The organism is Lysinibacillus sp. NPDC097214 (assembly GCF_050277945.1).
In the GTDB taxonomy this organism is placed as follows: domain Bacteria; phylum Bacillota; class Bacilli; order Bacillales_A; family Planococcaceae; genus Lysinibacillus; species Lysinibacillus xylanilyticus_B.
Map to the genome: position 1 here is coordinate 1 of NZ_JBNNSS010000001.1, position 57,671 is coordinate 57,671.

Annotated in this window: 52 protein-coding genes, 3 pseudogenes and 1 riboswitch; of the genes and pseudogenes, 10 read left to right on the forward strand and 45 right to left on the reverse strand. The window is 37.6% G+C overall.

All coding sequences use genetic code 11. From position 1 onward, the window contains the following. Window positions 1–123 precede the first annotated feature (123 nt). The 9 genes from ACQKMI_RS00005 to ACQKMI_RS00045 form a co-directional block, all read right to left on the reverse strand. On the reverse strand, window positions 124–786 hold the full coding sequence (locus ACQKMI_RS00005) for a zf-HC2 domain-containing protein (RefSeq protein WP_427486599.1): 663 nt from the start codon (window positions 784–786) through the stop codon (window positions 124–126). Window positions 787–790: 4 nt separating this feature from the next. After that, a complete protein-coding gene (locus ACQKMI_RS00010; protein ID WP_427486601.1) occupies window positions 791–1,273 on the reverse strand; it encodes an RNA polymerase sigma factor in 483 nt (160 codons plus the stop codon). A 277-nt stretch (window positions 1,274–1,550) separates the two neighbouring features. After that, window positions 1,551–2,384, reverse strand: coding sequence for a DUF4037 domain-containing protein (locus tag ACQKMI_RS00015; protein ID WP_427486602.1), 834 nt, complete (start codon window positions 2,382–2,384; stop codon window positions 1,551–1,553). A gap of 225 nt (window positions 2,385–2,609) precedes the next feature. After that, window positions 2,610–3,242: a LysE family transporter gene (locus ACQKMI_RS00020; RefSeq protein ID WP_323646978.1), complete on the reverse strand. Its 633-nt coding sequence runs from the start codon at window positions 3,240–3,242 to the stop codon at window positions 2,610–2,612. A 527-nt stretch (window positions 3,243–3,769) separates the two neighbouring features. Continuing rightward, window positions 3,770–4,783, reverse strand: coding sequence for a copper amine oxidase N-terminal domain-containing protein (locus tag ACQKMI_RS00025; protein WP_427486604.1), 1,014 nt, complete (start codon window positions 4,781–4,783; stop codon window positions 3,770–3,772). An 85-nt stretch (window positions 4,784–4,868) separates the two neighbouring features. After that, window positions 4,869–5,480 (reverse strand): hypothetical protein, encoded by a 612-nt coding sequence (locus ACQKMI_RS00030; RefSeq protein ID WP_427486605.1) that lies wholly within the window; start codon window positions 5,478–5,480, stop codon window positions 4,869–4,871. A gap of 259 nt (window positions 5,481–5,739) precedes the next feature. Further along, window positions 5,740–6,627: a GNAT family N-acetyltransferase gene (locus ACQKMI_RS00035; RefSeq protein WP_427486606.1), complete on the reverse strand. Its 888-nt coding sequence runs from the start codon at window positions 6,625–6,627 to the stop codon at window positions 5,740–5,742. A 12-nt stretch (window positions 6,628–6,639) separates the two neighbouring features. Beyond that, window positions 6,640–7,989, reverse strand: a complete 1,350-nt coding sequence (locus tag ACQKMI_RS00040) for a S41 family peptidase (protein WP_427486607.1) — start codon at window positions 7,987–7,989, stop codon at window positions 6,640–6,642. 341 nt (window positions 7,990–8,330) lie between these two features. Next, entirely contained in the window at window positions 8,331–9,800 is a 1,470-nt protein-coding gene (locus ACQKMI_RS00045) for an amidase (RefSeq protein ID WP_427486608.1), read from the reverse strand. Between the two features lie 131 nt (window positions 9,801–9,931). Between ACQKMI_RS00045 and ACQKMI_RS00050 the strand changes: the two genes are divergently transcribed. Continuing rightward, complete coding sequence (locus ACQKMI_RS00050) at window positions 9,932–10,663, forward strand: response regulator transcription factor (protein WP_427486609.1); 732 nt, start codon at window positions 9,932–9,934, stop codon at window positions 10,661–10,663. Between the two features lie 188 nt (window positions 10,664–10,851). On the opposite strand, the gene ACQKMI_RS00055 is transcribed toward ACQKMI_RS00050, so the two are convergent. Next, window positions 10,852–11,592, reverse strand: a complete 741-nt coding sequence (locus tag ACQKMI_RS00055) for a tetratricopeptide repeat protein (RefSeq protein WP_427486610.1) — start codon at window positions 11,590–11,592, stop codon at window positions 10,852–10,854. Window positions 11,593–12,260: 668 nt separating this feature from the next. On the opposite strand from ACQKMI_RS00055, the gene ACQKMI_RS00060 reads away from it, so the two are divergent. The 3 genes from ACQKMI_RS00060 (at window position 12,261) to nspC (ending at window position 15,083) form a co-directional block, all read left to right on the forward strand. After that, on the forward strand, window positions 12,261–12,467 hold the full coding sequence (locus ACQKMI_RS00060) for a hypothetical protein (protein ID WP_427486611.1): 207 nt from the start codon (window positions 12,261–12,263) through the stop codon (window positions 12,465–12,467). 250 nt (window positions 12,468–12,717) lie between these two features. After that, entirely contained in the window at window positions 12,718–13,947 is a 1,230-nt protein-coding gene (locus ACQKMI_RS00065) for a saccharopine dehydrogenase family protein (protein WP_427486612.1), read from the forward strand. Beyond that, a complete protein-coding gene (gene nspC / locus ACQKMI_RS00070) occupies window positions 13,944–15,083 on the forward strand; it encodes a carboxynorspermidine decarboxylase (RefSeq protein ID WP_427486613.1) in 1,140 nt (379 codons plus the stop codon). The genes ACQKMI_RS00065 and nspC overlap by 4 nt, the downstream gene beginning before the upstream one ends. Before the next feature lie 43 nt (window positions 15,084–15,126). Here the strand turns inward: nspC and ACQKMI_RS00075 are convergent, their stop codons facing one another. Both ACQKMI_RS00075 and ACQKMI_RS00080 read right to left on the reverse strand, forming a co-directional pair. After that, the gene (locus ACQKMI_RS00075) at window positions 15,127–16,014 is read right to left on the reverse strand and encodes an amidase (protein WP_427486614.1); all 888 of its coding nucleotides are present in this window, start codon (window positions 16,012–16,014) and stop codon (window positions 15,127–15,129) included. Window positions 16,015–16,058: 44 nt separating this feature from the next. Continuing rightward, a riboswitch (cyclic di-GMP riboswitch) is annotated at window positions 16,059–16,150 on the reverse strand. A gap of 156 nt (window positions 16,151–16,306) precedes the next feature. Then, window positions 16,307–16,513, reverse strand: coding sequence for a DUF6366 family protein (locus ACQKMI_RS00080; protein ID WP_427486615.1), 207 nt, complete (start codon window positions 16,511–16,513; stop codon window positions 16,307–16,309). A gap of 147 nt (window positions 16,514–16,660) precedes the next feature. On the opposite strand from ACQKMI_RS00080, the gene ACQKMI_RS00085 reads away from it, so the two are divergent. Together ACQKMI_RS00085 and glnA are read left to right on the forward strand one after the other, a co-directional pair. After that, window positions 16,661–16,798, forward strand: coding sequence for a hypothetical protein (locus ACQKMI_RS00085; RefSeq protein WP_427486617.1), 138 nt, complete (start codon window positions 16,661–16,663; stop codon window positions 16,796–16,798). A 257-nt stretch (window positions 16,799–17,055) separates the two neighbouring features. Beyond that, window positions 17,056–18,405 carry a type I glutamate--ammonia ligase gene (gene glnA, locus ACQKMI_RS00090; protein ID WP_427486618.1) on the forward strand — a complete coding sequence of 450 codons (1,350 nt, stop codon included), beginning with the start codon at window positions 17,056–17,058 and terminating at the stop codon, window positions 18,403–18,405. A 434-nt stretch (window positions 18,406–18,839) separates the two neighbouring features. Here glnA and ACQKMI_RS00095 read toward each other — a convergent pair whose 3' ends face one another. The 11 genes and pseudogenes from ACQKMI_RS00095 to ACQKMI_RS00145 all read right to left on the reverse strand — a co-directional run bounded on the left by ACQKMI_RS00095 (window position 18,840) and on the right by ACQKMI_RS00145 (window position 32,266). Beyond that, on the reverse strand, window positions 18,840–19,322 hold the full coding sequence (locus ACQKMI_RS00095) for an Lrp/AsnC family transcriptional regulator (RefSeq protein ID WP_427486619.1): 483 nt from the start codon (window positions 19,320–19,322) through the stop codon (window positions 18,840–18,842). A gap of 197 nt (window positions 19,323–19,519) precedes the next feature. Beyond that, a complete protein-coding gene (locus ACQKMI_RS00100; protein ID WP_427486620.1) occupies window positions 19,520–21,010 on the reverse strand; it encodes a sodium:solute symporter family protein in 1,491 nt (496 codons plus the stop codon). 3 nt (window positions 21,011–21,013) lie between these two features. Then, window positions 21,014–21,208 (reverse strand): DUF3311 domain-containing protein, encoded by a 195-nt coding sequence (locus ACQKMI_RS00105; protein ID WP_427486622.1) that lies wholly within the window; start codon window positions 21,206–21,208, stop codon window positions 21,014–21,016. A 15-nt stretch (window positions 21,209–21,223) separates the two neighbouring features. Beyond that, window positions 21,224–22,432, reverse strand: a complete 1,209-nt coding sequence (locus ACQKMI_RS00110; protein ID WP_427486623.1) for a M20 family metallopeptidase — start codon at window positions 22,430–22,432, stop codon at window positions 21,224–21,226. A gap of 93 nt (window positions 22,433–22,525) precedes the next feature. Beyond that, window positions 22,526–24,034 (reverse strand): annotated as a pseudogene (locus tag ACQKMI_RS00115) (alanine/glycine:cation symporter family protein). Window positions 24,035–24,080: 46 nt separating this feature from the next. Then, window positions 24,081–25,523, reverse strand: coding sequence for an aldehyde dehydrogenase family protein (locus ACQKMI_RS00120; protein WP_427486624.1), 1,443 nt, complete (start codon window positions 25,521–25,523; stop codon window positions 24,081–24,083). Continuing rightward, a complete protein-coding gene (locus tag ACQKMI_RS00125; RefSeq protein WP_427486625.1) occupies window positions 25,520–26,596 on the reverse strand; it encodes a homoserine dehydrogenase in 1,077 nt (358 codons plus the stop codon). The genes ACQKMI_RS00120 and ACQKMI_RS00125 overlap by 4 nt, the downstream gene beginning before the upstream one ends. 206 nt (window positions 26,597–26,802) lie before the next feature. After that, a complete protein-coding gene (locus ACQKMI_RS00130) occupies window positions 26,803–28,023 on the reverse strand; it encodes an MFS transporter (protein WP_427486626.1) in 1,221 nt (406 codons plus the stop codon). 367 nt (window positions 28,024–28,390) lie between these two features. After that, window positions 28,391–29,794 carry a trans-sulfuration enzyme family protein gene (locus ACQKMI_RS00135; RefSeq protein WP_427486627.1) on the reverse strand — a complete coding sequence of 468 codons (1,404 nt, stop codon included), beginning with the start codon at window positions 29,792–29,794 and terminating at the stop codon, window positions 28,391–28,393. Between the two features lie 842 nt (window positions 29,795–30,636). Continuing rightward, window positions 30,637–31,125: a chemotaxis protein CheW gene (locus ACQKMI_RS00140; protein WP_427486628.1), complete on the reverse strand. Its 489-nt coding sequence runs from the start codon at window positions 31,123–31,125 to the stop codon at window positions 30,637–30,639. A gap of 25 nt (window positions 31,126–31,150) precedes the next feature. Beyond that, window positions 31,151–32,266, reverse strand: coding sequence for a M20/M25/M40 family metallo-hydrolase (locus ACQKMI_RS00145; RefSeq protein ID WP_427486629.1), 1,116 nt, complete (start codon window positions 32,264–32,266; stop codon window positions 31,151–31,153). 443 nt (window positions 32,267–32,709) lie between these two features. On the opposite strand from ACQKMI_RS00145, the pseudogene ACQKMI_RS00150 reads away from it, so the two are divergent. Together ACQKMI_RS00150 and ACQKMI_RS00155 are read left to right on the forward strand one after the other, a co-directional pair. Further along, window positions 32,710–32,916, forward strand: a pseudogene (locus ACQKMI_RS00150) (peptide ABC transporter ATP-binding protein); the annotation flags it as partial. A 218-nt stretch (window positions 32,917–33,134) separates the two neighbouring features. Next, window positions 33,135–33,581, forward strand: a complete 447-nt coding sequence (locus ACQKMI_RS00155; RefSeq protein ID WP_427486631.1) for a hypothetical protein — start codon at window positions 33,135–33,137, stop codon at window positions 33,579–33,581. A 189-nt stretch (window positions 33,582–33,770) separates the two neighbouring features. Here ACQKMI_RS00155 and ACQKMI_RS00160 read toward each other — a convergent pair whose 3' ends face one another. From ACQKMI_RS00160 to mce, 3 genes are all read right to left on the reverse strand, one after another. Further along, entirely contained in the window at window positions 33,771–34,736 is a 966-nt protein-coding gene (locus ACQKMI_RS00160) for a hypothetical protein (RefSeq protein WP_427486633.1), read from the reverse strand. Window positions 34,737–35,251: 515 nt separating this feature from the next. Next, on the reverse strand, window positions 35,252–36,799 hold the full coding sequence (locus ACQKMI_RS00165) for an acyl-CoA carboxylase subunit beta (RefSeq protein WP_323647024.1): 1,548 nt from the start codon (window positions 36,797–36,799) through the stop codon (window positions 35,252–35,254). Window positions 36,800–36,804: 5 nt separating this feature from the next. Next, window positions 36,805–37,218: a methylmalonyl-CoA epimerase gene (gene mce, locus ACQKMI_RS00170; RefSeq protein ID WP_427486634.1), complete on the reverse strand. Its 414-nt coding sequence runs from the start codon at window positions 37,216–37,218 to the stop codon at window positions 36,805–36,807. Window positions 37,219–37,343: 125 nt separating this feature from the next. Between mce and prli42 the strand changes: the two genes are divergently transcribed. Next, on the forward strand, window positions 37,344–37,439 hold the full coding sequence (prli42, locus tag ACQKMI_RS00175) for a stressosome-associated protein Prli42 (RefSeq protein ID WP_323647026.1): 96 nt from the start codon (window positions 37,344–37,346) through the stop codon (window positions 37,437–37,439). A 20-nt stretch (window positions 37,440–37,459) separates the two neighbouring features. Here prli42 and ACQKMI_RS00180 read toward each other — a convergent pair whose 3' ends face one another. The 10 genes from ACQKMI_RS00180 to ACQKMI_RS00225 all read right to left on the reverse strand — a co-directional run bounded on the left by ACQKMI_RS00180 (window position 37,460) and on the right by ACQKMI_RS00225 (window position 51,025). Then, on the reverse strand, window positions 37,460–38,437 hold the full coding sequence (locus ACQKMI_RS00180; protein ID WP_427486635.1) for an aromatic acid exporter family protein: 978 nt from the start codon (window positions 38,435–38,437) through the stop codon (window positions 37,460–37,462). Window positions 38,438–39,006: 569 nt separating this feature from the next. After that, window positions 39,007–39,447 (reverse strand): BrxA/BrxB family bacilliredoxin, encoded by a 441-nt coding sequence (locus tag ACQKMI_RS00185; protein WP_323647030.1) that lies wholly within the window; start codon window positions 39,445–39,447, stop codon window positions 39,007–39,009. Window positions 39,448–39,640: 193 nt separating this feature from the next. Continuing rightward, entirely contained in the window at window positions 39,641–40,738 is a 1,098-nt protein-coding gene (gene meaB, locus ACQKMI_RS00190) for a methylmalonyl Co-A mutase-associated GTPase MeaB (protein WP_323647031.1), read from the reverse strand. Next, window positions 40,738–42,891, reverse strand: a complete 2,154-nt coding sequence (scpA, locus tag ACQKMI_RS00195; protein WP_427486636.1) for a methylmalonyl-CoA mutase — start codon at window positions 42,889–42,891, stop codon at window positions 40,738–40,740. Before scpA ends, meaB begins: the two co-directional genes overlap by 1 nt. After that, window positions 42,888–44,579 (reverse strand): methylmalonyl-CoA mutase family protein, encoded by a 1,692-nt coding sequence (locus ACQKMI_RS00200; RefSeq protein WP_427486637.1) that lies wholly within the window; start codon window positions 44,577–44,579, stop codon window positions 42,888–42,890. The genes scpA and ACQKMI_RS00200 overlap by 4 nt, the downstream gene beginning before the upstream one ends. Before the next feature lie 132 nt (window positions 44,580–44,711). Further along, entirely contained in the window at window positions 44,712–46,052 is a 1,341-nt protein-coding gene (locus ACQKMI_RS00205; protein WP_427486638.1) for a dihydrolipoamide acetyltransferase family protein, read from the reverse strand. Window positions 46,053–46,156: 104 nt separating this feature from the next. Then, entirely contained in the window at window positions 46,157–47,140 is a 984-nt protein-coding gene (locus ACQKMI_RS00210; RefSeq protein WP_427486639.1) for an alpha-ketoacid dehydrogenase subunit beta, read from the reverse strand. After that, entirely contained in the window at window positions 47,140–48,156 is a 1,017-nt protein-coding gene (locus tag ACQKMI_RS00215) for a thiamine pyrophosphate-dependent dehydrogenase E1 component subunit alpha (protein ID WP_427486640.1), read from the reverse strand. The genes ACQKMI_RS00210 and ACQKMI_RS00215 overlap by 1 nt, the downstream gene beginning before the upstream one ends. Window positions 48,157–48,394: 238 nt before the next feature. Then, on the reverse strand, window positions 48,395–49,822 hold the full coding sequence (gene lpdA, locus ACQKMI_RS00220; protein WP_427486641.1) for a dihydrolipoyl dehydrogenase: 1,428 nt from the start codon (window positions 49,820–49,822) through the stop codon (window positions 48,395–48,397). A 108-nt stretch (window positions 49,823–49,930) separates the two neighbouring features. Next, on the reverse strand, window positions 49,931–51,025 hold the full coding sequence (locus ACQKMI_RS00225; RefSeq protein ID WP_427486642.1) for a Leu/Phe/Val dehydrogenase: 1,095 nt from the start codon (window positions 51,023–51,025) through the stop codon (window positions 49,931–49,933). A gap of 633 nt (window positions 51,026–51,658) precedes the next feature. Between ACQKMI_RS00225 and ACQKMI_RS00230 the strand changes: the two genes are divergently transcribed. Continuing rightward, complete coding sequence (locus ACQKMI_RS00230) at window positions 51,659–51,895, forward strand: DUF2627 domain-containing protein (RefSeq protein WP_079561768.1); 237 nt, start codon at window positions 51,659–51,661, stop codon at window positions 51,893–51,895. Window positions 51,896–52,027: 132 nt separating this feature from the next. Here the strand turns inward: ACQKMI_RS00230 and ACQKMI_RS00235 are convergent, their stop codons facing one another. The 9 genes and pseudogenes from ACQKMI_RS00235 to ACQKMI_RS00275 form a co-directional block, all read right to left on the reverse strand. After that, the gene (locus tag ACQKMI_RS00235; protein ID WP_427486643.1) at window positions 52,028–52,753 is read right to left on the reverse strand and encodes a glycerophosphodiester phosphodiesterase; all 726 of its coding nucleotides are present in this window, start codon (window positions 52,751–52,753) and stop codon (window positions 52,028–52,030) included. Beyond that, window positions 52,746–54,317: a DUF342 domain-containing protein gene (locus ACQKMI_RS00240; RefSeq protein WP_427486644.1), complete on the reverse strand. Its 1,572-nt coding sequence runs from the start codon at window positions 54,315–54,317 to the stop codon at window positions 52,746–52,748. The genes ACQKMI_RS00235 and ACQKMI_RS00240 overlap by 8 nt, the downstream gene beginning before the upstream one ends. A 365-nt stretch (window positions 54,318–54,682) precedes the next feature. Then, a complete protein-coding gene (locus ACQKMI_RS00245) occupies window positions 54,683–54,874 on the reverse strand; it encodes a hypothetical protein (protein WP_427486646.1) in 192 nt (63 codons plus the stop codon). Window positions 54,875–55,157: 283 nt separating this feature from the next. Beyond that, on the reverse strand, window positions 55,158–55,538 hold the full coding sequence (locus ACQKMI_RS00250; RefSeq protein WP_323647051.1) for a PH domain-containing protein: 381 nt from the start codon (window positions 55,536–55,538) through the stop codon (window positions 55,158–55,160). Window positions 55,539–55,927: 389 nt separating this feature from the next. Next, entirely contained in the window at window positions 55,928–56,269 is a 342-nt protein-coding gene (locus ACQKMI_RS00255) for a hypothetical protein (RefSeq protein ID WP_323647055.1), read from the reverse strand. Window positions 56,270–56,481: 212 nt separating this feature from the next. Beyond that, entirely contained in the window at window positions 56,482–56,703 is a 222-nt protein-coding gene (locus ACQKMI_RS00260; protein ID WP_427486647.1) for a hypothetical protein, read from the reverse strand. 64 nt (window positions 56,704–56,767) lie between these two features. Next, entirely contained in the window at window positions 56,768–56,920 is a 153-nt protein-coding gene (locus ACQKMI_RS00265) for a hypothetical protein (protein ID WP_427486648.1), read from the reverse strand. A gap of 158 nt (window positions 56,921–57,078) precedes the next feature. Beyond that, a pseudogene (locus ACQKMI_RS00270) lies at window positions 57,079–57,237 on the reverse strand (sporulation initiation factor Spo0A C-terminal domain-containing protein); the annotation flags it as partial. Window positions 57,238–57,356: 119 nt separating this feature from the next. Further along, complete coding sequence (locus tag ACQKMI_RS00275) at window positions 57,357–57,623, reverse strand: hypothetical protein (protein ID WP_427486649.1); 267 nt, start codon at window positions 57,621–57,623, stop codon at window positions 57,357–57,359. Window positions 57,624–57,671 lie beyond the last annotated feature (48 nt).

Below are 57,671 nucleotides of genomic sequence, written 5' to 3' on the forward strand. Positions count from 1 at the left end.
AGTATTTGGACGGTTATTTGGTATACACAAATTTAGTATAACATGATATTTTTATTATTTTTAATGAAAATTATTGACAACTATTAGCTGGTTTTGCGGTATAACTTCTATCTCATTTTTAAATCATTCAGCATCGTTCCCTTTATCATATAAATCTTTTATAGGTATTACATCGGTTTTATCTTTATATTGTATAGTTACCTTATCTTCATCCGTTAGTTTCTTCTTCTTCCCATTGTACAGTAATAGTGTGTTTTCATCTGCAAATGTGAAATAAATGCCACCCCCATCTTTTAGGAGTTTTGCTGGGGTAGAGAAATCGTTCCTTTTTTCATACACAAATATAGTATGTGCATACCCCTCATCTGTTAGTGCATTTGTTAAAATTATATAATGATTGTCCTTTTTTGCTTTGAATAAGAGCTTAGCCATCGTGCCCTGACTCTGAACGTTTGTTTCAACATTACTGGAACTTGCTTGCCACATATTTTCAAACACAAAGTAATAAGCAGTTATCAAAACAAGAAACATTGCTAGTAGTGATGATACGATAACTAAGATCTTTTTTCTATTTTTGGAGCGTACCTTTTTGAAATAATCAATGTTCCTTTTATCTTTTCTTCTCTCATTTTCATCATCTGAAAATAAATCTCCCTTCATTTTGTTTAAATAATTTCGGCATTCTTCACATTGATCCATATGTTTTTCTATCTGTTCGTTTGTTTCTTCACTTGTTAAATTATCAATATAAGCAGGAGCCAAATCCTTAAATACATTATGTTTCATAACCCTACTCACCCTTTCTGATTTCAAGTTTTGCTCTATAAAAAGTCACTCTTGCCCAGTTTTCTGTCCTTTCAAAAATTGAACCAATTTCTTTGAACGATAAGTCACCCAACAATCTTAAATAAAGTATTTCTCGTTTATCCTCACTGAGTTGATGAGCCTTTTTAAAAAACATAACTTTATCCTCGTTTTTTATATACTCATCTTCCAAGTCGTAAAATGTTGTGCTTTCACTTTTTAGTGAGTCCTTCAATTGTTGTTTTTTATTTGTATGGTTTAATTCTTGCAGCCATACGTTTTTAGCAATTGCACAGAGCCACGTGGAAAACTTGGCTTTACCATTATCGTGAAAGTTATTAATGGATTTAATCGCTTGATAAAATGTTTCTTGAGTTAGCTCCTCTGCTAAATCAAGGTTGTTTGTCAAAGTTAACAAGTATTTAAAAATAAAATCCCCATAATCTTGGTATATATTGTCCTTATCCACTGCCACCCTCCCTTTTCCGTCCGGCCATTCACCTATGTATCACAAAATTATTGATTTCGTTACAACATTTTTTAAAAAAAATGCATCTTTATAACAGATGCAGATATTCACTTATTCAATTAAATGGCCCGATTGTTGAACACAAGTTAAATACATTGTTGAACTAACCTTCCTCTATAAACATTGATGTATCAACTGCGCCGTTAGTTTAAGTAGAAAAAGGCTCTACTTCTTTTTGAAGTAAAGCACTCTGTTAGTTGAACAAAGACCTTTCTATTCAGTTATTTTTTGGCCTTAAGAATAGTGATTTATCAATAACATTAGATAAATCTATAGTTGGGTACTCACTTTGTATTAATTGATAAATTTCCTGTGTAATTACTTCTAATTCTCTTACACTATTTTTAGGTTGTCCCAATAAAATAGACGTAAGACGGTTCGATAAATTTTTGGGCGCAATTTTCATATTCTCTAGAGAATGTTTTTGCCATTTGAAAGCTGGATGATGAACATATAATCGATTTATTCCAAAAAGAATTCCCATTATATTTGTCTGTACTGAAACAATTACCTTATAGAGCATTAGCCAATCTTCGCGTGCAAGCAGAGCCTCACGATTATTCCACCGGTTACCCAAATTGAAATGATTTCTTATCATTGCCTCACTCAATTCTCGTGGATAAACCACTACTTTTTCCTTTAGTTGACTAATAACTTTCTCGCCACCAAGCGATATACCATCGTAAATTGAAGCTACAAGACATTGTTTATCTAAATTAGTATCAAAAGCCAAAGTTACGTCATTAATAATTTTTTGGATAGCAGATGTTAAAAAGTTACTTATTTCTAATTTAACCCCTTGAGTTATATATGTTTCAGACCATTCCTCTTCCTCATAAGGATGAAAATCAATAATACTTCCATTAACTGTATTAATAGAAGCTTGTCTATCCTCTTCCGTTGGACTATCTTTCCAAAATATAAATAACTCTATATCAGAATATTCATCGTGCCAATTACGAGAAATAGACCCCCCAAGCAGTACAGCCTCAACCTTAGAATTTTGCATATAAATTTTTGAAATTTCTGATGCCAATGACTTTAAATCCAAATTTATACCCCCTATATATCTTTGTATTTATAACAAATTCTAACAATTCTTTTCTTCAACTATCCTGCTCCGTTAGTTGAGTAAGACAAGATAAAACAACAATCGTTACGAACAGAATCATAAAAAATAGACCAAACATATTATATATATAAAATATGTTTGATCTATTTATTTACATACGTTCGAAGGTTGTCACCCTAAGATAACAATGCGATCGCACTTTTTTCATATATAGCTCTTAATAGCTTGTATAAATTCATAGATAAAATATCCGGCAAATCCAATTAGTAATACGCCCGCTACCATTGTAAGCGACTTAATGACCTTACGACTCATCGCTTTACGGGTAACCGAAATAATGGCCATCAAGCTTATATCATGTAACAATATGCCACTCAGAACCCCTGCAGCAATCACTAAAAAATTCGCTGACTCCCCTTGCCCATATGATTTAGCTAGCACAACACCGAAAACATTTACCCAAAATACTAGATTTCCAGGCGAAATTGCAACTAGTAAACCATTACGATAAGAAGTAAAAAATGATTTTGTCACTTTCTCTCCTGCAAGCGTAATATCATGATCAGCATTTTTAATAGAATCTAGTCCTAAAAGGAATAAAAAGCCAGCCCCTATAATCCACATAGGGATTTGAATGATAGGCATTGCTAAAATGGACGCTAGTCCCATATACAATGCAAAAACCAATACAATATCAATTGTCATACCACCAAGTCCGACAGCCCATCCATGCATAAACCCATTTTTTAGCCCTTGCTTTGTCATTTCTACTGTAATGGCCCCAACAGGCATGGCAATCGCAAGCCCTACCAGTACATACGCTACATATAAACTCAAATAAACACTTCTTTCATGCAATCAGATAAGTTTCATACGTCCGTTTATAGTTGTATTATAGCATAAAAATACAGAAATGTAACATTATACTAATATTTATTCATCCTCTTGCTATCATTTTATTAAATTATTTGTATGATATTTTTGGGAAACCTATTCCGATTGCTATTCATTTTTTTCTTATTAGAGCTTTTTTGTCTACTTAAAAGATTCCAAGTGAATATTTTTCTTTTTCACTAACAGCCTTAATATAAAGATGTTTCTTCGGTAATTTTTGGAAGCAAAAGTGCTGTTGATATCATCAAAAGAATATGGGAATGGGCGAAGTACGGTTCAAATATGGAAGAAGTTATAATCGATGAAGGACCAATAAATGATTACAAGTTGACTGGAAATATATAAAATTTGAAAATAAAATAGCTAGACAGATAGACCTTTGCCAGTTTGCGTAATAAAGGGAGAGTCGACCACAGATGATAAGGGTCGACTCCTTTTTGTTTTAGAGGAAGCTCAATTAACTGTCAAACTCAATAAATTTTTTCCCAAGAATACGATCTATATGGAGATGGCGTGACATAAAGAGAATTGTCCCTTTTAACAAATGTGATATATGCTTCACCCTTTTCTGAGGACGATACCCATTTGTATTCCTCTCGAAGAGTACCTTTACCTGATAATACTCCAGGACCACCCAATATTTTGACTACTTCATCATAGGTCATACCTTCTTTAATTGTAGCAGTACTCTCGGCTGTAACATCTGGGTAGCTTAAAATGGGTAAATCCTTTCCTTTATATATCATCATATTTAGATAATTTGTTTTAATGGGACCTGATATTATAATTTGATTGACGCCATCACGGAAAGCTTCTGGAGCCCCAAATAAGTCAACGCTCGGCTTTTTAGCAAAAAGATAATCAAGATCGATTGAATTAAAATGATCAGCATCAAGAGCTAGAAATTTTTCATAATTGACTGTAGGCTTACCAAAATCTCTCACCTTACGCAATTCTTTATCATAAACAGCCTTTTCAAAATCAGATGGGATTAAGTTCACACCTAAACTAGAAATATATATATCTGTGTTTTGATAATCCCAACGGACATCTATACCAAGCAATTCTCCTATAAATCTTAAAGGGACTACAGTTCTTCCATTAATAATCTGACTAGGTACATCTGATTGAATATGTTCTACATCTTCTGGACCGTGGTTATTCAAATAAGAACTGGAAGTTTTAGTAGCCGTTTTTTGGCCAATTGGTAAGGTAACCGTGTAGTTAGTGTTTTCGATAGAGTAAACAATAGTGACTACTTTCTTTTTCGAATCCCATTTCGTAACATTACCTAAATTTTCAGATACAAATCGAAGTGGCACAAGAGTTCGACCATTTTTTATTATAGGTTTTTGATCCAATACTACTTCTTTAGTGTTTACAAATACTTTAATAGTGTCGTTAGCACTAGCAGTATTATGAGATGTAAACAAAAGAGTTGTTGTAATGAAAGCTATTAAAACAAAATTTAATCTTTTTAACATCTTTCTCTCCTTATAAATCATAATTTATTATAAACACCTCTAAAAAGAGCTATTCAAAAATAATATCGGACTTTACCCAAAGGAGTCAACCAAATTCAACTATTTCTAATGTAACAAAGTTAGGGAGAAGTTTTAACACTTGCTCAAAGCTCGAAAATCTTCCCTCATTTGAATACAAATCTGTCCCTAAAAAATCATGACCTAACCAGAAGACAGTAGTCGGTTGATCAAATTGTAGGCAGACTGTATCTCTAATTTCGTCATATTCCCACGTTTTTTCTTCAAATTTGAAAGCTTGTTTATTGTTTGACCAAAATGTACTCATGATATGATTATGTTGCCAAATCATATTTGGGATAAAGTATGTCAATTCTTCACGATTGTTTATTGTTACAATAAAGAAATCGCTTGTTTGGGATGGGTGTATTTTTTCAAATATAATTTGTTTTTCTAAAAGTTCCTGCTGTAGCTCATCATAGATATCTACATCGTGATACATTTCTATCAAATAATAGATAGGATAATTTGATAGACTTTCTGTAAATTGTACAAGTTGTTCATTGGGTAATTCAGGAAAGTACATTGGCCCAATATTTAATGCATATTTGATATTTTTAGAAACATGAAATGGATTGCCGCCGTAAGATGGCGGTTTATTATAATATTTTTCAGGTAAATAGCCTACTTCTAATTTCATTAAATCCTACCTTTTGTATAATATTTTGTTTAATTGTAACTGTTCTTCATAAGAAATGTAATGTTAATAAAACCTCACTTTGGCATATCACGAAGAACCGTTTCGTAAGTACTATAGGTTCTTTCAGAAGAAAAAGTAAAATGCCAGTCCTGATGAGGGCTGGCACGGTTTTAGTTTAAAAGAACATTTCTTGCTTGAAGGCGTGTATTAATATACTAAAATCTTTTTAAATGTAAGACCGGCTAATATTAATTTCGACTTAGACTTTAAAATTTACTTTATTTAAACAATAACTACATAAGGTCGCCTTCTTTTTAAATCCAGCTTTATAATAAACGTGATTTGCCTGATCATTTTTATTATTTACATTTAGTGTGATTTGAGTGATTTCATCAAATCGAAACATTTCTGATAAAACCTCTTTCAGTAATATGGTGCCTATTCCCTTCCCTCTGTATTCAGGATTGATAGCTATATATTCTAAATGGGCTTCTTTTGCTGTTAAGTCCATCTCAAAATAAGCATATCCTTGAACGACCCCATCCATTTCCATAATTCTTAAAACATTGTCTTTATTTAATTGAACTCTATTTAAAATTGTATCTGCATCGTAATACGTTTTTGGAAATGCATTTGAATGAATCTTTTTAAATTGCTCATAATCGGATGCTTTATAATAACGACTAGTTATAGCCACTACAGTTTCAAAAGAATCTTTCGTAACTTCAAGTAATAAATGCTCACCTGTTTTATTGGCGTTTATTTGCTCCAGAAATGCTAATTGTCGAGTATTCAGCTCGTTAATGAAGAAATAAAAGGTCGAAATGAGTGGATACGTCTGCTGCAATGTGCAAAGTAATTTCTCTTGGATCGTTACATTTCCATTTATGGAGAATGGTCCCCACACTTCAGTTGAATCGTCGTCTATATCTAATCCAATAAGTGCTTGTATATTTTCATTATCGAAAGCAGCAACAATTGATGTAAATTCACCATCGATAAAATCTTCCTGTAATGTACGCAATAGTTCTTGTTCATTTTGACCACAATATCCAATGTTATGTTGTTCTTCGGTATTTAGCTGTGCAATAAAATGTGCAACTTCCTTTAATTCAGTTGGGTAAATTCTTTTGATTGTGTAACACATATTGTAATCTCCTTAAAGTGATTTTTCTTGATTTTGATGACATAAACGTAAAACATAATTTAGATCTATATCTTCTTGTAAATGTTGCGGTGTCCAAGGTATATAGATGTGTGGCTTTACGCCTGAATCATTGTAATGATATTTTTCATGCATTTTAGAAATGCTATAAACAAATTCGTAATCATCATAATCTACGGTTACGACATTAAAGAAGTCCATAATTCCCATCGTAGGGCGTCCAACTACGGTAACTTTTGCTGACTTCTTAACATTCTGGACAAATGTATCACCCGAACTTCCACAGGTTACATCCGTAAGAACATAAACATTTTTAGGGTTTATCTGACCTTGAATTGTATAATCCAATTCTTCTGGAACGACCATCAGCCCTTTCGCATAATTTGTTTCAAACGTTGTTATTTCTTCTTGAATCCATTTTTGCATTTCATCATCTAGTTCTTGTGTTAAATATTCTTTCAACTCTTTTATCCATAGAAGACAATTTCGGTCCGTGTAGTTTGTATACATCAATTCATCTTCATGAAATAGACTTCTAAATATTATTTCTCTATCAAATACGTAATTTAGGATTGGAAAATAAAAAAGGTCGTTCCCACCATAGTTCACTCGTACATCAATAATTAAATTATGTGAATGATCTAAATCGTTTTTATGATTGTTCAACAAGTTCAGAATAGGTTCAGCCTGGGAAAAATCCGTTATTTTTAGATACATCGTTTTGTTATCCAACTTTTTAAAGACATAACTCGGTTCATACGGAGACCGTTCATATGTGGCTAATGGTAAAATAAATTTATCATCATTTCGATTTACTAATACTCTTTTTGTTTGTCGTAATCCTACATTCCAATATTGTCTTTCTGGTACAGGATCCTCTAAAATTTTCGAATAGAGACTTTCAAATTTTTCAATCGTTAAGCCGTCCATCTCGAGTATTTCATCACCTATTTGTAATCGAGTTTCATATGTCACCTCTGTAACATATAAAGCATTTTGATAGCGTCGTACTTTAAATCCTCTATTCCGGATTACTGTCTTTTTCGCTTTAAATGATAAATGTCCATCTTTAAAATCGAGTAAATACGACTTTATTGTTTCAACAAAATCTTTATCCGTCATATCATTTGTAATGAGATAATTTTCAGGACAGTTAATATGCTTTTTATCTAAAAAGCCCGCATAATCTTTTTTCATTATTTGAGTTATATCTTCGAAGATTTGTCTTTTACTATGCATCGTATCATCCCATTCCTTTGAATTTGAATGTAAACGCAAAAACAAATAAAAAATCCCTCTGAAAATAGCTTCAGAAGGATTAGTAAATAAATTTATTGTGTACAAAAATAAGCCTCCAAAGAGGTAAGCTTTATAAAAGTATAATAAATGGACAGACTAATCCTATTTTTTATTTGAAAATGCATATACATTTTACGTGTAAAAATAGAATTATTTGTTCATCGTCCATTCATCATCCCTTCAAATATAGTACATTAATTATAACACACCCATGTTTAGAAAATTCAAAATCGTTTACCATTGTTGTAATCACTTTATATAAACATAGCACGAAGAACCGTATCGTAAGTAATAGACGTTTTTATAACAACATCTTATTAGAATGTCGTATATATTCGTAAACTAGCAAAAAGTAGGTACAAGAAAAAATCTTGCACCTACTTTTTTTATATTGTAGAAATTTCTGCAACCACTTCTGCACCTACATGTACGGCTGGTTTACGATCTTTCCATGGTGCAGATTCTTCTAATTGTTTTCCAAGCTGTAGAAGGGTTAACTCATCTGCGAAGCGTCCTGTAAATTGTAGCCCGATTGGTAAGCCAGACTTACTCATCGCAAGCGGCAATGATAACGATGGTTGACCTGTCGCATTAAACAAATTCGTAAACGGCGCGTATGTGAAAATTTGCTCTGTCCATTCAATCGCCGAGATATTTGGATTATCCGCATTAAGCTCGCCAATTTTCGCTGGTAATGTGCCGAGTGTTGGGCTTAAAAGCACATCATAATCTTCAAAGAATGTCGCTACTTGACGTGATACAAGTGCATTCGTATTAATGGCTTCTAATAGTGCGCTAGCTTTTAAGTTTTTGCCATATTCATAGCATTGCCAAATGGCTGCTTCAATATTATCACGTGAAGGTGTTTTACCTGTTAATTCTGCTGCCCCCACAATCATTTTATAAATATTTGCTGTCCATATATTTAGCGTTGCACGTGAAAATGGTGCTTCGTCGTAAACTGGTCGAGCTTCGACTACTTCATGCCCCAACTCTTCTAATAATTTTACGGCCTTATGTACGGCCTCGATACATTCCGGATCAACGAATGCACCAGAATTTGTTTCTGTAGTCCAGGCGATCTTTAATGGACGTACTTTTCGCTGAATTGCTTGACTGTAAGGCATTTCTGGGCTTTGAATAATCGAATAGCATCCTAAGTCCGGCCCAGCTACTTGGTCCAGTAATGTAGCGGTATCACGAATGGTTTTTGTCTGTGCAAATTCAATGGCTAGTCCATTTAATGCCTCACTATTATAAGGCCCCATTGGCACGCGACCACGTGAAGGCTTTAAGCCAACGATACCGCTGCATGAAGCAGGAATACGAATGGAGCCACCTCCATCATTACCATGGGCGATTGGGACGATGCCACTTGCGACGGAAGCAGCTGCACCTCCACTTGAACCACCAGGGCTATGGTCTAGATTCCATGGGTTACGTGTTGGACCATAAATGACAGCTTCCGTTGCGGCATTATAGCCGAACTCAGGTGTTGTGGTTGTACCGCTTAACACAAAACCAGCGTTTTTAAAACGTTTCATTAATTCGCTATCGACAGACATTACTGCATTTTCTGCAACACGACTGCCCATACTATGTGGCACTCCTTCGGCATGGAGTACAACTTCTTTAATTAAAAATGGGACACCTGCAAATGGTTGATTATCATTTAAAGTTGAAATCGCTTTTTCAGCCTGTTCCTCTAACACGCTGGCAACGGCATTAATCGAAGGGTTCACTTTTTCTATACCTTGTAGCGCTAATTTTGTAAGTTCTTGTGGTGTCACTTGCTTTGTTTTTACTAACTCCGCTAATCCAAGACCATCATATGATGCGTATTCCTGCAAATTCATCAGATCACCTCGTGAAAGTTTTGACTTACAAATTCATCTTAAATTGAAAAGAAAAAAATTGATATTACCCAAAAGGATAATTTGTTTTGAACGAGAATATATGAATCTAATAGAGAAAAGGAGGAATCGTTTTGTATGAACAAAAAGAGGTGGAGTATTTATTAGAAGCGACGTTTAAGATTTCAAATATGAATATGCAACAAACAAGCGAAGACTTTAAATTGAATATGTTGCAAGTATTGAGTGAATGTTTTCAATATGAGCATACGGTATTTTGGGAAGTGGCAGATGGGGAGTTAAATGAACAGCCTGTCTATTTCAACTTAGAGACTTATACGATACAAAATTATCTACATGAATTTAAATATTACGATCCTTTACACCCAGTAAATATGCGAAACCAACCCGAAATTCAACTAATGCAACGAAATGAAGTTATATCGATGAAGAAAAAGCAGTATTATGTTGAGCGCTTTTTACAAAAAAATGATTTTATAGATGAAATGGTTATGTATCTGTACAATCAGCAAAAGCCAACAGCGGCTATTGGCTTTTTGCGAAAAGAAGGAGAAATACCATTTACAGAGCAGGATAGTCAAAAGCTATTGTATATAAAAAGGATGATTGAAAATGTTTATTTTTTGCATCAATATGTTCAGCCAGGCGAATCATTGCGAATTACTCAACGCGAAAAAGAGCTGTTAATATATTTATGTAAAGGATTTAAAAATGCAGAAATAGCCAGTAATTTATATGTTAGTGAAAATACAGTAAAAAAGCATCTGCAAAATTTGTATCGAAAATTCCAAGTAACTTCCCGAACGCAGCTTGCATTAAAATATTCAGAAAGCTTTCGTGCATAAAAATAAGATATTGGATCGATAAAAACCGAGTGCTATTAAGATCTCTGTTGAGCAAAGAACTAAACTTTCATCCGAAGACATTTAGACTTAATTCGACACAATAATAATAAACAAGGCAAAGGTTTCATTATCAATCCCTACCTTGTTTATTATCTAATTACAACTTTTTGGGCAGCTTCTCATTCCTCTTATAGCATTTGCTTTTTCCATTTCGACAGCACGTCATTTGATTTCGCAATGTCCACTTTTAATGAAACCTGTTTATTAGAGCAACGTTTCTTAGCCTTTTCCCAAGCTTCTTCTAGAGCAGGTAAATAGCTTAAATTTTTTGTAGCTGCGACAAGCTGTAAAAAAATATTCCCTTGAATATAGTACCAACGAGGGTTCATACTATCTAGCTGAATTGCTTCTTCAATAAGACGTAGTGCCAAGTACGGACTGCCTTCATTGCGGCTCAAAAACTGCGCGAAGGCTCCCCAGTAAAGAGCTTTATTTGGTTGTAGTTTTATCGCTTCCGCATATTGCACAAGTGCTTTGTCATGCTCCTTCGCAAGTGCAAAATATTCAGCCATCGTATAATATGCATTCGCTTGTGCCTCGACCGATCCAGCTAATAATTCATCTACTACATGACCAAATTGCTTTTCATCCTCACTTCCTATATATGCAGCGAGGACATCTCGCTCTGGATAGGACCCATCTGTTCGTTCAACACTTTGCTTCATTTTTTCAGCAGTAGGAATAGGCATATTTGCATAACCGTTCGCTTCCAACATTGCGACGTGCTGTTGAATGGTTGGACATGATTCATGCTCTGTAAACGCAGTATTAGCTAAAAGTACTTTGGCTAATTGATAGCTTTCTTTCACATGACCATTTAAAAATAATTCATTTATCTGTTGGACTTGCTCATCAAACTGTTTGATCACTATATAAATCCTCACCTTCACCAAAAGAAAAGTCTTATAGGTATTTTACCATCTTTAAATCTAAAACAAACTAAATAGCAATAATTTTTCTATAATTCTCTTAATTTTTCAGCACTACCTCTATAGCAAAGAACTATACTAAATTACTTTTATTAAATTTCGATAATCACAATGATTTATCACCAAAAGGATGACATTTTTTAAACGTATGCTATGTAAATAAGTTGATTGGAGTGGAGACTGGGCGACTCCTCGGGGATCAGCGATGTAGAGGAACGAAGGCTAAAAGCATCACGTCCTGTGATAACGCCTTCGTGACCAACATCCTGTTGGCCCGAGACCCTGGAGCGAGCTCCGCGAGTGAAGCGACTCATCGGACGCCCCCAGGAAGCTCTGCTCTGCGCGAAAGCGAAGCGTCAGCGGCAAATGTTTTATCTGTGCGAAAGCGGAGCGGCAGCAACAAATGTTTTTCTGTAGCGAAAGCAAAGCGTCAGCTACAAATGTTTTACCTGTGCGAAAGCGCAGCGTCAGCAACAAAGCGCCCAGCCGGAACGGAAATCAACCCTACGTTATAGTGATAAGCCTCAAAATGAAAAAAGGTTGGATAAAGTTCTGAATTATGAGATAATTGAAGTGTATTTTCATTTTTGATATATAGGAGGGCTACTATGAATAAACGATTTCATTTTGTATCGCTTATTATTGGAAATTTATTAACACTAGGAGCTATTTTCATTTATGCTATGCAAAGTCAAGTGGATGTGGCCCTCAGCACATATGCCCTTGTGGTGGGGTTCTTAAGCACATCACTACTAATCTTTTTTTATTTATGGGGGGATGAAAAACAACAAATCTCTAATCGTTTTTCTAAATAACTCGGGTGACTTAAAATTACCACACTCATTGCACAAAAAAAGTTAATTTCCCCTTCTCTACATCAGTAGGTAAGGGATTTTTTTTCATGAAAAGCCTCTTTTTTCGTGGCATTCCCCTCTGAATACGACTAATTGTTGTTGAAAAATAAAAAATTTTGTAGAAAATTTAAAAAGAATGATTGAGTAGTAATTCAATTTTCTGTATAATCAGCTTGTTTGACAAAACTTATTTGAATTTGGGGGTAGACAATTGGGTAAAGCATTGATCATCGGAGCTGGCGGAGTAGCCAGTGTTGTGGTACACAAGTGTGTTCAAAATTCGGACGTATTTGAGGAGATTTGTATCGCAAGTAGAACTGTTTCAAAATGTGACGCTCTAAAAGAAAAACTAGACGGCGGAAAAACAAAGATTCATACTGCACAGGTAGACGCAGACAATACTGAAGAGGTTATTGAGCTTATTAAAGCCTTTGGACCAGAAGTTGTTATTAATGTGGCACTACCTTATCAAGACTTAACGATTATGGATGCTTGCTTAGCGACGGGTGTACACTATGTGGATACTGCAAACTACGAGCCACCTGAAACGGCAAAATTTGAATATAAATGGCAATGGGCTTATAAAGAGAAGTTCGAAAAAGCTGGCTTAACTGCTTTACTTGGTAGCGGTTTTGACCCAGGTGTAACGGGCGTTTTCACAGCTCATGCACAAAAACATGAATTTGATGAAATCCACTACATTGATATTGTGGATGCAAATGCTGGTGATCACGGCTACCATTTCGCAACAAACTTCAACCCAGAAATCAACATTCGTGAAATTACAGCGAATGGTCGCTACTGGAAAGAAGGCAAGTGGGTTGAAACTGCACCACTTGAGAAAAAAGAGGTTTATAACTTACCAGAAATCGGACCAAAAGATATTTACCTTTTATACCATGAAGAACTAGAATCACTTGCTAAAAACATTAAAGGTTTAAAGCAAATCCGTTTCTGGATGACATTCTCTGAAAAATACTTAACACACTTAAAAGTATTAGAGAATGTTGGTATGACTTCTATCGAGCCTATCGAATTTGAAGGACAAATGATTCAACCAATTCACTTCCTTAAAGCTGTACTGCCTGATCCAGCATCACTTGGACCACGTACAAAAGGAAAAACTAACATCGGTTGTATTATTCGCGGTCTAAAAGATGGTAAGGAAAAAACTTATTATGTGTACAATGTATGTGACCACGAAGAATGTTATAACGAGGTTGGCTCACAGGCAATTTCCTACACAACTGGTGTACCAGCAATGATTGGTGCAATGCTTGTGATGAACGGTCAATGGCGTAAACCAGGCGTTTGGAATGTCGAAGATTTTAATCCAGATCCATTCATGGATGCACTAAATAAATGGGGTCTACCATGGCAAGAAAGCCATAACCCAGAATTACTTGACCTAGAATTAGATGCAAAGGAATTCAGTCGATGAAGCCAATTGATTTCTCAAAAGTTCCGTCCCCTTCTTACGTAGTGGATGAACGATTATTAACAAAAAATCTAGAACTTTTAAAATCGATTCAAGATCGCACAGGCTGCCGTATTTTACTTGCCTTAAAAGGGTTTTCTATGCATTCAACGTTCCCATTAGTGGGTGAATTTTTAGCAGGGATTACATCTAGCTCATTATTTGAAGCTCAACTCGGCTATGAAAAAATGGGAAAAGAAGTTCATGTCTATGCACCAGCTTACGTGGAGCATGAAATGGACGAGCTACTTGGCTATGTTGATCATATTGTGTTTAATTCATTTAACCAATGGAACCAGTATAAGGACAAAGTAAAATCTGCTGGTAAAACAATTGAATGTGGTATTCGTATCAATCCTGAATACTCTGAAATTGAAACAGCACTTTACGACCCTTGCTACACGAATTCTCGTCTTGGCACAACTTTAGCCAACTTCGACAAGTCACAGCTTGACGGTATTGATGGCTTACACTTCCATGCTATGTGTGAGCAAAACTCAGATACGTTAGAGCGTATTATACAAGTTGTCGAAGAAAAATTTGGTGATGTTTTACATCAAATGAAATGGTTAAACTTTGGTGGAGGTCACCATATTACTCGTGAGGATTATGATGTAGAAAAGCTTGTGAATATCATTAATTACATTCAAGACAAGTATAACCTTCTCGTATATTTAGAGCCAGGTGAAGCTGTTGCACTTAATACAGGTTATTTAGTAGCAACTGTTCTTGATGTCCAGAAAAACGGTATGGACCTAGCAATTTTAGATACATCGGCAACTTGCCATATGCCAGACGTTCTAGAAATGCCATACCGCCCAATGATTATCGGTTCAGGTCAACCAAATGAGCTAGCTCACACATATCGTCTAGGCGGGCTTACTTGTCTTGCCGGTGATGTAATTGGTGATTATTCATTTGAACAACCTTTACAACCAGGCGATCGTCTAGTATTTACAGATATGGCCCATTACTCAATGGTGAAAAATCATATGTTTAATGGTGTAAACCTTCCATCCATCGTTTCTTATAACGATGAAGAAGGCATTAAAGTCATTCGTGAATTTAAATTTGAAGACTATAGCGGTCGACTTTCATAATACAAAGAAAATCCTCTCCAACTTATTGCTGGAGAGGATTTTTTTACGGCTTCATATTCATCCAACTATCAACATGATGAATGGCAAAACCATTATAGCTTGTTTTATTGGCATACTGTTTATGAACTTGTGCTAACTGTTTATTCATATAGGCCTCTCCATCATCATAGAAGGTAATATTATCTCCTTCATCAGAGGCTCCTGTTTCTACACCAATTACAATTGATTTATTTACTTTTTTTGCATAGTCTATTTCATGTTCAACAATTTTAATAATGTCTTTTGCAGCATCTCGATAAGCCATTATTGAAACACTTTCTACTTGGTCAATAACCCAGTCAGCTAATAATCCTTGACCAAATTGGTTATTATATGAAACTTCGTCAAACCAAAATGGCATATCTACTTCCAAAGGCAATTGTAATCGATCAGTATCCCCTTTCGCTCTAGTAAGGAGCTCTTGATAGGATTCAATCGTTTTTACTTGGTTCGAACTCCAGCCACTATTTAAGTAAGGCTCTACATCGAGATGAACTCCAGAAAATCGCTCTGTTGCAGCTGCATTTTCATTATATGTATGTAACCAATCAAACAGCTGATCCTGCATGTTATAACCTTCAGCTGATACCCAGCTTGCAGAACCATCCAACGCATATACTTTTATACCTTTTGACGTAGCTTTATCGATAAAACTTTTGTAATCATTACTTGCTATATCACTATTAATTTGTAAATATAATTTCTTTACTTGTTTGTCTTCTAAAAATGAGAGTACCCCTGATTCATCTTCGACAATCTTTGTCGTATCCCATAACCAAGTAGCCTTATCTTGCATGGACTTTGCGTCTACCTTTCCCATTGTTAATCCTAGCGTACTTACAATTGTTACTATAAAAACAATAATTGCTTTTGATAGTGAACGACTTACCATATGATAAACATCTCCATTCTATTTGCCGAGGCTCATAGAACGAACCTGGCAACCTGACGATCATGCACTAAAAAAATAGTGTTTAGACTCACGGCTTTGCGTCCTTCCCTTTCGGTGAAGTTTGCCTTTTACAGTAGTTTTCTTACCTTACATAATACGACGTTAGAAAGGAGATGTCTGTAGGTAAAACGCATAATTTTATTAACATCTTTTCGAATAAGATAATAAGAACACAGGTTATTTTTACTATATCAAAATAAAACAGTAGAAGTAATTATCTATAAAGATTGCTTTAACTGAAAAACAATTTGTACGTAATGTATCTTATAAATAACACTAAAATTAATACAAGCGCTTCTTTCCAACCCATACCATTTAAATTCCCACTACTCCCTCTATTGACTCCATCGTTTAGTGCACCAGTAGGATTGTTTTTTAATTCACTTTGTCTCAAACGCTCTCTTTTTTCTTCTGGTGTTTCCTTTTTCTTTGAATCCATGTGACAAATACCTCCCTAATAATAATTATTTACTTATTTATACTATAGATAGATATATTCGTAATTGCGTCCGAAATCAGCTTTGTGCTTAGGCCTGTAGATGTTTTTTTGCGAAAGAGAAGCGTCAGTAACAACTTGGTTTTGTCTGTGCGAAAGCGAAGAGACGGTAACAACATGAGGGCCGATACGATGTCAGTCATTTCGGTAATGCCACAGAACTTGGCGTTTTTTACCGATACATGTCAGTTAGCCGTTATCGCATTGAATGCGATGATTTTAGGCTAACATCCTATATTAACTCCTTTCCGAATTCCGTGGCACTCGCCGGATACTTTAACTCCCTTGTGAAAGTCTATATGCATTTTCCCTATCCTTTGATATTTTTTTTAATAAAATTTTTCTAAATACCAAAATAAAAGAATAATATTCATTTATTTTTAAAAACACAAAAATATAGATACTACAAATCAATTTAGTGTTAGTATTACTTACATGGAATGGCATTACATGTCATATAACCTAACACAGAGGAGGTAATCTACATGCTTACAATTGCAAATTATGAAAGTCAAGTTCAAGAAGTCAAGCGAATGATTAATGAACATATGGTTGAATTGTTACATTTACAATTCGTAGATATTGAAGGGACGCTTAAGCAAGTGACTGTTACAGTTGAACAATTAGAGGACGCAATAGAAGGAAGGATTATGTTTGACGGCTCTTCAGTTATTGGTTTTTCCCCTATCCATAAATCAGATTTATACCTTCAACCCGATTTAAATACTTTCGCAATTTTGCCTTGGTCTGTCGAAGCCAATTATTCCGAGGCTCGCTTCCTCTGTAGTGTTACAAATCCGGATGGTACTCTATATGAAGGAGACACACGGAACATATTAAAGAAAACTGTAGAAAGAGCTTCAAAACAGGGCTATACCATTTTTGCTGGTCCTGAACTTGAGTTTTTCTTATTCCAAAGAGATACGGATGGAAGGATTACGAATAAAACACATGATGAGGCAGGATACGCCGAACCCTCACCTAACGACCTAGGAGAACCTGTTCGTTTAGAAATTTATCGTGCTCTAAAAGCAATAGGGTTTACAATCGAAACAACTCATCACGAGAGGGCTATTGGCCAGCACGAAATCAATTTCAAATTCGCAGATGTACTTGAGGCTGCGGACAATGCAACCACTTACAAATGGGTCGTAAAAACAATTGCAAAGAAGTTTGGTTTGCACGCATCATTTATGCCCAAACCGATTTCTGGAGTCAATGGTTCTGGAATGCACGTTAATTTGTCTTTTTTTAAAGAAGGTCAAAATGCATTTTATGACGCATATGACGATCTTCAATTATCGGAGACAGCCTACCAGTTTATCGCAGGTTTAATGCAAAACGTGAAGAACTTTACAGCCATAACAAATCCACTTGTGAATTCTTACAAGCGCCTAGTCCCTGGCTATGAAGCACCTTGCTATATCGCTTGGTCCGCTTCCAATCGCTCTGCCTTAATCCGAATCCCAGCGAAAAGGGGCAATGCAACTCGTGTTGAACTTCGTTGCCCAGACCCATCTGCTAACCCTTATTTGGCGTTTGCGATAATTGCTTCTTCTGGTTTAGATGGTGTAGAAAAAGGACTGATTCCTGTAGATTCTATAAACGATGATATCTTCCATATGTCTAAAGAGGATCGAATGGATCGTGGCATTGAGGAATTGCCCGGAAGTCTGGAAGCTTCCATTGAAGCATTTGAAAATGGGGATATTGGCTTACATGTGCTAGGTGACCATGTTTTTAAAGAATACGTTGCTCTTAAGAAAGCAGAATGGAATCATTATCGCACAGTTGTTCACTCTTGGGAGCTCGAACAATACCAAGCTAAATTTTAGACTCTTCCTGCGAAGCATAACTCCCCTGTGAATATCTTGAATTCTGATTCCACCTTCATTCTATATAGACTAAAAAAAGAAAATTCATTTTACAACCTTAATTCGGTCACTCACTGGATTAAGGTTGTTCATTTTCCTCTGGATTAATTTGAAACCTCCTCTCAGATAATCTGAGATAGTTGCCTTGATAAGCCCAAAAGTCTACTTACTCTTTTCTTTGCCCGCCTTTGGATCTCATCAACTAAACGCGGAAAACATACGCTTAACAATCGCCATGAATAAAGCCGATTTTTCCTTCTTTAAGGAATCATCGGCTTTATTCTTTGGATTAAGGAACAGATTGACGAAGAAGTTAAAATAACCTCTATGACTTAAGAAATCGAAAGCCAGAATAAGGCATGTCGTCTTTCTATTATCATCGTAACCTCTGTTCGTTAAACGATAGGCAATATCGTAGTATGCTTGATTTCCCTGATTGAAACGATCGTTTGAATCCGCCCAACAAAGGTAAAATAATTTAATTTTCTGATAAATTTTTGCAGTTCGTCTTTATTTCTATTCGCTACTTTCAACATATAGTCGTACTCACCCGTTAGGCATTGAAACTCGAGTACCTCAGGCATTGATTTGATCTCCTGCTCAAACTCCTCAAGCTGTTCTACCTGATGAAGATTGGTGCTAAGAAAAATAAAGCATATTAGAGTAAAACCAAACATGCCTTGATCAAGGATAGCCACGTGCCGATTAATGAAACCCTCATTCTCAAGTCGTTTGACCCTTGCATGAGTGGCAGGAGGAGAAAGCTTGACCCGTCGAGCTAAATCTGCGTTACTCAACTGAGATTCTTTTTGAAGCAGATCCAGAATAAGCAAATCTAATTCATCCAAAGCCTTCTTAGCGGGTGTTGATTCTATCATAAAACCCCTCTTTTCTCGTATATTATTCCATATTATATATTTTCTACGGAATAAGGAAAAGAAAAAAATTATCGCTTATGCATAATTATTCGCCCCGATGCTTTGATTACTGTTCATTGACATCCTAGAAAAAAATCTCTCTGCATACTCAATATGGTCTAAGCTAGTTTAATATAGTTTTCCTTCGCAAACTTTGGTTATAACAGTCCCTCCTGTTCATTTGAGCTACTCGATTTTACTTTTACAGGGCTCTTCATAGTAACCGCACTAACAATAACCATAACAATTGTATTAATTAGTAAAGCGATGATACCTACATTTAGATCTTGGATAGGTTGTGGAAGTCCAGGAAACATGGTTGCCATTGTAGTACCCGAAATCGTAACAAATGCTACCACTGCTACTCCTGTCAAGATTCCAATGAACGCTCCCTGCTTCGTAACAAAATTTCTTTTAAATAAACTAAATATAAGGGATGGGAAAAGTTGAGTAACAAGGCTATATCCCATTAATAGCAATGAAACAATTGCAGTCCCGCCTTGGATCGTAAAATATACTGAGATTAGCGTCAGAACAGGAACCAAATACTTGGCTAATTTGGTTATTTGCTCATTTGTAGTGCTAGGGACAAATACCGAATAAATATTTTTGGCAATCAAAGTAGAAGCAGACATTATGATCATAGAGCCTGGTACAATTGCAGTTAATAATCCAGCCGCACCAACTACCCCAACAATCCACGGATCAAAGGTTTGAATAGCAAGCCTTAATAATGAGAGATCTCCTTTCGCCCCTTCTAATCCAGGAACTTGTAAAATGGCTGCAAATCCCACAAAGAAAACGAATAGTAAGACTAGTTGATAGATTGGCATTATGATCGCATTTTTTCGAAATACCTTTTCACTTTTAGCGGAAAAAGCTGAGCCAAAGGAATGAGGCCACATATAAAACCCAAGTACTGATAATATTACAGTGGAAATAAACCAGCTTATGCTCATTCCTTGTTCCGGTAGCACTAGAAATCCTGGTTTATTAGTATTAATCACTTCAAACATATTCTGGAATCCACCATAATAATGAATGGGTAGATAAATCCCAAGAAATGCGACAACTGCAAAAATCATAATGTCTTTAATTACTGCCGTCCAAGCCGAGCCGTGAATACCTGAGATCATCACGTAGACCGTTACAGAAATTGCACCGATCCATACGGCAGCATTTGGCGATATTTGGCCATAGGATGCTTCCGAAACAATAATTCCTAGACCTTTTAGTTGCGTTACCATGTAAGGTATAAGTGCAATTACACCAACAATGGAAACAAGAATACCGAGATATGGGCTTTTATATTTACTGACAAAGAAATCTGGTTGTGAAATTAAATTCTTTTCTTTTGCATATTTCCAAATAGGAGGAAGTAGCCAATAAGATAGGACATACGCTAAGCAACCGTAAGCAATAATATAAAATGCAGGTGCACCCTTTCCATATGCCCAACCACTTCCGCCAAGAAACGTAAATGTAGTATAGAGTTCACCAGCCATCAGAAGAAAGACAAATATCGTGCCAAACCCTCTTCCTCCAACCGTCCATTGTTCAAGACTCATATCCTTCCCTTTTCGTGCCCGTATACCTAGAAAGATAGATATTAGCAAAAAGAATAAAATGATTAAAAGTGCGATGTTCATCGGTTATTCACCTTCCTTATTCGCTATGTCTAATTTATAAACTACTGCCATAATACAAGACGTCAGAAGTGCCCACAGAACAAACCAAAAGAGAATAAATGGCATACCCATTACATATGGTGTTACTCTATTTGAGAAAAAAATCCCCCCTAGTATCCCTATGAAAGGCACTAACGAAAGTACATGAGTTATTTTCATATAAACAACACTCCTTTACTTCTCATTTTCATTGAATTTAGCCAAAAATTTAAAGGTAGACTGAACGAACATTTGAAAACCAATAAATAATGACTCTTCATCAATAGTAAAACGCGGATGATGATGTGGATAAATGATGCCTTTTTCCTTATTTCCTGCACCTACATAGAAGAAACATCCAGGTGCTTTCTGCTGGAAAGCAGAAAAATCTTCAGCAGCCATATTAGGATTCATGAAGTCAATCGCCTCTTCACCGAATACTTCACGCACAGTCTCTTCGATGACCTCGGTAACCTCTTTATCATTGATGACTGGACGATAACAATATTGATAATCAAATTGATAATTAGCACCATGAGCCTCGGTGATTCCTTTTACCACTCTCTCCATAAGGGTTGGAACAATTTCTCTTAGTTGGGCATCGAAACTACGCACAGTTCCACGGATTAAAACAGAGCCCGGGATTACATTAAATGAGTTACCTGCAACAAACTGAGTGATAGAGACAACTAATTTATCCAATGGATCGGTATTTCTTGACACAATATGCTGAAGATTAGTCACAACCTGTGCCGCAACCGCGATAGAATCCACTGTCTGATGTGGGATAGCCGCATGTCCGCCTTTTCCGTTTATAGTAATTGAAAAATAGTCTGGGGCCGCCATCATCTCTCCGTATACTACTCCAACTTTTCCAACCTCAAGTGGAGACCAGAGATGTGCTCCAATGACCAAATCAACGTCATCCATTACACCGGCTTGTACCATCTCCTCTGCCCCTCCCGGAAACAACTCCTCAGCATGTTGGAATAAAAAGCGTACTTCTCCGTTTATTTTATCTTTCATGCCAGCCAGAAATTTAGCTGTACCAAGAAGCATAGCTGTATGCCCATCGTGACCGCACGCATGCATAACGCCGGGAGTTTCGGACACAAAATCAAATGTATTTTCCTCTTGAATTGGAAGCGCATCTATATCTGCTCGTATGGCCATTACTTTTCCAGGTTTATCACCGATTAGACGAGCCATGACACTCGTCTTGGTTGGACGAGATAATTCCAGACCCTCAAAAGTTTGAAGTGTTTCATATATAAACTGAGCTGTTTTTTCTTCATGGAAGGACAGCTCCGGATATTTATGTAAATACCTCCTCCAGCCAATTACCTCCTCTTTGATGTCATCTATAAAACTATTTGCAGTGAGATTTACTATAAGATTTGTCATTTGGATATTCTCCTTTCTAACCTCCTTGGATTAGGAGGGATCTAGGTAATAGGATAAAAATGATTGAACGTCAGTTTCAAACGGATGAAAGTTTCATATTATGTTCACTTCCTCTTTCTCTTCCACCTTCTCTGTCTCCTTCTCTTGCTCTATTGATTTTGACTTGCCGTACCCCTTTGCCCAGAAATCAGCATTCTTAATACCATATTTAGATGAATTGAATTCTGGATCTTTCCCTTCCTTAAGCTGCTCTTCGTAATCCTTTAATGCAATAGCTGCTGGTTTAAATAACAATACAATAGCAATTAAATTCAGCCATACCATAATTCCGAGTCCTATATCCCCCATTGCCCATGCTGTTGTGGCTGCTCTTATTGACCCATAGAAAGTGGAACCTAAAAGGACTAATTTTAGTACAACAAAAGCAATTCCTCTGAATTTCCCACGTACTAGATATGCAAGGTTTGTCTCTGCGATATAGTAAAAAGCATATATGGTCGTGAAGGCAAAGAAGAACAGGGCAATAGCAATAAATCCTGCACCGAATCCTGGTAGGAGGGAATCAACTGCCGCTTGCGTGTAACCAGCTCCCGGTTCAACTCCCGGAAGGTTTTCAATTATTGTTTTTCCCGTTTTCTCATCAATAACATTATATTGACTTGTAAATAAAATCATCATTGCAGTTGCTGTAACAACTAAGAATACATCCAAGTAAATGGAAAATGCCTGTACTAAACCTTGCTTCGCTGGGTGGGATACCTCTTCCGCCGCCGCTGGGTGAGCCCCTGTACCCTGACCGGCTTCATTTGCATATAGACCGCGTTTAACTCCCCACATAATAGCTGAGCCAATAATACCTCCAAACATTCCTTGCGTTCCGAAAGCGCTTTCAAAAATCAGCTCGAATACCTCCGGAATATTTCCAAAATTAATCCCTATTATGATTAGTGCAATTAACAGATAACCAATTGCCATAATAGGAACGATCAACTCTGCAACTCTAGCAATACGCTTAACTCCCCCAAAAATAGTAAAAACAATAAGTGCGACAACGATTAGACCCGTGATTTTTTTGTCAAGGCCGAAAGCGTTATGAAAACCATCTGCAATTGCATTTCCCTGTACACCTGGCAATAAAAAAGCCATAGAAAACAAAGTTGCCACTGCGAAAACCATTGCAAATCATTTCCAGCCAAGTCCCTTTTCAATATAGAATGCAGGTCCACCACGATATCCTTCATCTTGCTTTTCTTTATAGATTTGAGCAAGAGTCGACTCCACATAAGCTGACGCTGCACCGATAAAGGTAATGAACCACATCCAAAAGACGGCACCAGGTCCTCCAAAAGCAATACCTGTTGCGGTTCCAGCGATGTTTCCTACGCCGATACGGCCTGATAAAGACATCATTAATGCCTGGAACGGAGAAACCCCCACATCGGAAGCCTTCCCTGATGTTACCAGTCTAACCATTTCCTTAATGTGACGAATCTGCATGAATCTAGTGCGAAAACTAAAATAAAAACCGCATAAAACAATGAAAACAACCAATACAGGGCTCCACAGCCACCCGTTAACGGTATGAACAATTTGTTCAAACATAAATATCCCCCCTTTAATGCTTTTTTATAATAGATTTCGATAGTGATTAGATAGTGAAACAAGCTACTTTTGGTTCTGTCATTTCCATCAAAGTAAAGGACACACCTTCACGACCCAATCCTGATCCTTTCGTACCACCGAAAGGCATTGCATCCATGCGATAATCCGTACTTTCATTGATCATTACTGCCCCTACATTCAGATCAGCCATGCCTTTAAATGCTGTCTCTAAATTGCGTGTGAAGATGGCAGCTTGCAACCCATAATCTACTGAGTTAGCACGGGTGATAGCATCTTCAAAGTTCGTAAAACTTTCAATAATCGTCACCGGACCGTAAATTTCTTCGTAACATAATCTCGTGTTGTGTACATTTTCAAGAAGAGTTGGTGCATAGAAATTTCCGTTTCTTTTCCCGCCCATTAGGAGATTAGCTCCATTGGCCAATGCTTCATCAACTGATTTTTCCACCCTTTTTGCCGCTTCCTCATTAATAAGTGGTCCCATATCCGTATTTTCATCAAGCTTATCTCCAACCTGATAACTGCCGGAAAAGGTAATAAAGCGCTCCTTGAACAAATCATAAATGTCACTGTGTACCAAAAGACGCTGTACATGTAAGCAGTTTTGGCCAGCTGCCCAGAATGCTCCACTCACACAAGACGGGACTGCCAGATCTAAGTCTGCATCGTTCATTATAATAGTAGGAGCATTGCTCCCTAATTCCATACTGACTTTTTTTAGTCCGGCCATTTTAATAATCTTTTCACCGGTCAATCGTCCACCAGTAAAGGAAACCATGCGAACACGAGAATCTGTAACCAATTTTTCACCGATTTCGCTCCCTATACCGGTAATAACTTGCAATGCCCCTTCAGGAAGTCCAGCATTTATCAACACTTCTGCAAGCATTAGCGCACATAGAGGTGTCTCTTCGTGCGGCTTTAATATGATGGCATTCCCACCGGCAATAGCTGGTCCTATTTTGTGAGCCACTAGATTTAAAGGGTCATTAAATGGCGTGATGGCAAGTATAATCCCCACAGGCTCACGTAAATAGTAACCGACTTTATTTTCTGAGCCAGGAAATTGATCAAACGGTATCGTCTCACCCTTGATCCGTCTAGCTTCTTCTGAAGAAATACGTAAGGTTTCCACACAACGTACAACTTCTTTACGGGCTTCACGAATTGTTTTAATTCCTTCAAGGGCTATAACTCTAGCAAACTCCTCTACTCGATTTTCTAGTTCTTCGGCAGCTTTCCGCAAAATAGAAATTCTCTGATGGATTGGCATAGACCGAGCCCTTTCACTCCCATGAACTGCCGCTTCAAGAGCAAGTTCCACATCATCCAAATTAGCTAACGGTACAGTCCCAACCAACTTGCCATCCTGTGGGTCCCGAATCTCCATATACTCGTCCCTCGATACCCATGCTCCATTCAATAGCATCTTTTTATCCATTATTTCTATGGTTGTCATGTTTATCATATCTTTACCTCTTCTTCAAATTGACCTATGGCCGATCGTGAGTACTCTTTATGAATGGCCATTAAATCAGCTATAATGGCATATCCAGTTTCCATCCTCCCAGCTCCTGGTCCAATAAGAGTGATTTCACCTAGGATATCAGTAGTATAAGTTATTGCATTTGTTGCGCCCTGGATGGATGCAAGTGGATGAGAAATTGGGATTCTCATAGGGCGGACTTCTGCTGTACACCCTTTTGTAGAGCACTCAATTCTTCCAATCAATTTCACACATTCATTCTCTTCTTTTGCTTTCATAATATCTTCAGGCGTTAATTTTGAGATTCCTTTGCGATCGACATCCTGTAACTTGAGAGATTGTTTCATCAGCAAGTTCGCAAGTATGACTACCTTGGCGGCAGCATCGTATCCCTCTACATCACCTGTAGGATCAGCCTCCGCATACCCTAACTCCTGTGCTTCACAAAGCGCTTCAGAATAACTTTTTCCTTCCATCATTCTTGTAATGATGTAATTTGTTGTTCCATTCAAAATCCCTTCAATCTTTGTAATACCTGCTGCTAGCAAGTGTTCTGTTCCAAATAACAGGGTTGGTGTCCCACTCATTACGGTTCCTTCAACTCGAATATACGCGTTGTTTTCTTTAGCCAATTGCATGAGTCTATCATAATGCAAAGCAACAGGCCCTTTGTTCGTAGTAATAACATTCAGACCCCGTCTTAATGCAGTTTCCATATGAGTCAATGCAGGTTCACCAGTTTTTAAATCTGTATAAGCAAGTTCCACAACCGTATCAATATCGGCGTCCTCAATAGTGCGTAAAGCAGACCAGCCAGTATATGGAGCTGGAAGAGTATCCAAAGTGTTTCCGCTTTGAACTGTTTCCAATAGTAAATCTGCATTTAAACCATTAGGATTGTAGATACTTCCTTTAATCGGATCGCTAATAGCAACAATTTGGACATTCAATCCAAGCTCTTCAAGTTCTGCACTTTTACTAGAGATAATCGTTGCCAGCCCTTGCCCTACATTCCCAAAGCCAATTAAGGCTAACTTATGTGTTGTTATTTTCATCAGATTTCACCATCCCATAAAAATATATTTTTCAAATGCTTGATCAAGATAATAATGAAGCTAGAGAGTTTTCTATACCAACAGATAATGTTTGATTACACTCTTCTTGCACAGAGCTTCAAGTTGCCTGTTAGCTACCGAGCATCTAGCTATTAACAGCTTACATAGACATATAACACACAATAATATTCAGAACAAACAGATAATTACACTTGCAATTGATTTACTTCTCCTATGTTTTGCACCTTTTTAACCTCATATTTTTTTAACTGCAACATGGAGATAATCCCCAAAATAGGGCCTATACTTAATGCTGGAAAAACCCATTCCCATGTTGTAAACCTAACCACAAAGGGAATTAAATTGATGGAAATAACTGTGATAAGAAAACCAATTGCCATTTGAAAAGTTAGTGCTGTTCCGACGTATTCGGTATCAGCAAAATTCGATATAATCGCTGAAAATTGAGCGGAGTCAGCGATAATGAATATTCCCCAAATACTTGCTACGGAGATCGTGATCCAAATAGATTGACCAAAAGTAAAGCCAATAATCAGCGAGCAAAAGGCACTGATTGTCATAGCGATGATTGTTAGGTTACTCGGTCCTATATAATCAGCAATCAAACCTCCAAAAATACAACCGATTGAACCGGAAACGCCGATGATTCCGAAGACAGCCAGTGAAGTTGCCCAAGCCGGAAAGGACGGCAATTGTGATTGAAAGCTAGAATTTAAAAAGATGGGAATCCAAGTCCACATGGCATAAAGTTCCCACATATGGCCGAAATAGCCGTAATTAGAGAGCATGACCGGCTTATTGTTAACAACCTTTTTAAGTAATTTAATAGAAAACACGGACCGTTTTGAACTGTTGGGTGCATCCTCTACCACAAAATAAATGATAAAGGCGGCACATAAAGAAAGTATGGAGCTGGCTGTAACAATCAGTCTCCAATCTATTCCGTAAAAAAACACTCTAATTAAATGTGGTAACGACGATCCGAGTGTTACGGCTCCTATCAATGTGCCAATGGCAAATCCTTTCTGATTTTGATACCACTGTGAAATAAATTTTACCGAGATGGGGTAGATTCCAGCCAGAGCGATCCCGATTAAAAAACGCAAAAACACAACTTGTAACGGAGATTGCGCAAAAATAATGCACCCATTTAATAAAGCACCAACAATCGCACAAACGCTAAAAATGCTTCGCGCATTAAATTTATCGGCCAAGCCTAAAGAAGAGCTTACTAATGCCCCTAAAGCAAAACCTACTGGGACTGCCGCAGTAATAAAATTTACAACGAATGAATCGAATTCCCATATTTTCTCTAATTCAGGTATAATCACTGATGTACTAAACCAGAGACTCAGAGCAAACACTTGGGAAACTGACACCCACCAAAGCGTCTTCCATTTTCTCATTAGATCACTCTCCCAAGTTTTTATTTATGCAGCGTTCGCTCCCAGATGGGCAGTTCAATTAAAAAATTAACTTCCCTTAATGCTGAAAAATCTTCGGCCTCCTTTAACCCAATTCGTTCCATCATGATTAATTCAGAAGCTCTTCTTAAAACATGGAAACAACGCATGTCTGCCTTTTTGGGAATAAGGGGACCAACATTGTTTGTTCGTCAAGTTTTCTACCAACCTGATTTCAATGACAGATATAACCACTACCATTACATCTTTTGATTCACAGTTGGTATAGCCTTTTCGATTTTCGGTCCCCTTTGCCTACTAAACTAAGTTCATCTCTCCTATAAGACTTCTTACTAGCAACACAATGACTTTATTGATGCTGAACTTGAGCTTTCGTTTGAATAGCTTTAAATGCCTGATTCAAATCTTCGATAATATCCTCAACATCTTCTATTCCTATAGAAAGGCGGATTAAATTGGAAGGCAATGATGCCAGCTTGCGGCCTTCGTCCCCTTGTTGTCGATGAGTAGAAATAGTAGGAAGTGTAGCAACTGATTTTACACGTCCAAGATCGGTTGCTGTCCAAATAATCTTAAATTGATCCAGTAAATCTCTTGCTGCCTGATGGCCGCCTTTTACATTAAAGCTAAGTAAATAGCCGTAACGATTGATTTCTTCGCCATTTTCATCTGCACTATCGGCCAATTTCATTAAGCTTTTTGCAATGCTGTGACCTGGATGGCTTTCTAGTCCCGGATAGGAAACGCATTCTACCTGGTCAAGACCATTTAAAAATTCAGCTACCTTCATTGCATTATGGCTCATCAAATCAACTCTTGATCGCAAACTTCTTAAATCATTTAAGACAAAGAATGCACTTATAGGTGATAGTGCCGTCCCATGATCTCGCATCGGGTTAAACTTTACATATGTTACAAAATCCTTTTTAATTTCTTCTGATAAAAAGTTACTAACAATATCATTTTTAGAAATGATAGCACCAGCAATCACTGATCCGCTTGCTGCCATTGCCTTACTTACTGAATGGACCACAATATCTGCACCGTGTTCCAATGGCCTAAATAGCGCAGGAGTAGCCAAAGTCGAATCTACTATTACCGCAATCCCCTTTTTATGGGCAATTTCAGAAAGCGCCTTCACATCCGTTAAGTTTAGACTTGGGTTAGCAGGAGTTTCTGCATAGACAAAACGTGTATTTTCGTCCATTTTTTCTTCCCACTCACTGAGATCCAAAGAATCTTTTACCCAACGAATTTCTAAACCTCGTTCTCCTTTGTACCGTTCATTAAAAATGGTAAATGTACCTCCATAACAACGTGCATCGACTACAATATTAGCCCCTTCACAATTTGCTAAAAAAGGATTGGTTGCCATAAATACCGCGGACATTCCGGAACTAGTTAAGACAGCACTGGTCTTTTCCGATAGTTTATATCCTTCAAGCATTGCTATTGTTTCTTCCACATACGTCAGGGTAGGATTCGTAATTCTAGTATAGATCCATGAAGGAATTTGCTGTTCTTGTGCAGCTTCCAAATGATTAGAATTTTCATATTGTTGCGCCGAAGACATGTAAATTGGTTCAATAATGCTTCCGTTATTCTCCAGTGCATCCTCTAAAGAATAAAGACCATGAACAGCAATCGTATCGAATTTCTTTTTCCTCATGTTTTCTCTTTTTTTCTCTACTCGTTCCACTAATTGTTTACCTTTTTCCGCATAATACTGAACATCTTTTTCAATCATAGTCATTTTCCTTTTCCTCCCAGCACGCTGAATTAATAACTTTACAAAACAATTAAAATGCTTTGATTTAATTATTGAAAAGAATTGTATCACGAAATTTTTAGCGGTAATAGCAAATACAGAATATTCTAACAATGTTTTAATTAATCTGAATTCTAATTAATTTTGTTAAATTTTATCGTTCATTTTTCCATTATTATTAATTTGGCTTATTGGTGAAAAAAAAACTTCAAGAGATCCATTAACAAATCGGCAACCCATACTTTTTGATATTTGATACTGGATTTTATTTTCTATTTCAGTCTTCTGTCCAATTTCATACCCTTATTTCCGACGATTTATAACACTGATAAACATTGTGATTTTGTAGTTGCTGGAGGTAAGAAACAAAAATACCCTATAAGATAGACTTTTTTCAAATGTCTATCTTATAGGGTGTAGTTTACTTCGTGTTAGTCTTTTAAATATTTTTGGTTTCTGGATTCTTGTTACCAACATTTCTCTAAGTCTTATTCGATCACATAATAATGCTTTTCTACAACTTCCAAAGTAAAATTGAACACAAGAGCGAGCGAAGCGGCTCATCGGACGGCCCAGGAAGCTTTGCTCTGTGCGAAAGCGCAGCGTCAGCAATTGTTTTATCTGTGCGAAAGCGTAGCGACAGCAACAACAAAGCGCCAGTCGCGACGGAAATCAACCATACGTTTTGTTAATAGTCTTATCGAATATTCATTTTCCTTTTACTGCTTAGGAAAAGAAAGGCAGAATCACAAATTTGTAATTCTGCCTAAAACATCAACTATGATGTGTAAATAATTGTATTGAATTAATTCTTAATTATAAAAAACTCAAGCCTCTACGTTTTCTTCTTCATTTTCAAGCATTTTGTGCAAATAATTAATTATTTCACGTATACCTTCTAATGAATTCACAAGTATTTTCGGGTCAACGTAAGTAATCATACGATTTTCAAGATTTGCCACAGCTGTAAAGTAGCGTGTTTTTGAATAATTGACAAGTCCCATCTGCTTTAATACCGACTCATCAAAATCAAGAATTTCACGAGCTTCTGTAACAAGTAATCCATAATTTACAACATCCGTGTTCAACACAATAATCCGTGCTGTTGCAGCATTAGATGTACGATTATAAAGAATACGCTCAAAATCAAGGACAGGCACAAGCTCGCCTCGAATTCTTGTGAAACCGAGAAGATATTTAGGCAAATGAGGAATCGGCGTTACTTGCTCTAACTTTTCAATCGAAATCGCTTGTTCCACAGGTACTGCATATTCCTCTGTACCACAAGCAAAAACTACTGCCTTTACACTTTCCATACGGTCACATCCTTCGATTCTGTTGTTATTTTTTAGCAGACTCTTTTACGATTTCAACAAGTAAATCTGCTAATTTTTCCAACTCTTCTACTGGGATTTTTTCATTTGTTGTATGAATGTCCTCGTATCCAACAGAAAGATTGACTGTAGGAATGCCAAAACCTGCAATAACATTAGCATCGGAACCTCCGCCTGAAATACCAAGCTTTGGTGTGCGATCGATGTTGTGTGCAGCTGCCATTGCCACTTGAACAACTTTATCTGATTCTGTTACACGGAACCCAGGATACATTAGCTTTACTTCAACCTCAGCTTTTGCTCCTAACGAAGCAGCAACTTGCTCAAACGTCTCCTGCATATGCTGAGTCTGTGCATCTAACTTCGCTTTGTCGATTGAACGGGCTTCTGCAAGAATCGTTACTTCATCACACACAATATTTGTTGCCTGTCCACCCTCAAAGCGTCCAATATTTGCTGTTGTTTCTTCATCTAATCGACCTAGCTTCATTTTTGCAATACATTTAGAAGCAACCGTAATCGCTGAAATTCCTTTTTCTGGAGCAACACCAGCGTGAGCTGTTTTCCCAATTATTTTAACGGAAATTTTCGATTGGAATGGAGCTGCTGTGACAATTCCACCTACTTTGCCATCACTGTCTACTGCAAAGCCATACTTTGCTTTAATTTTAGATGGATCTAACTCTTTAGCGCCAACGAGTCCACTTTCCTCGCCAGCTGTAATAATAAATTCAATATCACCATGTTCAATATTTTGCTCTTTTAAGCGTTTAGCCATTTCAAATAATGCGGCAAGACCAGCTTTGTCATCAGCACCTAAAATAGTTGTACCATCTGACACGATATAGCCATCTTCACGAAGAGATGGTTTAATTCCTTTACCCGGGACAACTGTATCCATATGAGAAGTAAAATAAATTGGTTCGATATCTAATGAACCTTTTAGCGTAGCAAGTATATTACCTGCTCCATGCCCGTTTCGAGTATGTGCATCATCTTGTTCTACTGTAAAACCAAGCGCTGTTAGTTTGTCGATTAAAACCGGCGCAATCACTTGTTCATGTTTTGTTTCTGAATCGATTTGTACGAGCTCAAAAAACTCTTCTACTAAACGACTTGTCATGTTGTAGGACTCCCTTAGTTTACGTGGTTTTCCACGTCATAGTTATCTTCTATATTTTAGCATACTGCTGCGTTTGGGAAAATAAAACGAATACATTGTTTTTGAATTGATGGTTGCAATATCTGCTTCTATTCGATTCGCAAATTATAGACGGGTAAAAGTCCTGATAATTGCTGTTATTAATTCCCTTAAAATAGCATTTATACTATTCTCACTCAATTATATCTAATCATTTAATGTCGATTAGCCCATTAAATTGTCAACAAAACCAATGAATTTTTTAATTAATAAACAATTAACTTCTGGCCCAATTAACACAGAGAGGAAATTTATTAAACTATCAAACGAAAAGAGAGATGAAACTAAATTTTCTGAAAATCACTTTCGTAGTACAGAACATTGTGGTATATTCTCAATTATACTGTCGAATAAAAATATTCAACGTGCTTCAAGTTATGAAAAAGTTAGCAAGTGAAGGAATGGCAATGGTTGTCGTTACACATGAAATGGGATTTGCTCGTGATATAGCAGATCGTGTTGACATTATGGATGGTGGTTACGTCGTGGAAGAAGGCTCACCCGATATTATTTTCACGAACCCAAATGAAGAACGTACAAAGTCATTCTTAAGCAAGATTTTAAATCACTAATAATGTTAGGTGTTTCCCACATAAAGTGAAGGGCTTAGGTGGAAGCACCTTTTTTCAGATTGAAAGGAGCACTTAACGTATACAAAAACGACTGAACAAATTTGGACAGGACGGTTAAATGACAAACATGACCAATCAAGTTTTCATTATCATCAAATCGTACAGGTCAGAACCGTTCATGAAAAATTCACACTGCTCACCTCAGGAAAACGAATCGATTGAAATGTAAATCACCAAGATTTAAAAAATATAATTTATCTATGGTAGTTAGCTTTTTAAGTGAACTATTTTATCATGAAATGGAAAATTACGTTAAAGTATTTTATAGATCATTAACGTCAATTGGAGAGAGCGGTGACTTGAAGAAAAAAATTATAATTATTGTTTCTTCGTTGGCTGTAATTATATTGTTGCATTCAACGCCAAGTATGGCATTAAGAACACATATATTTTTTATTGGTTATCCAAAAGCCGCAATTTCTTCAGGAATTATTGAAGATAAAGAACATAATGAAGTAGATAAAGATAAATTTGCTGAATTAAATGCCAAAGCATACACTCTAACAAATCCTCCAATAGAAAAAGCTACTCAGGGCGAATTAAGAAACTTTCTTGTGAGGAAATTTGGCTTTTTACATTTTGCAGAATACTACGGTGATACTTAATAACCTTCGTCAGCCAAACGGAGGCGGCTTTACACAAAAAACGCTCAGATTACTGAGCGTTTTTTTCTGCCGTTTATGCTACTAAATTACTGTTAAAATAAGTGTCAATTAGGTTGTTATTTACTTTACTTTTAGTGTTTTTCTCCCGATCAACCGAACCCGTAAAAAGAGGGAGATTCTTTTCACAGGTTACTTTATATTTACGTTTTGAAAGATCGTTTCTTTTTCTTTTTGCAGAGACTGCAAATAATCATCTGCCTTGTTATGTTTATCCTGTAGACGCAAAATTGTATTATGTACATCATCCTGTACACGAGAGACCTGATCTCTTGCAGTGGATATTTTAGAATGGACAGACCAAGCTGAAAAAATATCATCAAAGAAATAGTCCGCAAATTTTACGAATCCATCTGTTTCAATCTGTAATGATTTCGTTGACATCTCATGTACATCCAGCAATTCGTTATGGAAGCGTTGTAACGCAATTTGAGCATTGTGAAGATAATTTTCGGTTTTATCCAGTGCATCATGCTTTAAATGTGTAACAAAGAATCCTCCACCAAAAAACGTATCCCAAGTTGAATATCCATTTGCGGAATGCAAGGACTCTGCTGCTTGTCCAAGCTCAGTAATTGCTGTTTCACCAGCCGCTTCTGCTTCCTTTATTTCTATCATTAGTTGTTTTGTTAACATTTCTTCATGCGCTAATTGTTCAAGCCTTTTTGCCTGTTCAGGCTCATGGATTTGTAAGTAGCCTTTCTTTTTAGCATTTAATTGGCTTAAAGCTCCTTGTAACTCTTGTTCATTAATTTGAGAAATTTTGGTGTTGATTTGCCCCAAATCATGCGTCAAATCAACATCCATCTTCCTCGCTTCATTTATTTTTAATTCAAGAATGGCCGCTTTATCAATTTTTTCTGCACGTAGCTCATCTTGTTGTCCTGTCCACGTACGAATCATATTCATAAAAGAAAAGCCTTCTAACTTATCGAGTCTCAAACGAATTTGATTGAGTGCATTAGAATGTTTGTAAATTTCCTGTTGGGCATGCTCGATTTGCTGTTCAATTAAAACCTTTTGTTCACTTAATTTACTGGCAGTTCTTAATTGTGCATGAATCATTTCTTGCTCTTTTTGTAATTGTTTCCATTCCATTCATCTCAACTCCTCTTACCTATATGTACGGATGAAATGAAAATATGTTTCAATTTTCTGTCTCATCTCCATAACGTGTGGTTGATTTCCGTTCCGACTGAGCGCTTTGTTGCTGACGCTGCGCTTTCGCACAGGTAAAACATTTGTAGCTGCCGCTTTGCTTTCGCTACAGAAAATATTTGTTGTTGCTGTCGCTACGGTTTCGCACAGAGCAAAGCTTCCTGGGGGCGTCCAATGTGCCGCTTGGGCCAACACGATGTTGGTCACGAAGGCGTTATCACAGGATGTGATGCACTTAGCCTTCGTTCCCCTACTTGCTCGCTCCAGGGTCTCATCTTTGACGCTGTGAACTGACCCCAAGGAGTAGCCCAGCCTTCACTCCAATCAACTGATATACACGGCATATTATCCTCAACTATTGGTGATGAGCCAATTATCTGTCATTTTCGTATCAAATTAATTCAAGTCTAAAAGAAAAGCCTAGTAATCGAATGACTACTAGGCTTGTACAATTTTTATAGAGGAATGTTTCCGTGCTTTTTCTCTGGACGTGTTTCGTGTTTGTTTGCTAACATATCTAGCCCTTGAATTAGCTTAATACGCGTATCACGTGGATCGATAACATCGTCTACCATACCGCGAGATGCCGCAACGTATGGGTTTGCGAATTTTTCTTTATACTCTTCGATTTTCGCTGCACGTGTTGCTTCTGGATCTTCTGATTTTGCAATTTCTCGCGCGAAGATAATATTAGCTGCACCTGCCGCACCCATAACAGCAATTTCTGCGTTAGGCCAAGCAAATACTAAATCAGCCCCAATTGATTTAGAGTTAAGCGCAACGTATGCACCGCCGTAAGCTTTACGTAGAATCACTGTAATTTTTGGTACAGTTGCTTCTGAGTATGCGTAAAGGATTTTCGCTCCGTGACGGATGATACCACCATGCTCTTGTTTAACACCTGGGAAGAAACCAGAAACGTCTTCAAATGTGATGATTGGTATATTATAAGCATCACAAGTACGAATGAAACGTGCAGCCTTGTCTGAAGAATCAATATCTAACCCACCAGCTAATACTTTAGGTTGGTTACATACAAGACCAACTGATTCTCCAGCAATACGCGCAAAACCAACTACTACGTTTTTCGCAAATTCTGAATGAACTTCCATAAATGAGCCTTCGTCCACTATTTGCTCGACTACTTTGCGTACATCATAAGGACGAGTTGTTTCGATTGGTACAGCATCCACGATTTCTGGACGATAGTCATCACCCTCTGGACGTGCCTGACGTGGAGCTTTTTCTTTATTATTTTGTGGTAAGTAGCTTAATAGTTTCTTAATTTCATTAATAGCTTCTTCTTCAGATGGTGCGCGGAAGTGTGCGTTACCACTTACAGCGTTGTTTACTTTAGAACCACCTAAATCTTCAGCAGAGATTTGTTCACCTGTAACCGTTTCGATAACTTTAGGTCCTGTAATAAACATTTGAGATGTTTTATCAACCATTAGAATGAAGTCTGTAATTGCTGGAGAATATACCGCCCCACCAGCACATGGTCCCATGATAACTGAGATTTGCGGAATTACCCCAGAGTAGATTGCATTACGATAGAAAATATGTCCATAACCATCAAGTGAAAGTACACCCTCTTGAATACGAGCACCACCTGAATCATTAATACCGATAAATGGTGTACCATTTTTTGCAGCTAGATCCATTACTGTTGCCATTTTTTTTGCATGCATTTCACCAAGCGCGCCACCAAATACTGTGAAATCTTGAGAGAATAAGTATACTGGACGTCCATTAATTTTACCGAAACCAGTTACTACTCCGTCACCAGGACCTTCCATCTTGTCCATGCCGAAGTCTACTGTACGGTGTGTAATGAATGGGTTGATCTCGAAAAATGTACCTTCGTCTAGTAATAATTCAATACGCTCACGAGCAGTTAATTTGCCTTTATCATGTTGCTTCTCGATGCGCTCATAGCCGCCACCAAGTTCAATTACTGTCTTACGGTCATACAAGTCATTAATTTTGTCGAACATATCCATACTGATCACTTATCCCCTTTTCCACTTTTATCGCATAATTCATATAACACACCAAAAGATGATTTCGGATGCATGAAAGCAACTTCTGCACCACCAGCACCTGGTCCTGGCTCTTCCGATAAAAGACGTACGCCTTTTTCACGAAGCTCTGCCATACGCTCACGAATCCCTGTTACACCGAAAGCTACATGGTGAATACCTTCTCCACGTTTTTCGATATATCCATGAATAGTACTTTTTTCACTCATCGGTTCTAATAACTCAATTTTTACATTACCCGCATCTATGAATGCAACACGAACCTGTTGAGATTCTACTTCTTCCACTTTTAGCAGCTTTAAGCCTAAAGTTTCTGTATAATATGTAATGCGTTCATCAAGATTGCGGACCGCAATCCCAATATGATCTACTTTCTCCATGGTGACATCTCCTTCTGTTATGGTACATAATCTATTTTACAGACTTTTTCGTCAAAACTCTACTACTTGAGAAATTTTTCAGATTTGCTAAACTATTTATAAGAAAAGAAGGAGCGAACGAGCATATGAGTAATAAAAAATTTCAAAAAATCGTAGTTTATACTATGGTCGCAATCATGGTAATTTCAACTCTAGCATTCGGCTTATCGATGATAGTTTAATGAAAGGCTAGGCGTCCGCATTACTGCGGGCGCTTTTTCTTTACCTTTAATCCCTTAAAAGACTGCTTTATTTCTAAATATCGATCCATTTCCTCAATAAATTGATAAAGTGCCGCTTGTGCTAAAAATTGCTCATGATTTTTCGGCAATGGTAATTGGGCGAAATCTATCTTTACTTGCTCTAATTTCTCTCTAAAATGACTAGCCGTATTACCTGAATGAACATGTTCACCGAGGTCTTGTAAAAAGTCAGCAACGATCACAGCCTCTTGTACTATAACAGGAAGCGCCGTTATTTTTGGAAGAACCCTATCAATAATTTCTAGCTGCTGTTCACGCATATCAAAATACACGTAGTAGTCATTTTCTCGTCTCGTAAAATGATTTTCAACATCTTTAAACGCTAGGGATTTCGCACTATTTAATGCTTTAATCGCTTCAATAATTTCCTGCCCATCCCACAAAGTATCGCCTTCTCTTAAATAGTTGGCAATTTCTAAAAAAATCTTACTGTAAAGTTCCTCAATTTTAACTCGATAGTAATTTAATTCCTTTTGAATGTCTGGCATATACATATTTATAGCTATTCCCGTACCATAACCAATTGCCATTAATGCGAATTCATTATAAACAAGTGCCAATGAAAAGCTTTTAGCTGCATAAATATGCATGATAATAACTGCACTAGAGACAAAGCCATCCGCTACCCTTAATGACACAATTGTTGGTATAAAAATAATCAGCATACCTGCTAAGGTAAGCGGATGATAGGAAAATAGCTCAAAGCTCAAAAATGCATAAAGCATACCGATAATACTTGCGACGAATCGTGTATACGCAGCATGAAGAGATTTTTTCTTCGTTGGCTGTACACATAATATTGTTAGAATACCAGCAGATGCATAAGAAGCTAATTCAAAGTATTGGGCAATGGCAATAGCGATTGCTGCACCAAATGCCGTTTTTAATGTACGATAGCCGATTGAAAACTTCTTCAAGTCGACTGCCTCCTATCTTTTAGTACTCTAATTTTACAAACGTGTTGATTAGCTATATTTCACAAACATAGGCTCATACCATAATGTGTGGTTGATTTCCGTTCCGGCTGGGCGCTTTCCTGGGGGCGTCCGATGAGCCGCTTCACTCGCGTTGCTCGCTCCAGGGTCTCATCTGTGACGCTGATCCCCAAGGAGTCGCCCATCCTCCACTACAATCAACAATATTCATTGAATACGTTTCACAAATGTCATCAACAACTTTTGGCGATGAGCAACAATTGAAGTAGTCCAAGAAAAATAAAGGATTTCACCACAAATAATGCACAATATCGCTAATCAACACACCTGTTAATTTTATTCATTTTAAACTTTAGATTATTCATTTAGCCAATATTTCAAATATTCCGAACATCAATTGACTAAAATGTTGAAAATAAAAGAAAGTTATCAATAACGTCATGCTAACCGGGATCAATTAGCATGGCTATGTAGTAAGCGCCCGCAGATATTTTGTAGCTGCGGGGCTTCCTACTTATAGAATAACGTCACTTTTAACTCTATGAATAAAATTAAAGTTCGTCGCAGTATTCCTCAAAGTTTGCTTGTAAGTTTGTTACTACTGACATTGGGTCATGCCCTTCAATTTCATAGCGTCCAACTTCTGCTACTACTTGTCCATCTTTTAATAACACAAATGATGGAGAGGATGGTATATGATCTTCTCCGAAGTGATAACGAGCAGCTGCAGTTGCTTCTTTATCTTGACCAGCAAACACCGTTACAAGATGGTCTGGACGTTTATCGTAATGTACGCATTGTGCTGCTGATGGACGTGCGATACCTCCTGCACAGCCGCATACTGAGTTTACCATGACTAATGTTATACCTGGACGAGCAAACGCCTCTTCAACAGCTTCTGGTGTGCGAAGCTGCTCATAACCTGCAGCCTCAATTTCTGCACGTGCTGTTTTTAAAATTTCTTGCATAAATAAATCGTAATCCATATTCATATAGCGATAGCTCCTTTCAAGTTCGCGTCATCATCATCAATTATGCCTCGGCATAATTACTTCTAGAGGCTTTAACTTCTTTCAGCTGAATGAAGTTAAACTTACTAGCTTTAGATATTCGACGCTCATACATCTCCTATCATAGCAGTTAGTGACGAATTTGTGCACCTACTTGCTCATATATTAGATGATATTATTTCTGTGATTGTTCATCGCTAAATAAACGATCTACACCTTGCGTAACTGTCAACTGTCCATTTAAAATTTGACGTTCTAGAAGTTGCACTTGTGCTTTACGTTCTGGATTACCATAAAACATATCGATTAAATGGTCGGTAATCATCGATTGGAACCAATCTCTCGTCTGATTTTGACGTCTGATTGACCAGTAATTATTTGCCTCAACAATTTGTCTGAACTCCCCTATTGTATTCCAGACTTTATCGAGACCACGTTTTTCCCACGAGCTTACCGGCATTGCTGTGGACATCCAACCTGGAGTTGCAGGCTGTAAGAAATGTAAAATTTGCTTGTACTCGGATACCGTTTTTTTAGCCAGACGAACATTATCACCATCAGCCTTATGAACAACGATGGCATCCGCTAACTCCATAATGCCCTTCTTCATGCCTTGTAGCTCGTCTCCGGCACCTGTTAAAACTAACAGTAAGAAGAAATCAACCATCCCTCGGACATACGTTTCACTTTGTCCAACACCAACTGTTTCTATTAAAATGACATCATAACCAGCCGCTTCACAAACAAGCATCGTTTCACGTGTCTTTTTATGAACACCCCCTAGGGTACCAGCTGATGGAGAGGGACGAACAAATGCATTCGGCTTTTTCACGAGCTCCTCCATTCGTGTTTTATCGCCTAAAATACTTCCTCCTGATAAAGAAGAGCTTGGATCAATCGCAAGGACTGCCACTTTTTTCCCCAACTCACAAAGCATCGTTCCGAAAGCCTCAATGAACGAACTCTTTCCTGCACCAGGCACGCCTGTTATCCCAATACGGACACTGTTTCCTGTATGTGGTAGAAGCTCTTGTAGGAGTTCTTGTGCTTGCACTTTATGTGTTGCATTTGAACTTTCAATGAGTGTAATAGCTTTTGACAAGTGTGTACGAGAGCTTGCACGTACTTCTTGTGCAAGCTCCTGTATGTTTAAATTGTCTGCTTTTTTCTTTCGGAATTTTTTCGGTGTACCATATTGCATTCCGTCGTGAGTTGCCTCTACTCCGTCCATAACAAATAGCGCACTTTCAGGCATTCCTTTGTTTTTGTCCATTATTCAGACACTTCCTCATAGCCTAAACGTTTGTAAATCTCTTCAATAATCTTCTGTGCCGATACAGGAATAACTGTACCTGGTCCAAAAATCGCGACTGCACCAGCGTCATAAAGGAAGTCATAATCTTGTGCTGGAATAACACCACCAACAATAATAATGATATCTTCGCGACCCAGTTTTTCTAACTCTGCTACTAATTCAGGAACTAGCGTTTTATGACCAGCTGCCAAGGAAGATACACCAATAACATGAACATCGTTTTCTACAGCCATTTGAGCTGCTTCAGCAGGTGTCATAAATAATGGTGAAATATCTACGTCAAAGCCTAAGTCTGCATAGCCTGTTGCCACAACTTTTGCACCACGGTCATGTCCATCTTGTCCCATTTTCGCTACTAAAATACGTGGGCGACGACCTTCATTTTCAAGGAACTCCTCTGTCATTTGTTTCACTTCTGCAATTTGTTCTTCATCTGAGAAGTTTGCAGAGTAAACACCAGAAATGGAACGAATTACTGCCTTATGACGACCTGAAACAACTTCGATTGCATCGGAAATTTCTCCTAATGAAGCACGAGCACGGGCAGCATCTACTGCAATCGCTAATAAGTTTTCGTCTCCATCTTGCGCCGCTTTTGTTAATCGAGCTAGATGTTTTTGTACTTCTGCTTCATCACGCGCCGCCTTCATGGCTTCTAAACGTTCAATTTGCTTTTGACGAACTAATGTATTATCAATGTCAAGAATGTCGATAGGTTCTTCTTTTTCTAAACGATATTTGTTTACGCCAACGATTGTTTCTGTTTTAGAGTCGATTTTCGCTTGACGTTTTGCCGCAGCCTCTTCGACTTTCATTTTTGGAAGACCTGTTTCAATCGCTTTCGCCATACCACCAAGCTCTTCAATTTCTTCAATTAAGGCCCATGCAGATTTTGTAATCTCGTCTGTTAATTTTTCCACATAGTACGAACCGCCCCATGGGTCAATAACTTTCGTCATAGCCGTTTCTTCTTGTAAGAACAACTGAGTATTACGTGCAATACGCGCAGAGAAATCAGTTGGTAGCGCAATCGCTTCATCAAGTGCATTTGTATGCAGAGATTGTGTATGCCCCATTGAAGACGCATTTGCTTCGATTAATGTACGTGTCACATTGTTAAATGGATCTTGCTCTGTTAAAGACCAACCAGATGTTTGTGAGTGTGTACGAAGTGCTAATGTCTTAGGGTTTTTCGGATTAAACGTTGACATCATTTGTGACCAAATTCGACGTGCAGCACGCATTTTTGCAACTTCCATGTAATAGTTCATACCGATTGCCCAGAAGAATGATAAACGTGGTGCAAAGGCATCAATATCGATTCCAGCTTTAAGCCCTGTACGAACATATTCAAGACCATCTGCTAATGTATAAGCAAGCTCAATGTCATTTGTTGCTCCAGCTTCTTGAATATGGTAACCGGAAATCGAAATAGAGTTAAATTTCGGCATATATTTCGCTGTATATTCAAAAATATCTGCAATAATTTTCATAGACATTGCCGGTGGATAAATATATGTGTTACGAACCATGTATTCTTTTAAAATATCGTTTTGAATCGTACCAGCTAATTGGTCTGGTGTAACGCCCTGCTCTTCGGCAGCAACGATATAAAATGCAAGAACTGGTAATACAGCACCATTCATTGTCATAGAAACTGACATTTGATCTAAAGGAATTTGGTCAAATAAGATTTTCATATCTTCTACAGAATCAATCGCTACGCCGGCTTTACCAACATCCCCTGTTACACGCGGATGGTCTGAGTCATAGCCACGGTGAGTTGCTAAGTCAAAGGCAACAGAAAGACCTTTTTGACCCATTGCTAAATTACGTTTGTAGAATGCATTTGATTCTTCAGCTGTTGAGAAACCAGCATATTGGCGAACAGTCCAAGGGCGCGCTACATACATAGTAGGGTATGGACCACGCGTATTTGGCGCAATACCTGCTACATCATTTAAATGCTTTGCCTCTTTAATATCTTCTTTTGTGTATATATCTTTAATTTCGATTCCTTCATTTGTCATGAATTTTTCTTCTGACGCATGAGGTGCTTCTGCTGCTAAAACTTTTTCGATTTCAACTGCACTAAAATTTGGCTTGCTCATCGTTGGACCTCCTTCATGCTAGCGAACACTGAATTTAATTTTTCGATGATGTTCTGTCCTGCGAAAATAAAGCCGTTTAAGCCATTTTTTAACCAAGCTTCTTCTTCGTCTTTAAATTTACCTGCAACGTCAACAATTACGTTTACTCGTTTACCAGCTAAGATGGCTGGTACTAATTCTTTTGTATCGTCATCATTACCTGCAATGACCACATATGTTGCTTCTGTAGCATTTAACCAAGCTAATGCTTCTTCAGCTGTAGCAATTGGTTCACTTTTTTCTGGTACTAGACCTACAGTATTTAAGAAACCAGATACGAAATCAGCTCGTGGTTTTGAGCTTTTTAGTGTACCTAATGCTAAGATTCCCGTTTTCACATTGGCTGCTGTCATTTCCGCACGTAATTGCTCAAAAGGTTTAGCAATGCGCTTAATTTCTGCAAATGCTGGGTTTGTTGCGCTTTCAAGTACATCTGCTGGATTGGCATAAATATTCGTACCGATCAGTGATTGCTTTCGTGTTTGTACCGCTTTGATACGGGCTTGATAGGATTTTTCTAGTTCCTCCGCAAGCTTTCCAGATGCAGTGTAAGCGTCGATGCCTCCAGCTGCTTCAATTTCTAAGAATAATGCCCAAGCTTCTTTCACAAAATCTGCTGTTAATGACTCAATAAAGTAAGAGCCACCAGCTGGATCTATAACTTTTAAAACATTTGTTTCTTCTTTTAAGATTAAAGATACATTTCGTGCAATACGAACCGATTGATCTGTTGGTTTCGTTAATGCATCATGAGGGTGAACTGTAAAGATATCCGCACCACCAATTAAGCCAGAAAGAGCTTCATTCGCAGAACGTAATAAGTTTACATAAACATCTAGCTTCGAGAAGCTTCTTAACGATGTTTCGGCAAGCGTTGGGACTTTTACGCAATTAGTTACTCCATATGCAGATGAGAACGCTTTCCAAAGTACTTTAAAAGCACGAAGTTTGGCAATCTCTGTAAAGAACTGTGTATCTACTGCAAATGATACATAAAATTTCTTCGCGAATGCTTCAAAGCTTTCTTCTTGATTTGCGTATTTTGCGGCTAACGCAAGTGCATATGCTAACTCTTGTACTGCGTTGGCTCCTTCATTATGATAAACCGTTGTGTCCGCACCGATTGAGCGCACGCTCGGGAAATTATTTAAAGAGATAGGATTTTTCGATACGATGAAACCTTTTACAGCTTCTCGCTGATCAACTGCTATTTTGTCGAATACTGCTAATAATGGGTCATTTGAATTTTCAACCGTCATTTTAAACGAATATTCAGAGAAATAAGTCGCTAATTGTGCCACTACTTCTTCAGTCCATTCAAAATTCACACGGCTATCAACTGTTACTACTTCATTGCCTCGAGCTAAGCTATCATCAAGCTGTGCGAAAAATGCATCGCTTGTTTCAGCATATATTTGCTGTGCCACTCGAAATGCTTCGTTATTTTGTAGGGAACGGATCGTAGCAACTTGTTTATCAAGTTCTTCTCCAAGTTTTGCTACTAAACTTTCTTGGGTGTAAAGAGGTTCTAATGTAATACCTTCACTCGTTTTCGTTAAAAGAGACTCGAATGGTTTCCCTTTTAAAGCCTTGATTGCTGCATCTTGCCATTCTGAATAGGACGGCTTTTCAAATTCAATATTTTTCATCTGGTTTGACATGCGGACGCTTAATCAGCTTCCCCCCTTAGTAGTTTCTATTTGTTATTCTACATGACAAATTGCGACTCGCAAAGCAAAAAAAAATCGGAAACCGTTATATAACAGGCTTCCGACAAGTCATCAGTAGACTGACGTTGAAGATTTATTTGTATTTTCGAGTATTTCTTTAACCCTATTTAGGAATTTACCACAAACAAGTCCGTCAAGAACTCGATGATCTAAAGATAAACATAAATTCACAATATCTCGTGCTGCGAACATTCCACCAGGTAAAATAACTGGTTTTTTTACAATACTTTCCACTTGGAGAATGGCCGCTTGTGGGTAATTAATGATCCCCATCGATTGAACAGAGCCGAATGCACCCGTATTATTAACCGTAAATGTACCACCTTTTATATCGTCCATCGACAGTTTTCCGGCACGAACTTTCACTGCAAGCTCATTAATTTCCTTCGCAATGCCTTTAATCGATTTTTCATCAGCGTGTTTTATAACAGGAACAAATAATGCATCCTCTGTTGCGACTGCAATGGAGATATTGATGTCATGCTTTTGAATAATTTTGTCCTCTGCCCACATAGAATTCATCATCGGGAATTCCTTTAGCGCTTGAGCAACAGCTTTTACAAAGAAAGCAAAATACGTAATATTAAAGCCTTCTTTTTGCTTAAATTCAGTCTTCATGCTATCACGATATGCTACTAAATCTGTAACATCCACTTCCATCATCATCCATGCATGTGGCACTTCATGAACGCTTCGTACCATATTATTAGCGATAGCACGGCGCACTTTCGTTACTGGAATTTCTATATCGCCTGGTTGCATTGGTTGTGTAGGTGTGGCCGCTTTAGTATTGTCCTGTGATGCAGGCTCTACCGGTGCTGATTGTGGAACAGCAACATCGACTGCAGGTGATGTTTCAACAAGAGAAGTTGGCACATTTCCTGTTTCAATCAGTTTCATTAGGTCTTTTCTTGTAATACGTCCACCTTCACCAGTACCTGTGATTTGATCAAGGGCAATTTCATACTCTTGTGCAAGTCGAAGAACAGCTGGTGAATAGCGCACTTTATCCTGGCGAACTGTCTTTTCCGATGCTCTTGTAGCTGTAGTTGGTTGCTGCGTCTCCTGTTTCTTTTGTACACCTGCATTTAAAATTGCCGTACTTACCGCTGATTTTTTCGGTGGAGGCGGTGCAGGTAACTCACTGTCACCTGCTATTTCAACAGAACAAACGACTGCACCAACCGGTAACGTTTGCCCTTCCTCTGCAAGTAGCTCTGATATGACTCCTTCAAAAGAAGACGGGATTTCTGCATTTACTTTATCTGTTACAACTTCTGCTAGTGGATCATATTTTTTTACTGTATCACCTGGCTTGACAAGCCATTTTTCAATCGTACCTTCTGTTACACTTTCGCCGAGCTGTGGCATTGTAATATTTTGAATAGCCATTATCTATTCCCCCCATCAATTATGCCTAGGTGTAATTGTATCTATCAAATTACTATCATATTACTTCCAGTCAATACTCTTTTTTAGAAATAAACTCTACTATTTTAGAATGCAGCAAGTTCTCGCATCGCACGCTCTACTTTTTCAGGGTTGATCATAAAATATTTTTCCATCGTCGGTGCATACGGCATAGCTGGAACATCAGGTCCTGCAAGACGTTGAATTGGTGCATCGAGTTCAAATAAACAATGCTCTGCAATGATTGCTGCAACTTCACTCATAATGCTACCTTCTTTATTATCCTCAGTAACTAGTAAAACTTTACCTGTTTTACTTGCCGCCTCAATGATTGCTTCTTTATCAAGTGGATATACCGTACGTAGGTCAAGAATATGCGCTGAAATACTATCTGCAGCTAGACGCTCTGCAGCTTGTAATGCAAAATGGACAGCTAAACCATACGTAATAACAGTAACGTCTTCCCCTTCCCGCTTAACATCTGCCTTACCAATCGGCAATGTATAATCGTCTACTGGGACTTCCCCTTTAATAAGACGATATGCACGCTTATGTTCAAAAAACAGCACGGGATCTTCATCGCGAATTGCTGCTTTTAATAAGCCTTTTGCATCATACGGTGTTGAAGGTATAACAATTTTCAACCCTGGTGTTCCTGCAAAAAGCGCCTCAACTGACTGCGAATGGTAGAGCGCTCCGTGAATACCGCCACCAAATGGTGCACGTATAACCATCGGGCAAGACCAGTCATTATTTGAACGATAGCGGATTTTTGCTGCCTCAGAAACAATTTGGTTAACGGCAGGCATGATGAAGTCAGCGAATTGCATCTCGGCAATTGGACGCATTCCATACATCGCAGCACCAATCCCAACACCTGCAATAGCACTCTCTGCAAGAGGCGTGTCAAGTACCCGATGTTCACCAAATTGATCGTAAAGGCCTGCTGTCGCTTTGAAAACCCCACCTTTACGACCAACGTCCTCTCCTAAAATGAAAACACGCTCATCACGTTCCATCTCTTCCTTCATCGCTAATGTAATCGCATCAATATAAGACATTACTGCCATTACACGTCACCTCCGTCCACTGGTGCATATACGTATTTCATAGCATGCTCTGGTGGTGCATACGGAGCAGCTTCTGCATAATCTGTTGCTTCATTCACCTCGGCCATGACACGTTCTTCTATTTCAGCACGAAGTTTTTCTGTCATAACTCCAGCATCCATTAGATACTTTTCAAATAACAGAATTGGATCCTTCGCCTTTCCTTCTGCTATATCTTCAGCAGTTCGATATTGACGATCATCATCATCCGAAGAATGAGCCGTTAAGCGATAAGTCACTGTTTCTATTAAACTTGGACCTTCACCTCTACGTGCACGATCAGCCGCTTCCTTCACAACCTTATAGACTTGCAATGGACATTTTCCATCTACTGTAACACCTGGCATACCATAGCCAATACCGCGATCTGATACTTTCGCACAGCCTAATTGACGTTCAACTGGCACAGAAATTGCATATTGATTATTTTCTACCATTATAATAACTGGAAGCTTATGCACTCCTGCGAAATTCGCACCTTCATGGAAATCACCTTGGTTAGATGAACCTTCACCGAGTGTAACGAAAGTAATAAAATCTTCTTTTTGTAGGCGCCCCGCTAAAGCTACGCCCACTGCGTGTGGAACTTGTGTAGTTACTGGCGAAGAACCTGTTAGAATACGATTTTTCTTTTGTCCAAAATGACCTGGCATTTGACGGCCACCCGAGTTCGGATCCTCTGCTTTAGCAAATGCGGATAACATCAATTCTCTCGGTGTCATGCCAAAATGTAAAACAACACCCATATCACGATAGTAAGGTGCAATATAATCTCTGTTATGGTCGAGAGCAAAGGCAGCCCCTACTTGAGCCGCCTCCTGACCCTGACAAGAAATAACAAATGGAATTTTACCAGAACGGTTTAATAACCACATACGTTCATCTAGTCTTCTTGCCATTAACATCGTTTCGAAAATTGCAAGTACATCTTCATTTGTTAAACCTAAATCCTCATGCTTAATTTGAACACCTTGCATACGAACACCCCTTTCGAACGTTTCGCTTTCGCTACAAAAACACTTTCTGGATATGATAACTAAAGCATTTATGGCTCTTCACCAAAATATGTACTTGATTGCACATCCCACTCCAGAAAGGGCGTTGCCACGAACGACGTAACCTTCCTCTTTATGAGCTTTTATACCAATCTACCTTTTAATCAAGAACAGATTTTTGTTTTGATCCTACTAGACTTTAGTTACGAAACTATGAATCTTAGAAATGAATGGCGCGATGATCCACTGCTAACGCTGATTCCGCTAGAACCTCATTTAGTGATGGATGTGGATGAATGGCCTGACTTATTTCCCAAGGCGTTGCATCCAATAATTTAGCAAGCGATGCTTCTCCAATTAAATCTGTCACATGTGGTCCTACCATATGAATACCCAAAATATCATTCGTTTCTTCATCTGCAACAATTTTCACAAAGCCATCTGACTCTCCATTAACTAGTGCTTTTCCAATCGCCTTGAACGGAAACTTACCAACCTTTAATGAATAACCTTGCTCTCGTGCATCCCTTTCTGTTAAGCCAATACTTGCGACCTCAGGGTAAGAATACACGCATTTTGGAACATTTAGAACATCAAGCCCCTCTGTCTTACCAGTTGCAATATGCTCAATAGCAGATACCCCTTCGTGTGAGGCAACATGCGCTAATTGTAAGCCACCGATAACATCCCCTATGGCATACATATGTGATTCCTTCGTTTGATACGAATCATTGACTTTGATAAATCCATTTTCTACTTCTATTTCTGTATTTTCTATGCCAATACCTTGTGTATTGGCTTCACGTCCAACACAAAGCAATAATTTATCTGCCTCGAATAATTCATCCTTATCATTTACTTTCGCAGAAATGAAAACGTTATCATTTTCAATTTTAAAGGTTCCTGAATCTAAGCGAGCGTTCGTTACAATTCGGACACCCCTTTTTTCAAGTTGCTTTGTTACTTCTTTTACAACATCCGCATCCTCTGCAGGTAAAATAGATGGCCCATATTCAATGACCGTAACGTAAACCCCAAAATCGCAAAGCATCGAAGCCCATTCAATTCCAATAACTCCTCCGCCAACAATTAACAACGACTTTGGCAGTTCTTCCATTTCCAATGCATGATCAGAGTTCATCACATATTTACCGTCAACCGTTAGTCCCGCCATTCCTCTTGGCTTTGATCCAGTAGCAATCACCACATTTGTTGGAACTAGCATTTCATTTTCATCGCCATTACTCATTTCAACTGAAATAGTGCCAGGCATCGGTGAGAAAATGGATGGACCTAAAATCCGCCCTATTCCCTGATAAACGTCTATTTCGCCCTTTTTCATCAGTGTATTCACACCTTGGCTCAATTGCTCAACAATAGCTTGCTTTCTTTCTTGCACTTTGTCGAATTGCAATGTAACCCCTTCAATATCAACACCAAATTCAGCTGCAGTTTTAGTTGCCATACGATACACTTCTGCACTTCGAAGTAAGGCCTTACTTGGTATACAGCCTTTATGCAAGCATGTTCCACCTAGTCGTTCACGTTCGACAATAGCTGTTTTTAAGCCCAACTGTGCAGCTCGAATTGCAGCAACATAGCCTCCTGTACCTCCGCCTAAAATGACAACATCATAGTTTTGAGCCATATGGATTCCCCCTTGTGAGAAAAATGCTAAACATTCATGTAATCTATTAATTTACGATAAAGTTAGAAGAAGTCGACTATGCGACTTCTTTCAACGAATAAGCGGTTCTTAACGACCGTGTAAAATATTTTTTTCATTTTTTAAGAATTGGCTACGAGATTTTGATACTCTAGCGATACGTTCTTCTGCTAAACGATTAGCTGCGACATATGTCGGTATACCATCACGTTTAGAAATCGCGAAGATTTTTTCGATGCTATCGTAAATGCCTTCGACACGCTTCATTGCACGTTCACGGTTATATCCATATAATTCATCAGCTACATTTATTACTCCACCGGCATTAATTACATAATCAGGTGCATAAACTATTCCTAATTCATGTAAATGATCACCATGTCGAGAATCTTGTAGTTGGTTATTGGCAGAACCTGCAATAACTTTTGCTTTTAGTTGCGGAATCGTTTCATCATTTAAAATCGCACCTAATGCACAAGGTGAGAAAATATCCACTTCCTGTGAATAGATTTCCTCTGGTGCTACAGCAGTCGCATCAAAATCATTCACAACTCGATCAATTGCCGCTTGATTAATGTCTGTAACAACAAGTTTTGCACCCTCTTTATGTAAATACTCGCAAAGCTTGTAGGCTACATTTCCTAGACCTTGTACAGAAATTGTACGCCCCTCTAATGAGTCAGATCCAAACGCTTCTTTTGCTGCTGCTTTCATTCCAAGGTAAACTCCGTAAGCAGTTACTGGCGAAGGATTTCCTGATGAACCGAAAGCAGGGGAAATTCCCGTTACATAATTTGTTTCCTCATGCATTAAATCCATATCTGTCACTGTTGTACCTACATCTTCTGCAGTAATATAGCGACCATTAAGCCCTTGGATAAAACGTCCTAGTGCACGGAACATTTCTTCATTTTTATCTTTAAATGGGTCACCGATAATAACCGTTTTTCCACCGCCAAGGTTTAAACCAGCTGCAGCATTTTTATAGGTCATTCCTCGTGCTAAACGCAATGCATCCTCTATCGCATTTTCTTCTGATGCATATGTCCACATACGTGCCCCGCCTAATGCTGGTCCAAGTGTTGTGTCATGGATAGCGATAATCGCTTTTAACCCTGATGCTTCATCTTGGCAAAATACCAATTGTTCATAATCATACTTTTCCATATACTTGAAGATTTCCATGAAAACTCGCCCCTTTGCTTTGGAAAGTGCATCCCCAAATGCCCATCCCAATTCAGTATAGTTAATGTATCAATTATGCCTCGGCATAATTGCGTCCGGAATCGGCTTTGTGCTTAGGCCTGCACGAGGGCCGACACGATGTCGGTCATTTCGGTAATGCCACAGGACGTGGCGTTTTTACCGATGCAGGTCAGTTAGCCGTTATCGCATGGATGCGATGATTTTAGGCTAACATCCCCTAAGCACTCCTTTCCGATTCCGTGACATCCGCCGGAGGCTTTAATTTCTTTTAGCAAGTGTTTTATGTAACGTAAGTGAAACGGCAGTTACAAATATCTTTTGTACCGAAAGTGTAGTGACAGGTACAGGTATTTGGACACCAGCTGAAAGAATTTAAAATTGTTTAACAATGGATAATATTGCTCCATTTAATTTTACAATACTGACAATTTCACAATTTAGCAACTATTATTACACTTTCTTGTTTAAGTAAGAATTTTCTAAAGATTCAGTTAGAGTTTTCGTGTTACGTCCGACTTTTTGTTGGATTGATTAGTTCCATAGTTTTACAACGTTTCTTGACATTCCAATATCCACAGGTACAATTAAACTTAGGAACAAGGAGGGACATGCATGGCTCGTTTTGCTGCATTTATAGTAATGCTTATTCCTGGTCTTATGGCTGCAGGTGGCATTAAATTTATGCGTGATACATTATTTGGTAAGCTCATCTCACCTTTCCCATTTTTATGGCTACAATTTGTCGTTGGCATTATTCTCTTTGTTATAGGCTTTGGCTTTTTCGCAGGATTTTTACTTCACCGCGATCGAAAAAATGGAAAAGTGGCTCCGCGCTTCCAAAAAAAATAAAAATAGCTATCCTATTGAGTCTCAACAGACTTATTGGATAGCTATTTTTATATTCATTCAAAAGTGTCAGCTACACTGTTTATCTGTAGCGAAAGTAACGAGTCAGCAACGATTTCACCAAGGAGAAATTGATTAACGTTGTTGCCTCGCAATTATTTTATCAGGAAAATCAGTAATCCAACCAATTACTGAAGGATGTGGATTCGTTAAAAATGTTTCATTCCCATCAATTGCATAAAAACGACATGCTTTATCACTCGCTACACAAGCCTCTAAATATCTTGGTTTATAATACCTTTTATGCATATGAACACTATCAATTGCTTTGTAATCACTAAGCAAATCCCATTTTAATTTTTTCGTTGCTATAAGTGCTGTTTCATAGTCTGGCTTATATTGTTTCACAATCTCTAGAAGCTCATAGTGAAACGATGAAAAATGACTGCCAACAGGCAAAGTAAGCCCATGAAGCATTTGAATAAGTGCGCTCTTATTGTCAAGGAGTGTTGATTTTAATTCGATATTAAGGGGGAGCTGTTGAGAATTTGCCCATGCTAAAACAACTTCAAACGTCGGAATTTTATACGTTGAAAATAATCGTCTCCACGGCTTCCCAAGTTTAAAGCTTATTAGCTCCTCTTTCGTACATTCGTTCACAAGCTTATTGATGCCAACCAATCTTGACAGCTGTGGATCGTGAAACACTACTGGAATGCCCTCTTTTGAAAGTTGGATATCTAATTCAATTCCATCTGCCCCTAGCTCTAATGCCTTTTCAAAAGACTTCAAAGTATTTTCAAGTGCATACGCTGATGCCCCTCGATGTGCAAATACAGGAATAAAAGATTCACTAAGCATTTAACTCACCAAATTCAATAAGAAATTTCCCCTTTTGAATCTTACTTAATAAGGATGACTTTTTGCCAATTTGAATATAGGTACCAGGATACGCTTCCTTCGTCACAGTAATCTCCTCTTTTCCAGCATGACGCATTTCATCCATTATTAGTTTAACTTCACGATCAATGGTCACTGCATCCGCTTTCAATTTTGCTAAGATTTGTTTTGTACCCTCAAATGCAGCTATCTGTTCCTTAGACATTTGGTTAAGGAGTGGCAATAAGCTTTTAGTTTTCCCCTCGTGCTCAGCAATTTTTGATTGTAGTTGCTTAAGCTCTCCCGCCTTCTCTTGCATAATAGAATAGCTTTCCTGTTTATTGACGCTTTCGATAATTAAATCAGTTCGGCGCTCTAAACGATTTCCTGAGATGGCCGTAACGATTGTATTTTTGGCTACTGCACGGCCCCCAATAATTTTCCCTTTTCGTTCGTCCACAAAGATAGAATGGGCAGAGAGCTGGGATCCCAATGCATAAAATCCTATATGAATGCTGTCAGCTGCAACTAGATTCGCCTCATTGACATGTTTAACGAAAATATTGCCGCCTGCCTCTACAAGCGTTGACCCTAGACCAAAAATCCCTCCGCGAATATAGACATCACCTTCAATGGATTTAATAAGTTTGGCACCGCTTACACCTTCGGCACCCTCGATGGAAATATCTCCAGTAGCAATGACTGTATAGCCTGATGTAACTGTTCCTTTAATGCTTAAAGAGCCATTAAATTCGAGATTCCCTGTTTCAACACCAACGTCTCCATGAATTGGCAAATGTCGATTAACACCGATCATGCCTTTGACATCATCTAATACACCAGCTATTTTCGAACGGATGACAGTCTTCCCATCCTCTTCCACTTCATAAGCCGATTTTTTATCATATCGTATAGGAAAATCACGACCCGGTACTGCCGCCATCATTTCGCCTAGTACATTTTCCCCTGGTTTACCTAATGTCGCAGGGATTTTCTCGCCTAACCATGAACCTTCGGATATTTCAGAAATAAAGTTCATGTCATAATAATCAGCTTTGCCATCTTCGCGAATCATTGGCTTTCTCTCTGGTTTAGGTAAGTATGTAATTTGTGCATCTGTTCCTGCTATTGGTTGTGTACCTTGAGCAATTAAAAATGCTTTTCCTGTCTCAATCTTAGAAATATCAAAATTTAATATTCCATGAACTATTCCTTCATTTCCGATAGTTTCCAAAATCTGTTCCGTTAATTTCTCTTTATTCTTTAGAATATAATCATGTGTTTCATGGACGAATATTGAGGCAGACATTTTATCTCGCGCAACTTCAGCTTCAACATTAGGAAGCCAGCGTCCAATTTCAACAGGGCTTGTGCTTTCAGTTGCTAAGACATTTTTTAATATTGAAAAATTTGATAATTTGAGTCGGGGATGACTACGTAAAATACTATCAAATTCTTTTAATGGAAAACCGGCAATGTAAGTAAGCATATATACCTTGCCGTCTTCTTCCGTTATTTCGAATTTATCATTTCGAACCAGAATCAAAGCTACCTCCTCCTTCCCTCTAACTGTAAGTATATACAATCTATTTACATTTGTTTAGAGACAATTGTCACTCCTCAGAAAGAACACACACATACTTTATAAGCAATACGTATCCCCTCGATTTTCATTTTCATATCACCATTAGTCTATTTATACTATAAAAAAGTAATGTTTTACTCAATCTTCAAAATCTCACTGTCCACAGTGTATAAATTTCACTGTTTCCGATCAGGAAATTCACTAAATCTTTAACTAACTTAAATAATAGATACTATATCTGTCATAATTTTTATAATCTCACTTAGGTCTTCAATACTAAATAAACATGCCTCGAAAACCGTTTATACAGAGTTGAGTGATGGCTCCTAATCTTTCTCCAGAATAGACCCAATGCGAAGATGGACGCCTAATTGATCAGAGTTTTGGAGCTGCTCACGTGTCATATAGTAAACGCTCATGCTTCCATCCATTCCAAGCCGCACTTCAAATAAATTATCTTCTATCTGCGTTATTTCTAACGAGTTTTTTTCGTCAAGCTGTATGTTTACACTTTTCATATGTTATCACCCCAAATCAATTATACCTCGGAATACTTGCGTCCGGAGGCTTAAGACCAACAAATGTCTTTTGCACGAAAGCGTAGTGCTAACGCAGCGGCAGCAAAGGGTTTTGTTTGTGCGAAAGCGAAGTGTCAGAAACAACAAGATGTTATTCACTCAGTCATGTGTTGCTTTCGCACAGATAAATTGCCACTGGACGTGGCGTTCTGTTTGGACACACGCTGAAAGAAGTAAATTATATAAGATAAACGATCAACAGAATTGTTGATCGTTTAATTTATTACTTTCCTAATACATGTTCCGCTAACACACTTTGAATTTTATATATGTTAGTTGATTTATTAAAGCTTTTCTGTATCGGTAATTCATTACCAGAAACCCAAATTTTCAACTCTGCATCTAGATCAAATGTTCCTGCCGTTTCAACTGAAAAATGAAGAATACTCTTATATGGAATTGAATGATATTGCGTTTTCTTTCCTGTTACTCCTTGTTTATCGATTAAAATAAGTCTTTTATCCGTAAAAATAAACGTGTCTCTTATAATTTTATAAGCATTCTTAATTGTTTCATTAGGTGTTAATAAACCTTTAACTTCTTCCTTTAATTTTTCTAGATTAACTTCACTTGCATTCCCTATTATCCCATCAAATAACCCCATCTTAATTCCCCCTCCATATGTCCATCCTCCATTTAAAATATGAGATTATTTTTCCATAAATTCAACACAACTCCGTTAAATGATACTATTTAAAACTGCGAATAAGCAGAATTTTCAATTGACCAAATACTAAAATAGTGTAAAATCACACTAAAAAAGTCACTTTATGAGCAAATGGTTTGTAGCTTCAATTTTACTCGGAATAATAGGGGGTATTTTTATTTTTCAATAAGCTAAACAAAGCCTTTTAAAGAGAAGGAAGAAACACACTAAAGAAGGGTGACGTAAAACGAGGAAAAAAGGATATATATATATTACAATTAGTGAGGATAAAGGAAATCAATAAATATCAAAAAGCATAAGCTTTTACGCCTATGCTTTTTCAAAAATTAATGCATCGTTATTCTTTTACAAGCTATTTTTGCTGCTGGAGTTCCAACACCAGCATCAAGTGCTGCATCTACTGATTCTCCCCAAGAACCACTGCTAGCCTTTATTTCGTTTCCTGCTGTAAAAACTCCCTCCGCTACAATTTCAACACAATCGTAATAGTCTGGGTTAGGATTACTTTCAAGATACTGTGCAGCTAATTCGTCTGCTTTCTTTTGTATTGAAACTCGACCTTGTTCAGCCAATGAACTAAAAACACTCTCAGCTTGCCCACCAAAATGTACTATTACGTCATTAATGTCTCGACCAGTACGATGTATATCTCCCATTTCAGATGACATATTTAGTCCTCCCAATCCTTGAAATTTGAACATGTTTTTAAGTTCACAAATATTTTCTCCAACTGAGATTGATCTTATCCATTAACAACTGTCCTAAATAATCCTCAATTTCCACTAGGTTAATTTAGCTCCCCAACTACATATTCACTAATATTCCCCAGGTTGTGTATGCCTACCTGGTCAAACTTTGTCACATCAAACGCTTTATAAAATTATTTAAGTTCATTATCCTCTAGCATTACCTTCATTTTACGCTCTGGCTTGACGTTCTTAACGTTTTTCAGTGGATTAGTATAAATCACTTGTTCTTGATACAAGTAAGCTAAAAACACCTTTATATTATGTGTATAATTTGCAATTGTAGTCTTGGATATTTTCTTTCCAAAATCTTCTCTAGCTTTTGGATTGTTATTCGGTTTGTCAGCGACTGTCAATTCATCAATTTATATTTACCACACTCTGATAAACTTCTCATATAACTTCTCAAATGCACCGCCTTTACATTTTTTGGTGAATCAATTTCAAATTTACAAACATCAATTTTACGTATATCTTTAAGGTTTGTTCATTTGATTTCATTGTTTTTACAGCTAGTCCTTTTGCCGCACAATCAAACATAAAACGATCTATTTCAATATCGAAATCAGTCATAAAAAAAACACCTCCATGAACGGGATTTTCCCATAAATGAATGTGTTTCATAGTTTAATTCAATAAATTAACATTAGTTATATGAACTCAGTAGTTAGTCGGTATAAATTCAATGAATTCTCTCTAAATAAGTCCTGTAATCCCAGTCACATCAACAATTAGCTAGCCATCATATCGATACGAATCTTGTCTGCAATCATAGCAATGAATTCACTATTTGTCGGCTTCGACTTCAAATGATGCACTGTGTACCCAAACATCGACGAAATCGATTCATAATTGCCACGATTCCATGCGACTTCAATGGCATGACGAATTAGATAACTCTTATATAGCGAAAATTTACCGGTCATTCTACCGGAAGCCTTCGCAGTTTTAGACGACTTATATTTACCGATTATTTTACATTAAGAAATTGAGTAAGTAAACAGATATTTCATATTTTTAATAAATGATTAATGTCATTTAAAATTCTACGTCGTTCTAAGAATTCTATTAATGCGCGTATACCTTGCTTTATATTATTTTTCTGTCTCGTAACTTTCACCATTATAAAATATGCTTCCGCATCTAATTCTGAAAAATAGTTGTTTCCATCACTATCGGTTGCATAATCCTCTATAAAATCCCTTATTTCTACTAAATGGTCCTGCGTCGTTCTAACATTATGCTGAACTAAAGACGATATAATTTTGACATTCATAAAATCCCCTTTTCCAACACCGGTGTATTAATATTATCGCGATGTACA

Coding starts and splice junctions, on each gene's coding strand:
- ACQKMI_RS00005 (WP_427486599.1), bottom strand. CDS start 786: ATGAAACATAATGTATTTAAGGATTTGGCTCCTGCTTATATTGATAAT.
- ACQKMI_RS00025 (WP_427486604.1), bottom strand. CDS start 4,783: ATGTTAAAAAGATTAAATTTTGTTTTAATAGCTTTCATTACAACAACT.
- ACQKMI_RS00030 (WP_427486605.1), bottom strand. CDS start 5,480: ATGAAATTAGAAGTAGGCTATTTACCTGAAAAATATTATAATAAACCG.
- ACQKMI_RS00035 (WP_427486606.1), bottom strand. CDS start 6,627: ATGTGTTACACAATCAAAAGAATTTACCCAACTGAATTAAAGGAAGTT.
- ACQKMI_RS00045 (WP_427486608.1), bottom strand. CDS start 9,800: ATGAATTTGCAGGAATACGCATCATATGATGGTCTTGGATTAGCGGAG.
- ACQKMI_RS00060 (WP_427486611.1), top strand. CDS start 12,261: ATGAATAAACGATTTCATTTTGTATCGCTTATTATTGGAAATTTATTA.
- nspC (WP_427486613.1), top strand. CDS start 13,944: ATGAAGCCAATTGATTTCTCAAAAGTTCCGTCCCCTTCTTACGTAGTG.
- ACQKMI_RS00075 (WP_427486614.1), bottom strand. CDS start 16,014: ATGGTAAGTCGTTCACTATCAAAAGCAATTATTGTTTTTATAGTAACA.
- ACQKMI_RS00080 (WP_427486615.1), bottom strand. CDS start 16,513: ATGGATTCAAAGAAAAAGGAAACACCAGAAGAAAAAAGAGAGCGTTTG.
- glnA (WP_427486618.1), top strand. CDS start 17,056: ATGCTTACAATTGCAAATTATGAAAGTCAAGTTCAAGAAGTCAAGCGA.
- ACQKMI_RS00095 (WP_427486619.1), bottom strand. CDS start 19,322: ATGATAGAATCAACACCCGCTAAGAAGGCTTTGGATGAATTAGATTTG.
- ACQKMI_RS00100 (WP_427486620.1), bottom strand. CDS start 21,010: ATGAACATCGCACTTTTAATCATTTTATTCTTTTTGCTAATATCTATC.
- ACQKMI_RS00105 (WP_427486622.1), bottom strand. CDS start 21,208: ATGAAAATAACTCATGTACTTTCGTTAGTGCCTTTCATAGGGATACTA.
- ACQKMI_RS00110 (WP_427486623.1), bottom strand. CDS start 22,432: ATGACAAATCTTATAGTAAATCTCACTGCAAATAGTTTTATAGATGAC.
- ACQKMI_RS00120 (WP_427486624.1), bottom strand. CDS start 25,523: ATGATAAACATGACAACCATAGAAATAATGGATAAAAAGATGCTATTG.
- ACQKMI_RS00125 (WP_427486625.1), bottom strand. CDS start 26,596: ATGAAAATAACAACACATAAGTTAGCCTTAATTGGCTTTGGGAATGTA.
- ACQKMI_RS00130 (WP_427486626.1), bottom strand. CDS start 28,023: ATGAGAAAATGGAAGACGCTTTGGTGGGTGTCAGTTTCCCAAGTGTTT.
- ACQKMI_RS00135 (WP_427486627.1), bottom strand. CDS start 29,794: ATGACTATGATTGAAAAAGATGTTCAGTATTATGCGGAAAAAGGTAAA.
- ACQKMI_RS00140 (WP_427486628.1), bottom strand. CDS start 31,125: ATGGAAAGTGTAAAGGCAGTAGTTTTTGCTTGTGGTACAGAGGAATAT.
- ACQKMI_RS00145 (WP_427486629.1), bottom strand. CDS start 32,266: ATGACAAGTCGTTTAGTAGAAGAGTTTTTTGAGCTCGTACAAATCGAT.
- ACQKMI_RS00160 (WP_427486633.1), bottom strand. CDS start 34,736: ATGGAATGGAAACAATTACAAAAAGAGCAAGAAATGATTCATGCACAA.
- ACQKMI_RS00165 (WP_323647024.1), bottom strand. CDS start 36,799: ATGGATATGTTCGACAAAATTAATGACTTGTATGACCGTAAGACAGTA.
- mce (WP_427486634.1), bottom strand. CDS start 37,218: ATGGAGAAAGTAGATCATATTGGGATTGCGGTCCGCAATCTTGATGAA.
- prli42 (WP_323647026.1), top strand. CDS start 37,344: ATGAGTAATAAAAAATTTCAAAAAATCGTAGTTTATACTATGGTCGCA.
- ACQKMI_RS00185 (WP_323647030.1), bottom strand. CDS start 39,447: ATGAATATGGATTACGATTTATTTATGCAAGAAATTTTAAAAACAGCA.
- meaB (WP_323647031.1), bottom strand. CDS start 40,738: ATGGACAAAAACAAAGGAATGCCTGAAAGTGCGCTATTTGTTATGGAC.
- scpA (WP_427486636.1), bottom strand. CDS start 42,891: ATGAGCAAGCCAAATTTTAGTGCAGTTGAAATCGAAAAAGTTTTAGCA.
- ACQKMI_RS00200 (WP_427486637.1), bottom strand. CDS start 44,579: ATGAAAAATATTGAATTTGAAAAGCCGTCCTATTCAGAATGGCAAGAT.
- ACQKMI_RS00205 (WP_427486638.1), bottom strand. CDS start 46,052: ATGGCTATTCAAAATATTACAATGCCACAGCTCGGCGAAAGTGTAACA.
- ACQKMI_RS00210 (WP_427486639.1), bottom strand. CDS start 47,140: ATGGCAGTAATGTCTTATATTGATGCGATTACATTAGCGATGAAGGAA.
- ACQKMI_RS00215 (WP_427486640.1), bottom strand. CDS start 48,156: ATGCAAGGTGTTCAAATTAAGCATGAGGATTTAGGTTTAACAAATGAA.
- lpdA (WP_427486641.1), bottom strand. CDS start 49,822: ATGGCTCAAAACTATGATGTTGTCATTTTAGGCGGAGGTACAGGAGGC.
- ACQKMI_RS00225 (WP_427486642.1), bottom strand. CDS start 51,025: ATGGAAATCTTCAAGTATATGGAAAAGTATGATTATGAACAATTGGTA.
- ACQKMI_RS00230 (WP_079561768.1), top strand. CDS start 51,659: ATGGCTCGTTTTGCTGCATTTATAGTAATGCTTATTCCTGGTCTTATG.
- ACQKMI_RS00235 (WP_427486643.1), bottom strand. CDS start 52,753: ATGCTTAGTGAATCTTTTATTCCTGTATTTGCACATCGAGGGGCATCA.
- ACQKMI_RS00245 (WP_427486646.1), bottom strand. CDS start 54,874: ATGAAAAGTGTAAACATACAGCTTGACGAAAAAAACTCGTTAGAAATA.
- ACQKMI_RS00250 (WP_323647051.1), bottom strand. CDS start 55,538: ATGGGGTTATTTGATGGGATAATAGGGAATGCAAGTGAAGTTAATCTA.
- ACQKMI_RS00255 (WP_323647055.1), bottom strand. CDS start 56,269: ATGTCATCTGAAATGGGAGATATACATCGTACTGGTCGAGACATTAAT.
- ACQKMI_RS00265 (WP_427486648.1), bottom strand. CDS start 56,920: ATGACTGATTTCGATATTGAAATAGATCGTTTTATGTTTGATTGTGCG.
- ACQKMI_RS00275 (WP_427486649.1), bottom strand. CDS start 57,623: ATGAATGTCAAAATTATATCGTCTTTAGTTCAGCATAATGTTAGAACG.